We start from the raw sequence: 57,671 nt of genomic DNA, 5'->3' as shown, positions 1-57,671 counted from the left end.
TTCTTCTAGTAAATTACGGTCTTCATCTCCATCTGAGAAATATTTGTCATAATTTAAATCACGAGTATCAGCTGGAACGCGATAAAAGTCTCCCATATCGATTGCATGGGCACATTCTTCATTTGTAAGAAGCGTCTCATACATTTTTTCCCCATGGCGAATACCAATTTGTTTACTTTCTGCTTTAGGATTGAATATTTGCTTAGTGGCTTCCATTAAGACTCCAATCGTAGATGCAGGAGCTTTTTGAACCATAATATCTCCAGATTCAGCATGTTCAAAAGCATACACTACTAAATCTACTGCTTCTTCTAAAGTCATGATGAATCGAGTCATATTAGGATCAGTTACTGTTAGTTCTTTACCATCACGCATCTGATTGATGAACAAAGGAACGACTGAACCGCGTGATGCGAGAACATTTCCATATCGAGTAACACAAATTTCAGTACGTTCAGGTGAAACAGTTCGAGCTTTCGCAACTGCAACCTTTTCCATCATTGCTTTTGAAGTACCCATTGCATTCACTGGGTAAGCTGCTTTGTCTGTAGATAAACAAATTACTTTTTCTACTCCTTCTTTGACTGCTGCATTTAATACATTTTCTGTGCCGACTACGTTAGTACGTACTGCTTCCATGGGGAAAAACTCACATGATGGCACTTGCTTTAATGCTGCAGCATGGAACACAAAATCCACTCCGTACATTGCGTCTCGTATACTTTGAGGATTACGAACGTCACCAATATAAAACTTGATTTTATTACTATACTCAGGAGCAATTTGTTGATATTTATGACGCATTTCATCTTGCTTCAATTCATCTCGAGAAAAAATACGGATTTCTTTTAAATCTGATTCTAAATATTTATCAAGTACTGCATTTCCAAACGATCCAGTTCCTCCTGTGATTAATAACGTTCTGTCTTTAAACATGTTTCCCCTCCTAATAAGTCTTGAATATAAATATCCATTTCTTCTAACAAGTGATTTTTGTCAAAATGTTTTTTTCCATACTTATGAGAATTTTCAGCCATTTGTTTTAATTTTAAATCGTCGTATTCCAGAAGCTTCTTTATATTTTTCACAAGTAAATTTTCGTCTCCAGGAGGACTAACAATCCCACATTCAGCTTGCAAAATTATTCTTTTCGATTCTCCCGATACTGACCCTAATATAGGTACTGCACTGGCTAAATAAGTTTGTAGCTTTGCAGGTATAGTTTTATTAAATAGTTCATTTTCAGCAAAACTTAGAAATGCCACATCAGAGTCTGTTAAAAATTTTGGTATTCTTCCTGCAGGTTGCCTATCGATAAAATTAAAATAATTCTCTATATTTTCTTTTTTTGTAATATTGATTAGTTCTTCTTTATATCTTCCGTCTCCAATAATATTAAATCTTACTTTTGTATTAGTCTCCTTCAATAACAAAGCAGCTTTTGGAAGTATTTCAAGACCTTGTGCATATCCAACATTTCCTGCAAATACAATATTAAATACATCGTCTTTAGGTATACTAACGTCATTTTCAATAGGGTGTAGATTGTTTTCAAACTCTTCTGCATACTGTGGCCAATAGCTAACTCGGTTAATGTCAGTTGTGTTTTTCTCTATATGATCTTTAAAACTAGGTGATGTAGCTAATATTAAATTTGTATTCCTATAAATATAATCAACCATTTTTTTTATATTTTTGATAATGATTGGATTATTTACTCCACCTACGATTTTTAAATTTTCTGGCCATAAATCTTGAACATACAGTATGGATGGCACTTTAAACTTTTTAGAATACCAAACACCTAACAATGCTTGAGTCATAGGTGAGACTTCAAAAGTAAAGACGATATCCGCCTTGATTTTAGTGAGTACTTTCCATAAATAACCCGATAAAACAAAAGATGCATAATTAGCAGCTAAAAATATTGGAGATTTCTTTCTAGGTATTAGTGGGAGTCTAATTATCTCAATGCCATTATAAGTTTCTTTCCTTTTTTTAAACATTCCATATCCTTCAAAGAAGTTCCCCTCAGGATAGTTCGGTATCCCTGTCACTACTGTTACTTTGTAACCTTTCTTTACCCATTCTGTACAAATATCATTAATTCTAAACTGTTCTGGATAAAAATATTGAGAAATAACTAATATATGTTTTTTCATTAATGATAACATCCTTAATCCAACTCTGTTAATTTTATTGATTCTTTAAAATCTACGATTTGATAATTATATGTAAGTTCACTAAGTCTTTTGGAATACTTTAGATTGCCAAACAGTTTATTTAATAGTGTTATTTTGTTGATAAATGGAGAAATAAGAGGATTAAACAACTTTGTTAACAATAGAGTTTTGTTATGGACGTCCGAAATTTCTTTAACCAATTCACTTGTTTTTATATATTCAGTGTTTTGAGGAAAAAATAATCCAGATTCATTATATTTGATTATATAATACAATAGTTCCATCAAATTATTGATATGAAGCATACTTCTTTCATTATCAATATTTGGAAAAATCGGAATCATTTGAGCTAACTTAGATAATTTAGGATAGTTTCCTCTAGAGTTTTTTCCATAAATCATTGGTGGTCTGAGTATCGCGACATTAAAGCTTTGGTCACTTAAATCATTTATTGCGAATTCCGCTTCTAATTTGCTACGTCCATAAAAATTACTTGGATTTGGTGCCGTTTCTTCAGTAATCACTTTATTCGATAAGGTTCCATCACCATAAACTATCATACTACTCATAAATATGAACTGGTGTACTCCATCATTTTTAGCTTTTTTTGCTACTTTTACAGTTAAATCTCTATTTACTTTATAGTAAAGTTCTTCTAAGTCTGAATTAGTTGATACATGTGCAATTCCCGCTACATGAAAAACAATATCAAATGTTGAAAAATCATATGTTTTCCATGAGTCTCCTTTAACATCAAGTTCTTTACAGTAATATTCTTCTTCTTTACTTTCAAGCCATTTAATTAAATTTGTTCCAATATAACTACCTTTTCCAGTGATTAATATTTTCTTCATGATGTAGCTGACTCCTCAGTTTTATTTTTTGAAGATTCTGTTTTGTAGTGTGGATTCTTCGTTACGTTAACACCTGGTCCACCTTCTACGACTCCATCACTTTTTACAATACTGATAAGTGTACCTAAGAAACACTTAATGTCCATCCATAAACCAATGCTTTGCGCATATTCTCCATCGATTTTGCTTTTAACACCTATTTCTAGTTCATCTCGTCCACTTATTTGAGCCAATCCCGATAGACCAACTGGTACATCATTGGCTTTATATTTATCTCTTTCTTCTATTAAATCGTATTGATTCCATAAAGCAGGTCTAGGACCGATTATACTCATTTCACCTTTTAAGATATTGAAAATTTGTGGCAACTCGTCTAAACTGGTCTTTCTAAGAAATTTGCCTACTTTTGTTATCCACTGATCTGGATTAGTTAATAAATGAGTTGGTGTATCTTTTGGAGTATCAATCCTCATTGTTCTAAATTTCAGAATATAAAAATGTTTTTTATATTGCTTCACTCTCTTTTGTTTAAATAGAATAGGTCCTTCTGATTCTAGTTTTATTGCAATACACAAAATTAAGAATAAAGGAGATAAAGCAATTAGAGCTAATAAAGATAAGACTATGTCAATTCCTCTTTTTAGTTTTAAGTAGTTCATAATCTGACTCCTTTTATTAAATAGATGACACTTTTAAAATTTCTCTACCAGTTTCTTGATCTGTTGTATTTTTATTGGCATATGAAATTAATTCTTTTTTCAACTCTTCTTCAGATAACATTTCTATTCTCTTCACAAATTCCAAAACATCATTAACTGATGAGTTAGTTACTTCCCCAACAAATATTTTCTCAAAGACTTGTTCATGAGTACTTTCGTCACTGGTCAGAAGTTCTTCAAATAGTTTTTCACCAGGTCTAATTCCCGTTTCTTTGATTTGAATATCAGCTTCTGTTTGACCAGACAATTTAATCATCTTTTTAGCTAAATCGTATATTCTTACCGGTTTGCCCATATCTAACACAAAGATTTCTCCGCCCTTTGCTAATGAACCGGCCTGAATAACCAATCGACTAGCTTCAGGAATCGTCATAAAGTAACGAGTCATTCTGAAGTCCGTTAAAGTAATAGGGCCACCATTCTTAATTTGATCTTTAAACAATGGAATGACCGATCCTCTAGAATTCAGTACATTGCCAAAACGAACAGCTACAAAATTAGTTTTCCCTTTTTCATTCAGTCCAGTTACTATCATCTCAGCGATACGTTTAGTAGCTCCCATAACATTAGGAGGATTTACGGCTTTATCTGTTGAAATCATCACAAAACTTTTCACATCTGCTGCTTTTGCAGCTTCAGCCATATTCTTAGTACCATAAATATTATTTTTTACAGCTTCTCTTGGGTTATACTCCATTAATGGAACATGTTTGTGTGCAGCCGCATGATATACTCGGTCTGGCTTGTGCTCTTCCATCACTTCAAAAATTCGATCTCTATCTTGAATATCCGCGATAATTGGGATGAGTTCTACACCCTTATGTTTTAAGTTTCTTAATTCTTTTTCAATTAAATAGATTGAGTATTCTCCGTGACCTAGCAACAGTAAACGTGTAGGTGAAAAGCGTATCACTTGCCTAGCAATCTCAGATCCAATTGACCCACCTGCTCCAGAAATTAATATGGTCTGACCAGAAAGTTGAGTCGAAATTTTTTCCATATCTAACTTTACTTCTTCTCGTCCAAGCAAGTCCGTTACATCAATTTCTTTAAAGGTGTTTACTTCAAATTCCCCAGAAACTATGTCTTCTACCGAAGGCATTTGGTTAATTTTTATATTTGCCTCATTAGCTTTATGTACTAGTTTTTCTAGTTTCTCTGATAATAAGGAAGGAATAGCTACAGTGATTTGTTCAACATCGTAATCAACGAGAATACTATCTATATCTTTAGTTGTACCAATCACTGGGACACCATACAATATAGTTCTGCCTTTATTACTGTCATCATCTACGATACCGACCAATTCAATAGCCGGATCATTTTTAATGTGACGAATAAAGAGTGAGCCTCCTGCTCCTGCACCCACAATTAAAGTCTTGACTGGTTTGATACCATTAGACTGACCAAGCATGGTCAATTTTTCTTTATGCTCCACATATATACGCCATAACACTCGACTTCCTGTTATAAGTGAGACCGCTACTATATAAGAAAGAAATAGTACACGTAAGCTATACCCACGGTAAACTATAGTTGTTAAAAGAGCCCCTATTAGAAACGCAGCTGATACGACTCCGGCTTGTGACAGTGTTTCTTTAATACTCGTATACCGATTAATCCGATCGAACATACGTGTTTTAGTAGCAATAATATTATAAATCAATACAAGTAGTATGATGCCAAATATATAAGAACGCTGAGGTAAATTGATGTATGGAATAAGAAAAAAATAGGCAAACATACATGAAAATATAATAAAAAAAGTATCTAGTGCCGAAAGAATGTATCTTTTCAGGTTCCGATTCATTTGGTTTACTCCTTTCTCTATTTATTTAAACCACTTTGTAGAAAATGTTTTTTTCACTTGATAAGTTTCAAGAGTAATTACCGGGTCTCCGTTGATCAGATCTTTTGTCGTCTGATGAAACGCATTACTCATACTTCGACCATATTCTTTTGTTAGTAAATCATAAGCTTCATTCATATGAAAAGCACGATTACCTGTATTATGGGCATCTGATGAGATGAAATGAACCAGATTGGCTTCAATCAGCTGTCGGCTAACTTTTTGGGTTTTCTTACCGAATCCTCCAGTGTAGCTAGCAGCAGTTAATTGAGCCAAGGCCCCTTTATCGATAAAATCCTTTAACCGATTAGGATGTTCTAGAATCTGATGATTTCTTTCAGGATGCACAATGACCGGTGTCTTCCCATTTAACTGCAGCTCGTAAAACAATCTTTCTGCATATGTTGGAATAGACACTGTTGGAAACTCGATCATAACATACGTTTGACTTTCGTCTGTAAAGAGAATTTCATCCTTATCGATATCTTTGATTAATTCTCCGTAAAGGCTGACTTCTTGTCCCGGAAAAATAGTAAGGTCGATATTTCTGGCATCCAGCTTTGACTGAAGCTCGCTGACTTTCATTATGACATCAGCTTTGGCATTGATCCAACTTCGTTTCTGATGGTGAGGAGTCGCCAGAATATGTGTGATTCCTTCTTCCACAGCAAGTTTTGCCATTTGAATAGAATCCTCAAATGTTTGAGCCCCATCATCGACTCCCGGAAGTATATGACAATGTAAATCTATCATTGATTACACACCCTTTAATTATTCACCGTAATAGTAATAATAGTTATCGTCAGATTTATCTACACGATTTAAGACTGCTCCAAGCACGTTTGCCTGTACTTTCTCCAATAAGTCTTTTGCTTTAAATACTTCATCTTTATTAGCCATGCCCTTAGGTATAACGAATAATACACCATCCGTCTTAGAGGCCATTACTTGAGCATCAGTTACTGCTAATAGTGGTGGCATATCGAAAATAACTATATCGAAGTAATCCAACATTTCCTTTTTGATTTCTTCCATACGTTTGGACGCGAGTAATTCTGCTGGATTGGGCGGAATTGCTCCACTAGTCAGTACATACAATCCATCTGTATGCGTACGGTAAATCATTTCATCTAGATCAGCATTACGATCAGTAAGCAACGTCGTCAGTCCATCATTATTTCTAACTTTAAATGTTTTATGCACAGTTGGTTTGCGTAAATCCGCATCTACCAGTAGAACTTTCTTTTCTTTTGAAGCAAAAGTCGCTGCCAAATTCGCTGATACTGTAGACTTCCCGGATGCTGGTCCGGCCGAAGTCACTACCACAGTTCTTAGAGTTTCGTCCACCATAGAAAACTGAATATTCGTACGTATGGTTCTAAACTGTTCTGAAACGACCGATGACGGTTTGTTAACCACTACCAAGCCAGGTCGGTCAGCTGTCTCTACTTTTTTCTTTTTATTGAATATCATCATGCTTTCCTCCTAGACCCTTGACCTTACATTACTTGTCTCATTTGTGCGTTGTGGTAAAGCCTGTCGGCCGTCTGATTTTAATTCATCGGCTGACATTTCTGCAATACGCCCAAGACTAGTCCAACCCAGTTCTTCAACAATGAATTTTTCATCTTTTACTGTATTATCCAAAAATTCAAGTAAGAAGGCCAGACCTACTCCGATCATTCCACCTAAGACGAGTCCAATAACCAGATTCAGCATATGATTGGGAGATATAGGATTAATATTAGGTTCAGCTTGAGAAATTACAGTCACGTTATCAACGTTCATAATCTCATCTAAGTTTTCTTGGAAAACCGTTGCAGTCGTGTTAGCAATGGTTGCTGCATTGTAAGGATTCGTATCAACCACGCGAATCGAAAAGACCTGCGAGTTTGCTTCATTAGATATTGTGAGTTTGTTTGATAGTCCAGAATGAGATAAATCAAGATTCAGTTCATCTCTGACTTCATCTAGTATAACTGGGCCTTTGATTATATCTTTATATGTATTAATCAACTGAACATTCGTATCAATATCTGAACGCTGAATAGCATCTGCCTGCTGAGTACGATTGACTAGTAACTGGGTGGTTGAACTGTACTCTGGTGTTGCTATGAAAAACGTGTAAGCTGAAACTATAAGCAAACCTAGTAGTGTCATACTGACAATTAACCCTATTCTTTTTTTCAAAATTTCAAATAATTCTTTTAAACTGATTTCCTCTTCCATCTTATCCTCCTGTTGCCACGCCGAATATTTATACTATTATCTATTAACAAATTATCATAGTTTATAGAATAGCATATAAAATAACATCTTTGTACGGGGTGAACGATATATTAATTTTTATTAAATTAGTTAATTCATAAAATTGACACATTTCAAGTGTTAATTATCTAAAACTACAGATCCTGACACTTAATGCAAATAGATGACCTGTCTTCTATTCAAATCGACTTAAATTTTTATAATATAAAATGCACTAGTCGGATTGACCGAAAGGATTCAGTCCTATCCAACCAGTGCATGTCTAATTAATTATTGTTGTACAAATCTCTAGTGTATACTTTCTCTTTAACATCTTCTATATCTTCAGTAATTCTGTTCGCCACGATGACATCTACTTCATTTTTAAATGATTCCAGATCATTATTAACTTTTGATCTGAAGAACGTGTCATCGGTTAATACCGGTTCATATACAACGACTTCGATCCCTTTTGCCTTGATACGCTTCATAATTCCCTGGATAGCGCTTTGACGGAAGTTGTCTGACCCAGATTTCATAACCAAACGATAAATACCTACTTTTTTAGGATTTCTTGCTATAACCTGATCAGAGATAAAGTCTTTACGAGTTCGGTTGGCGTCAACGATGGCAGCAATTAGGTTATTTGGAACCTGATCGTAGTTAGCCAGAAGCTGTTTCGTATCTTTTGGCAGACAATATCCTCCGTACCCGAAAGATGGGTTGTTGTAGTGATCTCCGATACGAGGATCCAGTGATACGCCATCAATAATGGACTGCGTATCCAGATTATGGACTTCAGCATAAGTATCCAGTTCATTAAAATATGCGACACGTAATGCCAGGTAAGTGTTCGCGAAAAGTTTAACCGCTTCTGCTTCTGTCGATTTCATCAGTAGAACTGAAATGTCTTCCTTAAGTGCACCTTCAACCAGCAAATCAGCAAATGTCTGAGCACGCTCAGATTCTTCTCCTATAATGATTCGACTAGGATAAAGATTGTCATATAGTGCATTGCCTTCTCTTAGAAACTCGGGAGAGAAGATAATATTGTCAGTTTTGAATTTGTTTCTCAATTCTAGTGTATAGCCTACCGGAATAGTAGACTTGATGATCATCGTTGCATTCGGTGCATATTCTAAAACATCTGAGATTACCTCTTCCACTAAAGAGGTGTCAAAATAGTTAGTTTTGTCATCATAATTTGTTGGTGCAGCAATCACGACATACTCTGGATGATCGCCATAAGCTACAGTTTTATCAGTTGTTGCTTGAAGATCGAGGTTCTTGTTGGCCAAATACTCAGATATCTCCTTATCAACAATTGGAGACTTCTTGTTATTAATCATTTCGACCTTCTCTTGAATAACTTCAAGAGCTTTTACAGAGTTATTTTGAGCAAGAAGGATCGCATTGGACAGACCAACGTACCCCATACCTACTACGGTTATGTTCATTTTTTTCATCCTTTCATTATATCTATCCTATACTATAATACCCTGTTGTGAAATTTTCTACAACAGGGTATTAGTAATCCGTATATTTGTATAACTAATTTATTTCTAGTTCAGATTTCAAATGACTTTGTACACGAGCAATTTCTTCATCTGGAATCATTTCGTAATATACACCATTCATCATTGTCCCACTACCTGAAAGCTGGATTTGCTCCACGTCTGACACTGAAGAGCGATAGTTATTGAACATATCCATCATGTCTTCAAAGGCCATATTTGTACGCATATTCGAGCTCATTGCTCCTAAGATAGAACGATAGTTCATGACTGAGTCTAAAGAAGCAACACTTTGCATGGTTCCTTCTATTATCTGCCTTTGACGATGCTGTCTGCCGTAGTCTCCAGAAGGATCATTATGTCTCATTCTTGAATAGGCCAGAGCTTTAGCCCCATCCATATGCGTCGCTTGGCCTTCTACGAAAGCATATTCTCCTTGAGTGAATGAAAGTGGAGGCACCACATTTATCCCACCTACCGCATCAACAATCTGCTGCATGCTTTCCATATTGACTGACACATAGTAATCAACGGGGACATCGAATAAATTCTGTACACTATTAACAGTCATACTGGTTCCACCAAACGCATAGGCATGGTTGATTTTGTCTGTTGTGCCATGACCTACGATTTCCGTATAGGTATCTCGAGGTATACTTACAATGCTCGTTCGCTGAGTGTTCGGATTAACAGTCAGTAGCATTAATGTATCTGAACGACCAGCCATATTATCCGGACCTTCAGTATCCACACCCATGATTAGAACGGAGAAAGGATCTTCTCCTTTATCGACATCCAGAGGTTTTTCCTGTCGACTTGTGTGCTGCTCCTGAGCTTCCACTTCTTCATACATATCATCTGTTGTACTTCTTAAATCAGTATATACCTGCCAGGCAAAAAATGCGCCAATAGCTCCTATGACAGAAAAAAGAAGAAAGAAAATTGAAAAAACTATTTTCCCTACAGAAGCTTTTTTTCTCTTCTGACGATGTTTGCTTACTCTTGTTCGCTTACTCATAATTGTCCTACTCTCTCGTTCGTAAATTGATTTATTCACCCTTATTGTATCAATAAATTACTAGGAGACAATAAGGAAATTATGACGATTTAATGTTTGTTTATCTATTTGTATAAATGTTGAACTCTCAAACATCTTTTAAAAGTAAAACCTTTATATTGTATAATACTCTCTATACCAAGAGACGAACTTTTCCAATCCGTCTTCAATTGAAGTGGATGGTTTGAAGTTGATATCTTCTTCCAGGTCCGTCATGTCAGCATAAGTCCGCTTAACATCTCCCGGCTGCATCTCCATGTACTCTTTTTCTGCTTCCATTCCTAGGGCAGACTCTAGAGCCTTAATGAAACGCATGAGCTTAACTGGATTATTGTTCCCTATATTATAAATTTTGTAAGGAGCAAAACTTTCACTCACTTCGTCTGTGCTTTCGTCCCACTCTGGGTTAGCCTTCGGTGCTCGGTCCACCAATTTTTCGATGCCTTCAACGATGTCATCAATGTAAGTGAAGTCTCGTTCCATCTCACCATGGTTGAATACTTTAATGGATTCTCCTGCTAAAATTGCTTTTGTAAATGAGAAGTAAGCCATATCAGGTCGTCCAAACGGGCCATAAACAGTGAAGAAACGCAGACCTGTAGTGGGAATACCGTATAAGTGGCTGTAAGTATGAGCCATCAGCTCGTTGGATTTTTTAGTCGCCGCATATAGTGAAACAGGATGATCAACATTATGATTTGTAGAAAACGGCGCAACTTTATTTCCACCATAGACAGAACTAGACGACGCGTATAGCAGATGTTCGACTGGATTATGCCGGCAAGCCTCAAGAATATTCATAAAGCCTGTCAGATTGCTGTCTACGTATGCATAAGGATTTTCTATCGAGTACCTGACTCCTGCCTGAGCTGCCAGATGAATGACATGAGTCGGTTTTTCATTTTCAAACAAAGCATCGACATCATGTTTATCTTTTAAATCGATTTTATAGAAAGTAAATAAGTCATTTTCTTTTAAGTGTGTCAATCGGTCATGCTTCAGTTGAGGATCATAATAGTCATTGATATTGTCCAGACCTATAACTTCTATGTCTGATTTCATTAATTTGTTGGATAAGTGATAGCCGACGAATCCTGCAGCACCTGTTACTAGAATCTTCAATTTTATCCCACTCTTTCATATTGATAATTTTATTGCATCAATTATTTTCTTTTTGAATCAGTTTTTAATAATTTTTATTTCACTATGATACTTTTTTACTGTAAGCCCGATCAAGATCAATCCAGCTTCCTAATAAGAGATTTGTCTCCTTATGGGCGAAATCCATGTAGCCACTCACTGGATAGAAAGTGATTTCTCCGAAGAATACCTGACTACCAGTATTGTACAGGTCGATTCTTGCAAAAGGCATGCCTTTACTCAGTTTTCTGCTTATGTCGACCATCTCATGCAACTTGACAGGTTTAGGAATACCTTCAGGATTTTCATCGAACTTTTTCCTTTTAATACTTACAGGCTGCCAATTGATGTCATAATGGTTGATGTTATAATACCCTCTTCTACGATTGCTCATTACCTGAATGAGTTTAGGTTCTCCATTAAAACACAATATCTTATAATCCTTGAGCTCAGATTCGGATTCATCCACCATATATTTTTCACAGAGTATTTTGGGTTTAATATTCTTATATGGCCATTCTCTATGGTCCCAATAATAATTCCTTTTCATCCACTGTTCAATTTCCTGCTTTAGTTTTTCATAGTTAATTGAACTTTTATCTTTACAGACGAACACATCTCCTGAGGTATGGTTGGCTTTCAGCACAAATTGATTCGGAAGCTGTTCAAAATTAATATCCTCGAAGCTGTTGTAAACACCCAGAGATGGGATCAAGTAGTGCTGACCAATTTCATCGCTGATGACTTCTCTCACTGCTACTTTGTCCACAAGTGTAGTATAGTTAGGATTTCTGTCATGCAATTTAAGCCACTGCAGTTTTTCATTAAAGGTCGTTGGTTCAGCTAGATTGAGTTTCTCCTGCGTTTTTATATAATGTTTGATCTTGATAAATAACTCATCCGGTAAAAGCCTGAATAATCGAAAATTTAGAATAGTTACTAGTACCAGGCCGGGGTTGGTGAAAGCTTTAGTCATTTTTTTTAACACTTCAGGTCATCCTTTAAAATAGATTCAGTTATTATGTATATAGCTAAGATCTTCAATTACTATCGCATACAAAAGCGTCACCACTTATCACTTAAGCAGTGACGCTATGTTGTATTATAACCACGTTATACTTGCTAATCAATATACCTTCATTTTTCAATTCTATATCATTTTAACACAAATATAGAGCTATTTATTGTCGAAATTAAGTCAGACCCTCTCAATCTACCCTATACATTAATAAAAGTCGATCAGACGATCATATGCTCTGTTCCATTTATCGAAAGATTTACTGTATATGGCTACTTTTTCTTCATCTGGATAAAATGTTTTACTTATGGTTACACACTTATCTACTGCTTCCTCCGGTGAACTGAATAATCCAGCACCAATCCCTGCACACATCGCTGCACCTAAGCTTCCCAGTTCAGGAACTTCAGTTAATTGGATAGGTTTATCCAGCACATCTGCAAACATCTGGCACCACCATTCGCTCTTAGCAACGCCACCACATAGTCTGACATTTTTTATTTCAGAAGCAATGTTCTCCTTCATGGAAAGAATATCTTTCATTTCAAAAGTAATTCCTTCAAGTATGGCCTGAGCAATATCAGCCTTAGATGTACCTAGATCGATTCCTAAAAATGTTCCTCTTGCTTTCTCGTTTTTTCTCCGGCCGTGTGATCCCTGCAGGCACGTTAACGCTGTAACTCCGTTCGCCCCAGGTTTTGAGTTACTGGCAATGCTGGTCATCAGATCATACGGATCGGATCCCATCAGATTACTCGTCGCTACTTCAAGCGAACATAGTGCATCTCTGAACCAGCGGAATGAAGAAGCGGCAGTGTTTGTCATTAAGTACAACTGGTAACTGTCAAATCCAGGATTACTTCTAAGAGTCACACGTTTGTCCGGATCCAGTACTTTCTCATCACTGATCATGATTGACACACCAGCGGTTCCCACAATCAACACATCGGTTCCTGCTTCAACTGCACCTGCGGCGAGTGCCGAGCAGTTCGTGTCCAGTCCTCCAAGTGATACTGCGCAGCCTACTGGTAGCCCTGTCTCCAGTGAAACTTTTTCCGTTACATGTCCTACTACTTTTCCTGGTTCGTGAATGACCTCAGGCAGCTGTTCTTTATTCACATTATAGACAGCCATCAGTTCATCATTCCACTCATTGTCTTCTACACCAAGCATGCTCATGAAGTTTGCAGATCCTTCATCGATGTAGTAGCCGTCTGCGCCTAATTCTCTTAAAAAATAATCCTGATGCGAACAAATTCTATGCACCTTACTCCACGTTTCCGGTTCATTCTTCTGCAGCCAGTTTAAAACGGCAATATTATAAGCCCCGAAAGACATGCCGCTTAATTCGAAATACCTGTCATTATCTATTGTTGTTTTCATCTCATCGAGTATTTCGGTGTGTCTCGTATCCTGCCAGCCAATCGTTCTGTTCCTAATTACATTTTCGTTTTCATCAAGTAGCACCATTGTGATTCCCTGATTGGAATGACTCACACCAACAATGTCTGCTGGATCAATTTTAGCTTTACTTATAGCATCTCTGCATGAATCAAATACTCTCTGTCTAATTTCCCTGATATCCTGCTCGACATACCCAGGTTTGGGATAATAGCTGGGATACTCTCCGGCGCTTGTTGATATAAGCGTACCGTTCTGATCGAATACACACGTTTTACAGCCAGTCGTTCCTTCATCTATTCCTACTACATATTTCATATAGTTTCCTCCGTTTCACGTTTTCTCTTTTCCATCAGCATTAAATACCCTTCGAACATGTCGACATCATCAAAAGTCGTCAACTTCAGTTTGTTCTTTTGAGAATCCTTTGAAAAGTAAATACGTTCCCCTAATTCATACAAGAGAGACACAAGATAAGCATTCTCGTCGGTAGCGATATTCTCTTCATATGCTTTTCTATAGGCTTTTATTCCATTATCAAATTTAATAGTCCATGGCATATTCAACGTGACCAAATCTTTTTTCGAATAATACTCATCGGAATAGTAGCCTTCTTTCAGTTTACATAAATTGAATATGCTCTCATTAGCTGCAACAGCATTACCATATTGATTACATATCCTCAGCGAATCACTGATGATCTCTTCGTCAATCAGTGGACTGACGCTCATATGAAACATGATATTATCATCATCGCTGCATTCTCCATCGAGATTATATAAACCATTACGAGTAGATTCCTGCGCTGTTTCTCCTCCAGCGGTCACCCATTTTAATTTTGTAATATTATACTTTTCTGCGTATAGCCACATCTGATCTATATAATCTTCAACACAAACTACTTCAATGGCATCTATCTCTGGATGATTTTCAAATTTCTCAAGAGTATAAACTATTACTGGTTTGTTGTTTACCTCGATAAACTGTTTTGGAATTTCTGCTCCCATACGTCTACCGACTCCGCCTGCTAATACAACTGCTATATTCATTCTGCTTCTCCTCTGTTCAAATTACTTGTTCTCAAATGACTCATTATATATTCCACTGTAAACTGAGCCGCTTTACCTGTTTCTTTGCATCCATAAAATTCTAATATTTCTTTGCAGTTTTGTTCAGTATCTATCTGTTCATAATTGGACAACAACTCAGTTAACTCTTTCTGATTCTCAGCCACAAGATATGGAGAGTCTTCCATTTTAAAATACAGTGCCCTATCCTTCTCCATATAGTCTTTACGATCATTCTGATACAGAATAATCAGTCTATTAAGTAAGGCAAAGTCCCCTGCACTTGAGGAATAATCAGTAATTAAAATATCTGAGATAGACAGGAGATCGTTCATATCTTCGTACCCACTGACATCAATATACTGGACTGATTCTGGTATGCCTCCAAGTTTACCAACTGCAGAATGCGCTCGAATAAGTAGCACCCACTTCCGATGAGTACTCTCTTCCAATGTGGAAACTACTTGTTCCAAATCAATGTCCGTAACCGATTGAGCTCCATTACTTTTTACTGCACTTTTCCTTAAGGTAGGAGCATATAAGACTACACCTGTTTCTTCATCGAGAGATAATCTTTCTTTAATTTTCTGTTCCCTATTAAGATCTCTATTAATCAGTCGATCATTTCTCGGGCAGCCTTTTTTTAAAATTTCCCCTTTATAATTGAACGCAGAACGGTAATGCCTGTCTCCGTAATCTGACCCAGACAAAGCTAGGTCAAGATTCTTTTCTTCAAATAAGTCGCCTTCTTTATAGTGTCCGTTTGGAAGAAGCGTCCTCACATCATAGAGGATTTTCTTAAATGCCCTGTCTCCATGATACGTCTGAATATACTTCTGGTTCCGGCTCTTATAAAGATAGACAGGTTTTTCAAAGTTATCCACCCAGACTGCAGCTGTAGCAAGTTCGTACAATGCTTTTAGCGAGTGAGATTTAACAGTCTTTATGTAGGCAGGTAAATCAATCTTTTTACCTTCCGGATCTTTAAATATCCAGACTATGGAAGTATCCGGATCGATCTGATGCAGTGCCTCAGTTATAACTTTTGGATTGTCAGAGTATGTCTTTCCATTAAAACTGGAAAACACAACTTTTTTCTTGAGAGGAAATATCTTGTTACAGAGATACATATATGTGTAAAAAATCGTATGCTTTACGTGTCTTATTAGATTCATTTTATCACTCATTCTTTTTATATAGTCTATTGTAAAGGAATTGTAAATTCATTATATATTAAATCTCTAAACACTTAAAACAAAAAGTGTAAAGACCGCGAACTACCTATGGTAAGTTCCCAAATCTTTACACTTTCAATATTTTCTACAGTTATCTATTTTTATTAATTAAATCAGTGCATCGTATAACTTTTTGTATTTAGCAGATACATCTTTAAGAGAGAACCTTTTTAATATCGCCTCTCTAGAATTGATTGCCATACGACTTCTGATTGACTCATCATCAATAAGTTGTCTCATAGCTTGAGATAAATCAGCAGGATTCCCCAACTCAACAATATAGCCATTATCACCTTGACTGATAATATCTCGCGTTCCCCCAATATCTGTTCCGATAAGTGGAAGCCCTGTTGCCCCTGCTTCGAGCACTACATTTGGTAAGCCTTCTGAATATGACGGCAGCACAAACAGGTCTGAAGCTCTCATATAGTCTTCTATATTGTCTACACTGCCTCTATAATCAATAGTGATGTTTTTATGCGTTCTATTGATATCCTTCTGCTTTCTCTCGAAATCAATATCCTCGAGCTGGGGACCACACAAGATTATTCTAGCCTTAGTCTCATTACTCAATGTATCGGCAGCTTCCAGAAGATCGTGCACGCCTTTTCTTCGATTAATGGCTCCTACAAAAAGAACCACTGTCTCATCCTGAGGAATAGAAAGTTCCTGTCGCAAGTCTTTTTTTCTATCATAAGTGACAGGTTTGAATTTTTCAGTATCCACTCCGTTAGGGATAGTAGCAATTTCAGAATTTGAAGCCACCCGTCTAGACAAATTATCTCTGATTTCAGCACTGATCGCTATAAACACATTTGCGGATTTGATCAAAGCATGTCTCATTAGCTTAACTGCTTTTGCAACTGGGTTTTTGGTGCTGAGTTCCTTATCACTTAACTCATCCTGTGCCACTTTAATAATTACTGGCTTCTTTTTAAGTTTACCGATCACATTGGCAGAAATCGCCTCGGGACCAGCCTTGATACAGTGGATAAGAGCATACCTTCGGGCATTTCTATGTAACCACAGGAATATTTTCCAGGCAAAGGTATACGTCAATCTGGAGGATCCATATGACGGATCAATCCCAAAACTCACTACTTCGAGATTCTCGTTGGTTTCTATCTGTGATGCATCATATGCAGTGAGTAACACAAATTTATACTTACTATCTGAATAGTCGAATGCATTGACTACCGATTTAAGTTGTCTCCCGTACCCTGAATAGACAGGAGGATATTTTAATGAGATCAAAACGATTGTTTTAGTCATAGGTTCTCCTTTAAGGTGCAGTACATTATTAAAGACCGCTCTCTAGATAATTGTTATTGCTTAACATTCTTCTGTAGCTATCGTAAGGATACGCTTTGTTATTATCAGGGATCAGCTGCCTTAATGATTCACTTTTAATTAATAGCGCTAAGGGGATAAATACCATATAGGAGTTTGATAACTCAAATGATATATTCCAAGTCAAAAGAAAATAAAAAGACAAATTTAACCAGACGAGATTAAGAGATTTTTCACGCGTGACATTTATAGCCGTACGAAGCAAATAAATCACTACACTGATAAACGGAATTAAAGCCATTAAACCACCTGACATAGTAATCTCTAAAAATATGTTATGGGGATATCCGAAGTCAAAACTCTGATACCCTCTAAGTCCAATTCCAAGAGGATTTTCAAGAACCACATTGGCAGCACTTTGGTATAATTCATATCTAGGTTCTTCCTGAATCGTCAGGAATGCTCTCATTATCCTGTTGACGGTACTTGTTGGAAGCACGTTATATAGCATTATAAGTCCCACTGTCAAAATTGTAATAAAAAGTAATAGCGCACTGAATTTCTTTCTTATGTCCTTTTCAAAGATAATCGAAATAAGATAAACAACTACAGGGACAACAAGCGATAGTAGAATGGGTGCTCGCCCACTTAAAGAAGTCACCCCGGCATATAAAACCAACACTACTGGAACCAATACTGCCTTTAAATACTTGCTGACTTCTTTTGAAAAAAGAAGCCCGATAACCACTACAATGGTTGCAGCTATTGCTACTCCAGTAGTTAAGTAAGTCTGACCGAGTGCTCTGCTTTTAGGTATCCCTGTGGTCCATTCCAGAAATCCAATACCCGTGCCCCAAGATACTTGAAAAAAAATAATGTACTTTAAATCTTCTCTTCTCAAAAAAATGAATATACTTAAAGTGAAAAGTCCTACTGAAATATACTGCAGCAAATCGATCGTATCAAAATTAAGAGGTCTAATCAACCATGTTACTGCAAACATAATCTGCCAGAGTAAAATAAAATTAAAAATCACTTTCAATTGTCGTTCATCTATTTGAAACATCGGCTCGTTGGAAATGATCCATCTAATTAGTCCTACTGTCATTAGGCCAGATAAAGCTACAATATTTACAATCTCAGAAGAATAAAGAATTTTCACGCTGGGTAGATTTATTGAGATAAAAACAAATAACGCAAATATTACACTTAGAATATTTTTCTTGTCTATCTTGATTTCCATCTTTGACTCCTTCTGTATTATAAAAATTAGCCTTAATTCCTGCTTTTAGAGTTTTATTATTTTTGTTGGTGTACCATAAACCTTTATCTGATTGACCTGGTCTGTGTACCACTGTTTGTCTGTATTCCCATTTTCAACAATGATTATACTTTCATCAAACTCTTTTGAGGATTTTACATCATGTGCTTCACTCGTGATATACCCAGAGAATAAACTTTCTTCATCAGCTAAATGTGCTAACTGATTTCTTAATGTGCCACTCTGCGTCAATACAAGTTTCTGCTTATCTACAGGATGCATAATGGCATGCCATACTTCATTCTGAATCAAGTCTTCAGATTTTTTCTTGTCCGAAAAGTTTATAAATATATCACCTGATTTAAGATTGAAATTATAAAGAGGATTGACTTTTTTCTCAATCAAAGAATGGGCATATGCCGCTACTACACCAAAACCTGCACCTAGGAATATTCCAATAATAGCACTGATACCAATCGTTTCAAGTAAATTATCAGAGGGACTATCTGCTACTGCTACTTCTTGAATATCTTCATTAAGATCGACTGACTGCGGCTCTTCAAATAAATACGTTACTTTTTCATTAATAATTTCAATTTCATTTTCAGCCAAACTATCATATAGCGCCTGGCTAATTGCTGCGTTAGCATCTACATTTCCCGTACCAATGGTAATTGTAAATATCACATTGTTAGAATTGTAATCGACTGTTACAAAGAAATCCTCTATCAGGTCTAATTCATGTCCAGCCTGACTTTCAAGCATAGTAATTACCTGATCAGAAGTGAAAATTTCATGCATCAGATTTGAACGATTAAAAACACTTCCGTCTCTATTTTCTATATATATTCTAAAAGCATAGGCATCTTCGAATAAGAAATCATTGATCATGGCTATATCATTATTTGATAGATTTTGCCTATCTTCTAATAAAAGATTCTCTATATCCGAGTCAGTAAAATCTCCAATTTCTTCTACAGGCTCAGTAGTTTCTTCTACTTCATCACTTGCTCTTAGTTCTGTAAATACAGAAAACCCTACAATAGCAAGCGTAATTAACAATGTAACTATTAGTATTATTTTTCTCTTGTATACTAAAAACTGCTTAAAATCATTCAGGACCAATCCGTTTTCCATTTAATATCCACCTTTTATCTATTTTTTCATGTCTCAAAACAAACTATAGATATTCTAACATAAATACTTTAGTTACTTATGATAAAATTCAACAATTTAACAACGCTTGGGTGTTTTAACTCAAATTTTGAAGAGCAGTTTTTCACATGGTGACGATTTTTAAGTGAAGATGAATAAAAAAGTGTACATCAGAGTCATCTATATGGCCCGATATACACTTTTTTAATATTGTAAATTAAACTTCCGTTCTCAGAATCTTGGGATTAATTGATCTGATTAATACCTTGGAATATCAAAGTTCAGAATGAGATTATCCATTAATGAGTAGCTGACGATGCTTCTTAGCATACTTGTCTGTTTTGAAGCCCAGCCTACATCAGTAGCGTACTGGTGTGTACCAGGTGATGCCGGGTTCCATCTCATTTTATACAAGGTGTTCTGCTGGTGAGTCGCATTGTTCACATAACGTGTAGAGATCCATTTGGCTCCTCCAATTATAGAAGCTTCTGGTGTGAACCAGCCTTCCTGATATGCTCTTTCTGCTCCGAGTCTGACTGGAGCATGGTCCACAGCACCTATCCCGAACATATTATAGACAATTCTTGGAGTAACTTTCTGTCCATTAACTTCTTCTACTAGTACACCAGTAGCCAGTCTGGATGTTCCCCTACCAGTTTCAAGTATGGCATGTGAAATAAGATAAATTTCGTTAACATTGGCTTCAATACTTGCCTGTCTAAATGCTGCGCCATGACCTTCAAGAATTCCAGTCCCTTGAAGTTCTCTGTTCAGATTTTCAATAGAAACTCCCACTGTTCCCTGTAAATTAAGGAATTGAAGCATTTCTCTATTGGCATCTACAAAGTTTGAACTTCCTGAGATCCACGCCTCGGAACCATTAAAACCAATTTTAAACCATCCGCTTCGCTCTTCTAGAATAGTAAATTCCTGTCCTCTTGTAACAGTTCCTACCAATGAATGGCCGGTTCCAGGACCACTACGGACATTTAATACATCCACGATAACTCGAGCTGTAGTGAACAAGCTGTTCATATCACTCATATCACTTGGCAAGAAGTTGTTCGGATCCATATAACGAACTACTTCCTCACGTGTAGCGTTTCTCCAGCCACCATTACTTGAAGCCTGAGGTTTTGCATTCAATGCCATTTGTCTGTTTACAGCATCATTAAATGATGTCGAGTAAGTTGATTCACGGACAATCATATTTGTCAGATAAAGATTATTAGTAGAAAGATATCTGTAAGTTTCTAATCTAGTGCGCATGGACTGAGAGATATTTTCATTATTCAACAGTCTATTGTAGTAAGTAGTGGCAGTTGAAAATCTCCCACGCTTATGATTGCTCTCACCTAATGCCATGACCCTGTCAGCAGCTAGCTGCAGTGCTTCGGTAATTTGGGAGTGGTTAGGGTAATAGCTCAGACCTTCATTAGCTATATCCCAAGCTTCTGATGCCGTCCCCGCGGATGTGGACTGGTTATAAAACTGATTTGCAGTAGTAAGTACACGTCTGTTTTCCGCCTGACGTCTGAATACCTGAGCTTCGGCCTGGATACCTGCTAATACGCCACCCTGATTAATGACTTGATTATAGTAGGTAATAGCAGTATTAAAATTCCCTCTTCTATGGTTACTTTGTCCAAGCGCATACATACGATCTGCAGCATTATTTAGCGCCATCTGAACATCAATATGATCCGGGAACAATGTAATCCCTTCTGTAGCGACTGCCCATGCTTCCGATGCAGTCGATGCTGCGTTGGTATCTCTGAGGTAGTCTTCAGGTGTTCTGAAATCCCAACCATTGTTTAATTGAGTCTGATGAGCAGAGACAAGATTTCTCATATTCTGACTGACTCGGCTTTCATCCAGCAACCATGAATAATATAGTTGAGCGTTACTCTGACGGCCGGCTCGGTGATTGCTTCGTCCCATAGAATACACTCGAGCAGAAGCATGTTCTACTGCTTCAGCTAAACGATTATGGTTAGGGAATCTGGCAATTAATCTCCCCAGATTATTCCATGCCTCTGTAGCAGAAGACGCATTAATAGTTGCATCAAACAAATCTGAAGCTGAAGTCTGCATTTCATTTTTGACAACTGCCAGATTACTTAATGCATTGTTCATTAATGACTGATCAAGTAGCGTTTCCTCTACTAGTAAACTATAGTAGTGATGTGCATCTTCAAAACGGTTGGATCTTTGAGAACTTCTTCCCATTGAGAATATACGTTGTCCAGCTGAATTGACTGCTTCAGATAGACGATCGTCTGTTGGGTACAGACTCTTATACTCCATCGCGGCAATCCAGGCAGCAGTCGCAGTGGGTGCATTAATGACATCATTATAGTATGTACTTGCAAACCCTAACCGTATCTGGCTGTTTGCCATAGTTATGAGACGATTTAATGAATTCTGAATCCGGATTGGAACATGCGGATGATTCAACAGCTGGTTATAGTACCTTAGAGCTGTATTATAATTCCTGTTTCGGTGATTACTTTGTGCTAATGAAAAAATTCTATTGCTGGCTGATTCAAAAGCAATGCTGACTCTATAGTCATTTGGGTAATGTCTATTCAGTTCTACTGCATTTTGCCAAGCCTCAGTTGCATTTCCTGCATTGATTGAATTATTGTAGAGGGTCGTCGCAGAAGGCCGAGTGCTTGAAGTACTTACGGAGAAAGTCTGGATCTTTGACAGGCTATCTTTGTCATCGGCCGGCACTTCAGCTTCTTCCTCTACTTCTTCGTTTTTATTGCTATCTTCTTCAACGCTATCATCAGATTCTTCAGTTTCAGATACATCCTGTTCAAGGTCATCTTCTTCATCAACAAGATCCGATTCCTCTTCTGATTCGTCAACAATCAACTCAAGTTCTTTATCATTTTCAATTGATTCAGTCTCGTCAGTCTCTTCAGTACCTTCATCTTCTGACTCAGCTTCATCAACACTTTCCAGCTCTAAATCAAGTGTATTTATCAAAACGGAAAGTCTTTCCAAATACTCCTCTTCGATTAGATCTAATTCTAATAAAGTATCAAGATTCAACTCAGTTTTTTCTTCTGAAAGATTTCTTAACAGTACTATGACATCTAACCAATACTCTTCCAACTTGTTTTCTTCGACTAATGTCTCATAAATAGATAAAGCATCTTCGAATTCACCGTCAATATGATAGTTCAGAGCTGTATGTATAGTAGCCAATTTATCTTCTGACAATTCAATTTTGACTTCATCAATGCTTAAATCGTTTGTCTGCTCATTGTTTAGGGACATTTCGGGTTCTTTTTCCTCTGCTAAAGCACTGTCTACGCCTAATAAAGTAGAGGCAAACATAGAAGCAATCAGAACCTTTTTTATATTCTTCTTGTGTGACCAGTTATTCATTCTTACACTCCTTTTTGTTTATCCATTTCAATTTGTATTACATATAAAATCATAGATGAATGCTTATAATTATGCAACATTAAAAATAGTACAAATTAGTGAACAAACTTTAAATCGAGTTAATCTTGTAACTTTTTAAACTAATTGTTAATTGGGAACCTCTATTGAAAATAGAAAAAGGCATAGACAAAATAGATTTTTGTCTATGCCACACTTATTTAATGGTAAATTATTCAGTTACTAAAATAAGCGTCGATTCCTCTTGCCATTGCTCTTGCTGCAGATAACTGAAACTCTCTAGTAACTGCTATACTTCTATCTGCTGCATTATCAAGGAAAGCAAGTTCAGTGAGCATAGCCGGAATATGACTATTTCTCAGAACATTAAAGTTATTGCCTTTTACTCCTCTGTCTCTCATATTGGTGTCACTGATCAGGTTAGCATGCATAGCATCGGCTAGTCGTAGACTTTCATCAATACGAGGATCCTCTGTACGGAAATTATTTCTGTTCGTTTCCTGACCAAATCCACTTGCCACTCTATGATAAATGAACGATTCGATACCTCTTGCTGTCCCTGCTCCACCCATAGAATTGTAATGGATACTTACAAAGATATCAGCAGAAATGCTGTTGGCTTCAAACGGTCTATCGCTCATTTCGATAAAGACGTCAGTTTCACGAGACATAACGACGTTGTAACCCAACTTCTGCAACTCAGTTCTTAAAAGAAGCGCTGTACTTAAGTTCAAGTCGCTCTCTCTAACACCTCCGAAGCTCGCACCCGGGTCTCTTCCTCCGTGTCCTGCATCGATATAAACTGTGTGCTTATAATTTGGTGTCAGCTGCTGCAGGAAAACACCCGCTAGTGTACGAATTGCTTCTGAAACTGCAGGTTCATTCGCTACTCTATTATAATACGTACGAGCGCTTGCGAAGTTTCCTTGTCTGAACTGGCTTCTTCCTAAACTTAAATTACGGTTTGCAGCCTGATTCAGTGCATCAATAATATCACTATTATGCGGATAGGCAATCAGACCTTCTACCGCAATATCCCATGCTGCTGAAGCAGTATTTGCTCTAATTGACTGGCTACTGTAGTCAACGGAGGTCATTAGCGGCCTACTCTGTTGAGCTTGTGTACGGAATATCCCTACAACCTGTCTAATATCGGAACGAACACTAGAGTGATTGAATACTCGGTTATAGTAAGTTAGTGCAGAAGAGTAATTACCATTTCTATGCTGGCTTTGGCCCATACTAAATTGTCTTTGCGCAGCCATATTCAAAGCATCTACTAGACGAGCGTTACCTGGATTGTATTTCAAACCTTCCACAGCAATATTCCATGCATCGGTTGCTGTAGCTCCATTGACAGAATCGATATAGTATTCATTTACTGTACGAAGTCTGATTCCTTGTCTTGATAACTGAATCAGCTCGTTAACTTCTCTTCGAAGACTTGAAGACACATTCTGCTCATTTAGCAACTGAGAATAGTATGTGTTTGCTGTATTGAAATTTCCTCTACGGTGATTTGATGTTCCCATGGATAGAATTCTCTGAGCTGCACTATCTATAGCGGCCGGCAAACGAGAATCATTTGGAAAAGCTGACTTAAAGTCCTGAGCAGCATTCCAGGCTGCCGTTGCTGTTGATGCATTAATGACATCAGCATACAGGTCATCAGCCTTTTCTTTATTTTCTGCTTCGATTGTCTCAGCGTACTTCGTAGAGGCTTGAGTTCTCAGATTATTGCTGACTGCTGATTCATTTATCAACATATTATAATATTGACGCGCTTGAGGATACCTTTCTCTGTTCTGACTGCTTTGTCCCATTGAAAAGATACGCTGTGCCGCACTGTCCATAGCTTCTGCTAGTCGAGAATCGTTCGGATAGGCTTCTTTAAAATCTTGAGCTGCGTTCCAAGCTGCAGTAGCACTTGATGCATTTAACACTGCTTCAAATAGGCTATCCGCCGGGCTTCCATTTTCTGCTTCAATAGTTTCCGCATGATGTAAGGATGCAGCTTCTCTTAAGGACGCACTCACTACCGGCTCATTGATTAACATGTCATAATACTGACGAGCTAATGGGTACCGTTCACGGTTTTGACTGCTTTGTCCCATTGAAAAGATACGCTGTGCTGCACTGTCCATAGCTTCTGCTAGTCGAGAATCGTTCGGGTAGGCTTCTTTAAAATCTTGAGCTGCGTTCCAAGCTGCTGTTGCGGTCGGTGCTTCAATGACAGCTTCGTACAGGATATCCGCCGGGCTTCCATTTTCTGCTTCAATAGTTTCCGCATGATGTACGGATGCAGCTTCTCTTAGAGACGCACTCACTACCGGCTCATTGATTAACATGTCATAATACTGACGAGCTAATGGGTACCGTTCACGGTTCTGACTGCTCTGACCCATAGCGAATATACGCTGTGCCGCACTGTCCATAGCTTCTGCTAGTCGAGAATCATTCGGGTAGGCTTCTTTGAAGTCCTGTGCTGCGTTCCAAGCTGCTGTTGCGGTCGGTGCTTCAATGACAGCTTCGTACAGGCTGTCTGCTTCATATTGTTCTGCACTGTTATTACTGACCTCAGAAGATGTAGAGTACATGGTCTGTTGTTCTGTACCCTCTTCATCTACTCGGTCTATCTCTTCATCCACTTCTTTGCTCTCTGGGAAATCTTCTGATCTTTCCAATTGGACATCAGCTGTTTCTTCAACTTCATCGTATGTATTTTCTTCATGGTTAACATCATCTTGATACAGTTCTTCAGTACTTTCTGACTCATCAGTCAATACTGGAATTTCCTCAGATTGGGATCTGAAAGACTGGTTGGTCCAGTCTGACTGGTTCTCTGCTAGAATGACAAGCCAGTCGATCAGAGAAACGGCTTTATCAGGAAAAGAATCTTGGGTTAGAAGCGTATCATAAGCTTCTACTGCCAAAGCGTAATCTTTGTTATAGTGAAGTATCAAAGCCTGTTCGAAAGCTTCACTGACCTCTTCAGATTCTCCTGCGAAAATGAGTTCAGCCAATTCAATAAATTCTTCTGATACATTTTCAAAAGCGTGTAACAATAAATCTTCTTTATCTTCAAAAAACTTAGTATCCTCGTTCTGACTCCCAGCGGCAATAATAGGACCTGTTGATGAGACGATAGTCGTCGATACTAAAGAGCTTAGCAATAATTTACTTAGTATACTTTTATTCATTTTTTCCTCCAGTTTCACATTCTATTCTTTACTTTCAGTAATACCTTAAAAGGGATCGGGACCGACAAAACATAAACCAGATTTTTTAAACTGATCTTTTTGTGCAGTGCTTTCATTCCGTATTTAAAACCTAATGACTTATTATTATTTCTTAATGCTATGTTTGCTATACTGATGAAATAATTTGATCTCTGCTGTTTCACTTCTTCTGGAGTGAGTGTTTTGAAAAGTGAACTATATTTTTTATCTATCATTTCAATTGCGCGTTCATGCTTTTCAGTACTTAAAGATATTTGCTTTTCTCCTGAATAGTTGTAGTAATTCACTAACGGTTCATCTACATAACCCACATTAGTCAACTGACATACTCTGATCCATAAATCATAATCCTGCTTGGCAGGCATATCCACATCAAAGAAACCTGATTGATCTAAGATTTCTTTTTTTATCATTACACTTGGTGTGGCACCAATCACATTTTTTAATAAAATATCTTTAGATAAATCTCCTCCTTTACCAGATAACGAATAATATGTTAAATCTTCCTTAACATAGATGACGTTTATACCTGTGTATACCATACCGATCGAGCTGTCGGAGTTAAAAACTGATAGTTGAGATTCCAGCTTATGGGGGGCCCATTCATCATCATCATCGAGAAATGCTATATATTCTCCTTCTGAAGCACGGATCCCTTCGTTGCGTGCATTATTGGCACCTTTACCAGGGAAAACGGAAATGAATTTTATATTATTTTCTCTTTGCTGGTATGCTTTCATAACTTCTTCTGTATTATCAGTGGACCCGTCAGAAACGACGATAATTTCGATATCTTTATGGGTCTGATTCAAAGCACTCTCCACTGCTCTAGTTAATAATTCACTTCTGTTGTGCGTAGGTATGACTACACTTATCATTATATCTGTTCCTTTCTATTTTTAAAAGATAATTTAGTCTTAAAGTTTAGTGAATATGTCAAAAATATTAACACTAAAATAGGAAAAATCGGTGACAGGTATCCGCCTTTTTGGAAATTAAGAAGAATAAAAGTAAGTCCAAGACCTACATTATTTTTAACTATAAATGCGGTAAATATGAGACTGAATAGAAATGAAAATATGCCCATGTCAGATAGAAAATATGCGTATATGTTCTGTAAAGGAGGAGTATGGCCCAATCCTCTTCCCATCAAAACCGTTTCTCTTGTAACATAAAGCCAGCTGTTGATCACTCGAACAAATGCAGAATTATCTCCACCACTTAATATATCAGAGGTCCTTACAATGATCGTCTGGTAGAGATTTTCACGAAAAATAAAGATTACTATCCCCACAAAGAGCAAAGAAACAAGCAGGAGTATCCAGTTATTCCTGACCATCTCCATCTTATTTTTCAAAGTTAGGCCCTTGATTAGTAGCATCAGCCCGAGCACACCGATGGAAGCGTAGGATAATGTCAGGATCACGCCTGCAATAAGTGTCAGAGTTACCCAAATCGGCACACTCTTCTTCAATTTGCTGAAAATATTGACCCCTATAACCATATTAAGGAAATAGCCTAAATGGGCTGGTTCTGAAAATATACTTCTAGTACGAACGATAAAGCCAGGACCTCTGAAACGGTAGCTGTGCAGATCGGAACGAGTAAAATGCCACATGAACTCGTAAGGCAGCTGATCGAAGAAAAGAATGGAAACAGTAATATAGATACCAATTATTAGAGCAATAATAGCAGTTACGTTTAGCATAACCAATACTTGTTTCTCTAGTTTATTTTGTTGGATATAATTGAAGAGTAAATTAATAAAAGTTAAATAGAAAAAGATTTTTATAACATTGTATAATGCTCTAGTGAAAATAAATGTCATGTCTACTGATAAATTATAGGTAAACTGAATGATAAAAAAAATAAGTACAGCAGACATAAATTTGTAGTTCAAAGATTTAACATAGTCAAAATTTTTAAAAGCAATTAGAACAAGGATCAGGCCAATGAATATCTCACTCATAGCTATCAGCCCTACCATCCAGTCAGACACTAGAATCGACACTGCTAAAAGTATTAGAATTAGATTGTTGATCCATTGATTTGAAGCGGTATTAACACCTTGTATTCTTTCAGTTAGCATCTATAAGTGCCCCCTATTTATCTCACTCTAATTTTCTTCTTTTAAACGCATTCCAGGCATAGCTGGTAAAATAGTAACCAGCTTTATGAAGCGGCAGCTTTTCAAGATTTCGATACGTATTCCATGTTCTCCTGAGTGCCTCGACCTTATTACTTGAAATAGACCCCTTCACTATTCGATAAGATCCCAGAACTTTATCGACTAAACGGGCATCATTACCTTCTCTTAAAAGCATTAACCAGGTAGCAGTGTCCTGCCCCTTTCTTACTTCAGGCATCCTAAAATCTCCAAATACCTGTCTATCTATGACTACCGTCGAACAGGCAATAGCCGTATTTTTCAGCAAACCGACATAATCAAGAGATTCTGGAAGTGTCACTCGTGGTTTAATTAATTCGTCCGTTTCAGTGATCATTTCAAAGTTTGTATAGGTAAAGCCGGAGTTGTTTTCAGTCATAAACTGAATCTGATCTTTCAATTTGGTTTCTTTCCACATATCATCACTGTCAAGAAAAGCAACATATTGACCTGACGCGTTTTCCAGTCCAATATTTCTAGCTACTGCAGCCCCGGAATTGGAAGGGGTCTGTAGTACCTTTATTCTACTGTCCTGTTCAGAAAAGGAACTGATAATAGATAGACTATTATCAGTTGAATGGTCATCGATCAGCAACAGTTCAAAGTCTTTATACGATTGTTTTGAAATCGATTTTATTGTTCCAGCTATAAATCGTTCCGCATTGTATACGGGTGTAATGATTGAGACTAAACCTTTTTGCATTTTATTCTCCTACTTGAAAATTTTCTTTCCATTTTTTTATTACTTTAATATTAGAATATTATCAGGCATGCTGATTTCCGGTTTCTCATCAGATACCCCTTCAGAAGATACTTTATCAAACAATATTTTGATTGTCTGGAGCATAATTTTAACATCCAGAATAAACGAGTACTTTTTGATATAAACTAAATCAAAGTTCAATTTACTATTAAAGTCTGTTGCGTATTTACCATAGACTTGAGCATAACCTGTAATTCCAGCTCGAACATTATGTCTCAAGTAATAGTAGCGATTCTGTTCCTGGAACTGTTCTACAAAGAAGGGGCGTTCCGGTCTAGGTCCGACTAAAGACATATCGCCAGTCAACACATTGAACAACTGAGGGAGTTCATCAATTCTCAGAGCCCGCAGGTATTTTCCGATTTTAGTTACCCGGGCATCGTTTGCGGCAGCTAGTACTGGACCCGAGTCTTTCTCGGCTGTTGCACTCATTGTACGAAACTTGAGAATACCAAATTCTTTCTGGTTTTTTGTAATACGAATCTGTTTGTAAAATACTGGGCCTTTAGATGTTGCTTTTACAAGGATCGCTGTAACAACAATAATTGGTGAGGCTAGAATCAGCATAGCCAGCGACGCCACAACATCAATCAGACGTTTAATCATATCGTCCTCGGGTGAAATACTGAAATCAGATGCTTCAATGACACTTTCATCTTCAATACTCATAATATTAGGATTGACCAATACAAGATTTTCAAAACTAGTATTTAAAAACAGTTTCTTGTTCTGACTGATCAGCAGGTCGTAAATCTCGATTTTTTCAGATTCATCTATTTTATCAGCAAGATAAACTATGTCCACCTGATCCATATGCTTAGAAATATTATCATAGAAGTTATCAATCACAACTGATTTAACTGCGTGGCGGTTATTTTTTGAACTTTCGAAGTTACGAACAGCGGCTAGACATGCTTCTTCTGAACCTACAACCATTACTTTTTTAGTTCCATCTATTTTCTCGTACATCTTAAACACAATCGACCGCCATGCGATCAAGATTACGGTGCTTACGAGAAAACTGATTAAGATTATTGTTCTAGGAAAAGCGAACCATCTTCCAAAAAAAGTCATGGCCATAATAACTAATCCCATAAGGAATTGTGTGATTATGGTCAGATAAATAAAATCCATAATTTTCTTATTATATAAAATATATATCCCAAAAAGGATATTTAACAGGATGAAGCCAATGAGAATATATATTCTAGCTCTCTCGTAGGCCAAGTAGTTTCTCCTTGGAATATCCATGTTGTAGCGAATCATAAAGGAAATAATAATTGAAAAATGATATAGTACAACATCAATTATTCCTATAATTAATTTTTTTGTTCTATCGAATCCTTTTGTCTGAGACATGTTACTCTGTCCTCCATCATTTATTCACTAAAATAGTCTTCAATTTCTTTTATTATTTTATAACTGGCTTTACCGTCTCCATATGGATTCTCGGCAGCTGCCATCTGGTTATACTTACCAGAATCTTCTATCAGTAGTTTAACGTGTTTTACCACGTTCTCTTTTTCTGTACCCACTATTTTAAGTGTTCCAGCTTCAAGTCCTTCAGGTCGTTCAGTTTTATCTCTTAGAACTAGTACTGGAATATCCAAGGCTGGCGCCTCTTCCTGAAGGCCACCAGAGTCAGTTAAAACAATGTGCGATCTAGCAATAACGTGGTGAAAAACATCTACTTCTAATGGAGCGACCAAATGAATTCTGCTATGATTTCCTAAAACTTCTTTAGCTACAGACTGAACTATAGGACTCAAATGGACAGGCATTATAATTTCAACATCTTCATAGCTATCTATCAAATCTCTTACAGCCTCAAAAACATTGCTCATAGGTTTACCATAATTTTCTCTTCGGTGCATCGTTAATAGAATCCACTTCTGTTTTGGCATTGAGTCCATTAAATCCAGCACTTGGTGACTTCTTTCGACTTCCTTTGTATAAAGAATCGCATCGATTGCCGTGTTCCCTGTAACTATGATTCTGCTTTCATTCTTACTTTCATTGAGCAAATTCTGTTTTGTAGCTTCGGTAGGTACAAAAAACAAATCAGATAGATTATCTATCAGCTGACGGTTTGCTTCCTCTGGAAATGGAAAATATTTATCATAGGTTCTGAGTCCGGCCTCAACATGTCCAATAGGAATTTGAAGGTAGTACGCAGCTAAAGCTGCTGAGAAACTAGTAGTCGTATCGCCATGAACTAATACCATATCAGGCTGTTCTTCGATATATATTGATTCGATCCCTTTGAGGACTTCAGTTGTTATATTAGAAAGAGACTGGTTTTTCTTCATAATATTTAGATCATAATCAGGTATGACATCAAAGACCTCCAGTACCTGATCCAACATTTCTCTATGCTGAGCTGTGACAATCACAATAGTTTCAAAAATATTCTGATGTTTCTTTAACTCATTAATAACAGGAGCCATTTTGATTGCTTCTGGTCGGGTGCCAAAAACAATGGCTATTTTTCTCTTATTCATTTAATAATAACCCCAATTCTTAGCATGATTATACTGTCTATACCTGTTAATAGTATTCCATACAATCACGCACCATTCTAACATACACTGAACTAACAAAGTCACATAATATAGAATTGTCAAATTTTAGTAATGATTCACTCTATAAGTTGTTCATTTATTCGTGTATTTCTTTTGAAATAGAAACAGTTTAGCTCTTGATGCAACAAGATAAACTTTATCCTTTAGCGTGATACTTTTTAGAGTCCGTAATTTCCTCTTGCTCTCGGGATGAACTGAGGCTGTTTGTAGTCCATTATAAATAGACAACAGCTGCCTTTTAACAAACCCCTTCTGAGTTTCAGTCAGATTTCCTGAATGGTATAAGGTTTCAAGTTCAGCAAACACTTCCAGATAAGAATCAAATGACCGAACTTTATGAAGGTTTGTATTCTCCGTCATTGTTGAAGCCACTCGGTAGCGACGATGATAAAACGTTCTATCCAGATAAGTCATCGTCTGTGTGAGTGTGAATAGCTTTGTCGTGAAATATTCGTCCTCGTGCAGGACCCCTTCAAGGAACATTAGACTGTAGTCGTCTATAAGAGATTTTTTGACCAGGTACAGACACGGTGATGCGCTGTAAGTCTGACGGTTCTTCTGAAGGGCTTCTTCCTGATTATAGACGTGCTGATGGTCAAGCTGACTGGAGAAGTCATATCGTCCCTCTTTTACCAGAGCTGCATCGCCTTCATAAAAGACCTTCCCATTGAACCGGACGAGATCGGCATCTGTTTTCTCAAGCTGATCAACCGCTTCTTCGATCGTTTCCGGTTCGATCCAGTCATCAGAATCCACAAAGTAAATATATTTGCCCGATACAAGTGTCAGACCTTCGTTACGTCTGGCTCCCTGTCCTTGATTGTTGTCGTGGGCAATTAGTTTAATTTTATCTTTATATTGATTCAAGAGGTAAACAGTCGCATCTTTTGACCCATCATCGATCACAATGATTTCTATATTCGAATAAGTTTGGCTTAAAAGTGAATCGATACAGTCTTCGACATACCGCTCGACATTATAAGTCGGTACGATCACTGATACTAATGGCTGTGACATGTGCGGCAGCTCCTTTATTTGTTGATATCGTATATTAAGGTGTTTCTTCTAATCCCTGGATTGTTTCACTTCTTTAATGAGTCGTTTCAGTTCTCCTGTAAGAATGAGCCCGGTAATCCACGCAATGACGAAGGTAAGCCCTTTGATGACTAAATTAATGAATAGATTGAACGGCAGATCGGGTAGAAGCAGGAATACACCAGCCTGGATCAGTGCCAGAATAAATGGCTTGATCAGTACTTTGAAGAACGTGCTCATCTTATCATTGAACAGTCTGATCATAATCAGATAGTTCGCCTGAATGAAGTTGAGTGAGAATGACACGACAAGGAACGCTGCTACGTATTCGATCTGTCCCATAATGACACCGGTAACTATTCCCGCCACATTAAAGATAGTAGATAATACGCCTGATAGCAATAATAGATCGGTTCTGTTGCCTGACTGGAATATGCCTCCGGTGCTGGACATAATCATCTGTATCCATACTGAGAGTGCCAGGATCTGGAAAGTCATGATACTTCCTTCCCATTGCATACCGAAAGGAACGAGGATAGCTTCTTCAGCAGTAAAATAGAGAAATACTGAGAGCGGCATGCCGACGGTGGCAAGCAAGTTAGCTATTCCAAGATAGACTCTTTTTATACGCTCAAGTTCACTTGAATAATCCGATAAGATTGGATGTATGACTGAAGTGACGACGCTTGTTAAGACCTGATTCGGATAGAGTGATAGGAGATAAGCTCTATCATAATACGCCAAGGCACTAGAAGAGAAGTATCTCCCAATTAGAAGATTGTCCAGGTTTCTTGAAAAATAATTGATAAAGTTGAATAAAAACTGATTCCTTGAAAAAGCGTATATCTTTTTTAACGGTCCCCATTCAAATTTAAGGCTGATTTTTGATTCAGTTTTAATATAGAAGACAATAAATAGTGTGATAGCCTTGGTTGTATTTCCAATGATAATGGAATAATAGCTAAATCCTAAAAAAGCCAAGGTGATTGAAACGATACCTGACACTATTGCACCAGTGACCGTTGTCAAATTAACCACTTTAAAATTCTGTTCTTTTAATAGAAGCGATTGAGGGACAACGAGAACCCCATAGAAGAAGACAGCTACAGCCAGTATCATACTGATAGGAATAAATACTTCATTGCCGTAGAACAAACTCATCGGGTAACCGAGTAATACGAATAGTATTCCTAATCCAAACGCTATGTATAAGCTGAATGAGAAAATCGAGTTGACTTCTTTTCGGGTCAGCTCTTTATTCTGTATGATGGCTGGGCCTATTCCGAAGTCGGCCAGGAGTTGAAAGAACACTAAAAAGATATTGACCGCCGAAACAATACCGACTTCGGCTGGCGTCAATATCCTTGAGATAACGGCTTGTACAAGGAACTGCACGATGACAATGGAGTATTTTCCCATTGCCGTGTATATGATGCCTTTTTTAAATTGATCGAACATAGTGCATTAACCCCTGTCTGTGCGCGTTAATTATGATGTGTTAGTAATTAGTTTCTAAAAAATGACTTGATTTTTGTAAAAGGCTTTGTATATTTAGCCGCAGCCTGATTCCTGGTTTTCATCAGGAAGAGCGCATTTCGGTGGTGTCCCGTCTTCATTTCATAAAGCAGAGCATACCTGAACGGATTCTTCTCGTCTTTCTTTCCGGGAACGATTTTATTCTTTCCTATATCGTTCCACAGTTCAGTCAGCCAGTCTACTTTTTCTTCTGTTGTAAACGGACAGTCCGGATGAACAAGGTTAGCAGTTTCTAAATAAATGACATTGAAATACTCTTCCGCAATCAGATCCTTGAACTCTTCTGCTTCTTCCCATACTAACATGAGTGACTCGAATGATTTTGCAATGTTCAGCTCAAGATCGAACCGGTCTTCTCTATAGCGGTTCACTGCAGATCCCTGATGAGTGACATAATGATAGTAGGCCCGTCGATTGATGGTCACTGATTCCAGATACTTGTAGACTTCAATGTTGAAGAGCGCGTCCTGCCCCACTCGCTGATTGGTGAACTTGATATTATTCTTTGTTAGAAATTCCTTGCGGTACAGCTTATTCCATAGAGCATACGGCGAGAAATGATAGAAGTTCCTGAAATGCTTACGGAAATCTTCCTGTGTATCCATCTGCGGCAGTCTCGGCAGTCTGACTTCACGTGTGTCGAGTCTGCCTGCTATTTCCTGTGTGTAACCGAAGACAATAATGTCTGTTTCACGTTTTTTGACGAGCGCCAGATTGTCAGCAAGCAGTCGGTCACTGAAATAATCGTCTGGATCAGCGAAGTAGATGAAATTCCCGCTGGCTTGTTTCAGTCCTGCATTTCGTGCCGGACCAGATCCCTGGTTTTCCTGATTGATGACGGTGATCAGTAGCGGCTCTTTTTCAGCATAAGCTTCACAGATTTCTTTCGATCCGTCTGTCGAGCCGTCGTTCACCAGAATGATTTCACCGATGACTTTTTTCTGAGCCAGTGCCGATTCGATTGCCCGCGGCAGATGGTCTTTTACATTATAGACCGGCATAATAATGGAAACATCGAACATAAGATGGCACCCTTTCATAAGGTAGTTTTGAATACAAGGTTGCTAGTGTACGGGTTAAAGCAATCTTGAGACATTATACCATAAGGATCAAGCTTTCACATACTTTTCATTAACTCTTAATAATCTTTTAGCTTTTGACTTAATAAGCAGGGTCGGTATAATTTGGCTTACCAAATTTTCATTTTAATCTTTTTGGGTTGGCTTTTATTGATGAATGGAGTTCACTGGTCAATTGAGTGACGACCTGCATTCTGGATGGAGTAGAATGCAGTTCAGACTTAACTATGCGCGCTGAACTGCATCGGATATGAATCGAGTGAAGTTCATCTCCTTTTTTATTGCACAAACTGTGTTCTGTATAGGGTAGAATGCAGTTCAGACTTTAATTGTCCACTGAACTGCACCTTAAGGATTCTAATGGGGTTTAATCTGGCTGGGCCAGATTTTCATATTAATGTTTTATTCTATTGCTGCGTACCAAGTCTAGTTCAGGAATGTACTTTCTTTTCAACTGCATTTTCGGTGAGGTAGAATGAAGTTCAGTACTAACTTTCAGCACTGAACTCTAGTCGTTTCTAAGCGAATGTAGTTCAGTGTCGAATTTGGATGCTGAACTACATTGTGCAGGCGATAGGATGGAGTTTAGAAGACAAGTGACGTCTGAACTTCACTTGTTCTATTTCAATGATGTATAATCTGGCCAGGCCAGATTTTCATTACTCAGAATATTTAGAAATGCTGAAATCGAGTGCGTTCTGGTCGCAGGGTATGGTACAATAGACACGAGTAAACAAAGAGGTAAATTTTACTAAACTTAACTATTCAACTGAAGGAGCGAATAAATATGGCTATTCTAGTTACAGGCGGTGCCGGCTATATTGGCAGTCACACAGTGATCGAACTGATCAATGAAGGGTACGATGTGGTCGTTGTCGATGATTATTCCAATTCTAAACCGGCAGTCATTGACCGTATCGAAGAGATTTCAGGAACACGCCCTGTCTTCCACGAAGTCAACATTACTAATAAAGGTGCGCTGAAAGAAGTCCTTGAAGCCCACGACCTCGAAGCCGTCATTCATTTTGCGGGCTACAAGGCGGTCGGTGAATCCGTCGCTCAACCGCTCAAGTATTACGACAACAACTTGAACGGTACGATTGTCCTGATGGAACTGATGAATGAATATGCTGTGAAGAAAATGGTCTTCAGTTCAAGCGCGACTGTCTATGGCATGACGAACAAGGCGCCTTTTACAGAGGATATGCCGTTGTCTACGACAAATCCATATGGTACGACCAAGATGTTCATCGAGCAGTTCATTCAGGACCAGTATGTAGCTGACGAAGACTGGAGCGCTGCCCTGCTTCGCTACTTCAATCCGATCGGTGCGCATGCAACCGGAAAAATCGGTGAAGATCCTAATGACATTCCAAATAACCTGATGCCTTACATCACGCAGGTCGCTGTCGGGAAACGTGAGAAGCTGTCTGTATTCGGATCTGATTACGATACGCATGACGGGACTGGTGTCCGTGATTACATCCACGTCATCGATCTGGCAAAAGGTCATATTCGTGCGCTTGAAAAAGTTCTTCAGACCACTGGCGTCGATGCCTATAATCTGGGCACGGGGAAAGGCTATTCCGTCCTGGATGTTGTTCATGCCTTTGAAAAAGCCAATGCTGTCGAGATTCCTTATGAACTGGTCGACCGTCGTCCTGGTGATATCGGAACAAGTTACGCCGATGTCTCGAAAGCTAAGGATACCCTTGGCTGGGAAGCGTCATTCGGCATCGAAGACATGTGCCGTGATTCCTGGAACTGGCAGAAGACAAATCCGAATGGGTATGTCGATTAATCTATAATGAAAAGAACCGCCTGAAACGGCTCTTTCCTTCTTACTTGATGAGTAAGGGAGCGAGCAGTATCAGGCGGTTTTCCGTTTGTATTTCGGTCGCGGGGTCAGGGGCAGTTTTTTCGGCTTGAAGGCTATTCTTTTATTCAAGAGATAGTATCCCCAGCCAGTAATGATCGGCACGATGAGCGCCAGGCTTAAACTAATTGCTTCTGGTAGATTAGTCAACTGATCGTGAATCAGCCAGAAGTACAGCATCTGCACTAGAAAGATATGGTAGGAGGCCTGACCCGTCAGAATGAACAAACGGGATAGTCTGGAATCACCATTAAGGTTTAACCCCTTCATCCCGAGTATCACCAGAAGCAGCACGTAAAAGTAGGACGGTGCATGCTGACTATGCCAGTATTCTTCGATGATCATTCCCCAGTTGAAATAATGCACGGCTGTGATGTAGATGAAACTGAACAGCGCAGGCACGATCAGCCACTTAAGCTTGATTTTACCCTTAAGCAGACCTAGCCATACCCCTAATGTCAGTGAAAAGATATGCCGGATAATCAGAAGCCGGTAGAGGCTTCCACTGATATCCAGCTGGTAGGCAGCTAAGTCTATCATGAGACTGATGAAGAATAGTGCAGTCATCCATTTTGTTGGATGAACACGCATCACACTATAAATGATAGGAACCAGTAGTGACGCCTGTATGATCATTGGTATAAAGTAGCTGCCTGGCCCATAACCCCCTCTTACAAAAGAAAATAATAGACTCAGCGAGGGGTCCCGGTCATAGAAAGTGAGCTGGACAATGATTTGTAAAAGCCAGATGAGCCCGAACGGTACCAGTAGACGCTTAACTTTATTCATTATATAGTCTAGTGTCATAGTATCTTTTAGTGTGGTATTGCCTTTTCTCATAAATGACTGAGCTGAGTTGTATCCAAACAGAATAATGAACATTGGGACGGTCTGCCAGATATAGTAAGGCGCGAGTATAGTATAGAGTTTGCTGTCAGGCAGGGCGTGGATCAGGATGACCGATACGATCGCAAGAGCCTTCAACACATCGATCGCGTTATTTCTTTTTGTCATGGTGCATTTCTCTCCTTCATAGAAAAGTATACTCAGACGGTTAGAAATAGCAATTTAATTGCCTCAAGTCGAAAAGGCCAGATAGCTCCTTTTATTGAGGTTACTATCTGGCCTATTTAGGTTATTCAGTCTGTGTCAGAAGGATCGTAAGTGTGGCTTAGATGCTTTCCAGTTCCTATTACAGACTATCTACGGATCTGTTTTACTTTAAGCATTTAAGACGAGACGGCTTGCGCCTCATAATTTTTGACCCAGTTCAGCAAAGACCGACTCACTCCAGTTGCCAAATAACTCAAGTCACCACTTTTTAATGCTTATCACTTTCAAGCAGCCGATTCAATCCGATTTTCTTTAAAACAATGACGAATTTACTGTTTTCGTTCTTGGAAACAACGACGCCTTCCATCATCTGCATGAATGTCGCATTGACGGATCCGCCGGCTAAAATGGCCAGTGACAGTTTCTGCAGTAAAGCCAGAAGGACCATAAAACTCCCCGTCAGTGTAAAGAAAGTCGAGTCTTCCGGCAGCTGATTAATAAAGAGCCGGTAACCGATTATTGCAATCAGTAGCGAAGCTGTAGAAAACAGCGCCCCGGGTATGACATTCCTGAATCGCTGCACGACATTTGGAACAAAATAGTATAAGAAACAGAATGTGAGAAAAGCGAGCGGCACAAACAGTGTCCACCTTCCGGCAGTTGTACCGGTCGAATGTTGTATAAAGAATACAACAAAAGCGATCCACATGGCAAAGGCAGTCGTCAGAAAGAAAGCCAGGACTCTCAACACGACAATGTTGTGTCTGTTCTTAACGCCATAAGCCCGGTTCAGCCCCATCAAAGTCGAAGCCATGGTCCAGCTTACTGTCCAGATGGTCGAAACAGTTGCGACCAGAAGGATTCCGACATTTGAGCTTTCATAAATCTGAATCATGTCCTGAATGATCTGTTCAGCTAGAGGTTGCGGTGCGATCCGGTAGACGAACCAGGCCAGACCCGTCAGTTCCTGCTGCAGCTGCTGAAGCCAGTTGATGATACCTACGATAAGAGGAAATGTAGTGAGCAGAACGTAGTATGTGACGAAGGCCGAGTGCTGCCAGATTTCTCCGCCTCTCACCCGGTTCGAGATGTCTTTGACCCAGTCTCCCTTGGGCAGACGGTCTAATATATTGTCGAGACGCATGTTACTAATTCCCTTCTTTGTTTGTTACTCGATATGTAAGGTTGAAATTTCAATCTAAGCTTTAATGTTTTCGAAATAATTCCAGTATGAACTTCCTCGACAAGCTTACCAGAATATAACCAATTGTGCCATATACAATGTCGGGACAGATATGTAAGCCGAAAACTAGAGGGTATTCTTTTATAAGTAGTGAAAATTTTGATATGCTCAGACTACCTACAACGATATAATCCTTTTATTTATTAAAAGTTGCTAAACACAATGACTCTCATACCATTGAAAACTAAGGAGACTGATTCTGTTGACTGATACATCATTCAAATTTTTATTCGTAAATTTACCGTACAGCGGGCATATCAATCCAACGACTCAGTTGGTTCAGTACTTGACTGGGGCTGGTCATACTGTTGATTATATAGTCGATTCATCTTTCAAGGACCTCATTATAGAATCCGGTGCCAGACATATTCCTTATGATGACTATGATCCAGAGTGGTCAGAGCCTCACCGGTATGCCAAGGCGTTCGAACAGGCTTATAAGACGGCTGAACGAGTGGGTAAATCAGGCAATTATGACTGTCTGATTTTTGAAGCTTACTTTATATTCGGGTACAAGCTGTCCAAAGAGCTGGATCTTCCGACTGTCCGGCTGTTTTCTACTTTTGCCTTCAATCATGATGTACTCGATACAATCAAAGAAACTGGCGGGCCACAGTTAGCTTTCATGGATGACAAGAACCCTTTATATAAACTGCTCGTCAAGTACTTTGAAGACAAGAAAGATATGATGGTCACTACTGATGTCTTTGATGAAATGGCTGAAGGGATTCAGGATCTGAATATTGTGTACACCTCCAAGTCCTTTCAGCCTCGATCAGAAGACTTTCCTGATGACTACTTCCTGTTTGTCGGTCCGGCTATCGATGATGATCAGTCTGACGATACCCCAGACATGCCTTACGATGAAATGGATCAGCCGATCATTTACGTCGCAATGGGCTCCATGCTTCCACGTTTTGCGAAAAAAATCTATCAGAACTGCATCGATGCGTTCACAGATTCAGATTCGTCGCTTATCCTGTCAGTTGGTTATGACTTTGAGGAGTCGGATTTTGATCATGTTTCAGAGAACATTTATATTTACTCAAAAGTCCCGCAAGTCGATGTCCTGAAGCATACGGACGCTTTCATTACTCACGGCGGAATGAATTCTGTGAATGAAGGTCTGTACTTCGGTGTGCCAATGGTCGTCCATCCGTTTCTGAATGATCAGCCACTGATAGCCGAGCAGCTTAAGGAACTGAATACGGCTAAAGAAATGAACTTGAGAAAATCGGAGCCGGATGAGATTCGAGAAACGGTTTTGAACCTGCTTGATGACGAGGACTTGCTGCAGGCAGCCGCTGATCAAAAAGAAACTATGCAGGCACTGGGTGGGAACGAAAAGGCAGGCAAAGCCATTCTGGACATGCTGAGGAAGCATTCTAAATAAGTTATTGCTAAAGTCTAGTTCAGTGCAGATTTATGTGCTGAACTAGACTTTTCTGTCTATAGAGTTGAGATTATAACTTGAGCAGACTGCTGAACTGGAGTCAATTATAGATTAGTCGAGTTTATTTTTGTAAGAGTTTTTGAACTCAATCTATTTTCAAAATAGTGGAGTTCAGGAAGCTCAGTACTATTCTAACTCTATTGTATTGATACTTTTACTGGTGCTGTTATAATGAGAGCTATTCATCACTCCCCATTCAATCGGTCCAGAGCATTATGAAGAAAACTGTCCATCCGCTTGATCAGCAGTGCTTCAGTGAGATCCGTCCTTTCATACGCCAGCCAACCTCCGTAAACTTCAGGCTTATCTTCTGTAAAGACATTGCCCAGCATTTCGAAGTCCCAGTATGGTGGATACGCAAGATCAGGATCTTTTTTCCTGTATGCCTTCAAAAAGTCATCCGCCGCATCCTGACCGTACAGCATAGCCAGATTCCACCGGCAGTGACCGATATCGACTTGTTTCGGTCCCATACAGGCGTTCGGCCAGTCAACTACTGCAGAAACTTTGCTGTTAATGAACAGCACATTTGTCGGATGAAAGTCTCTGTGTATGAAGGCAGGCGTCGTTTCTGGGACAGGTGTATGCGCAAGATAATTCATCATCTTCTGCCAGTTCTTGGGAACTGCCGACCACGTCGCCTGTACAGGAATGATCGGGTCAAAATAACGGAAATAGCTGGATAAACACGTGATATCTGTAGCCTGATGGATAAGGAATAATGCCTCAGCCAGTTCATCTATCCAGTCTTCAGTATAGCTTCTATTTAAAATGACCTCCCCTTCTACTTTTGACATCAGTAGACTTGGCCATGTCGTTTGCCTTGCGGTAGAATCGGACGCAATTAGACTTGGAGTCGATACGGACAGCTTTTCAGCTAGAGTTAAATTTTCCGCTTCCTTATATGCGATGTCCGGTTCCATTTTCAGCCACTCTCGATCGGTATATTCTCTAAGGACCATTTCCTTAACGACTCCATCACTCAATTTGACAGTCAGAAGAGTCAGATCAGATGACATGCCTCCCTTGAGTGTCTCGCGTTCTAAAACGTCCCCGTCAATAGACGCTTCAATCCATTGTATTGTCTGTTTACTGGTCTGATGCATCGGTCATCCTCCGTATCGACTGTTTTTATTTAAAAAGGACCGCCATTCTGCGGAATGGCGAACATTATTGCTCTTTTAAAGATCTTTATTCACGACGAATTATTACTTGAACCATCTGGTATAGTCATTTTGATGTGCCGAATGGTTCATATATTGATTTATGGACCATTCGTCTTCGTTATTAATGGGCGAATGGTCCATATTTATATATATTGTACATTCGGCAAGAAGATTTTCTGTCGAATGGTTCAAATCCTGAGATATGGTCCATTCCCGTTCTATAAACTTATGAAAAAGAGCACATGCCTGCTTTTTTCGGACACATCGTCCTCCAGTCGCAGCACATGTGCTCGTTATTTTTCAGCTGTCACACGGATCTGGCCTCTTTCGTTGCCTCCGTCAGGCAAACCGACATTAGTACCCTGTCTGCCAGTCGTATTCCATATGCTTAGCTGTGTGTGCAGCAGTTTCTTTGCCATAAAGGACGGCTACTACATGCAAAGCCATTTCTATGCCGGCTGAAATACCGGCTGAGGTGATTAGATGGCCTTCGTCTACGAACTTGACTTCACGTTTGACGTCGACTGATGGATACGCCTTTTCCATACGGTCCAGTGCCGTCCAGTGAGTCGTAGCCCGCTTTCCCTCAAGCAGTCCCGCCTCAGCCAGGATGAATGATCCAGTACAGACCGACGTCATCTTCTCGACGACTGCATCCTGAGCATTCACCCAGTCAACCACTACGTCATTCTTGCTTTCAACTTCCCTGGCTCCGTATCCACCGGGAACCACCAGTACATCCAGTTCAGGATGGTTGCCGAAATGATAATCCGGTTCGACTTTCAGACCGTTTCTGGCGCGAATCATCTCTCCAGTTTCGGAAATTGTTACTACTTTGAAGCCTTTGACTGCCTGCTCGTCTTCTGTAACAGAAAAGACTTCATAAGGTCCGGCAAAATCCAGGACTTCCACATCATTAAACAGTAATATCCCTACAGTATATGTGCTCATCTCACTCATCCTTCAGTATAAAGGCTTTAAGAAGCAGGCACACTCCAGACACGATACTGATTATACCGGCAATTCCAAGGAATTCCTGTTTTGTCGGCATACGGTATTCCACACTGAAATCCACTTCATGTTCGCCTTTTTGATAATGAAACGTTTTTCTGGCCATACTGATCACCTCCTCTTAATTGGAAGCTTATTCGCCTTGCTGTTTAGTTAATATCTGAGGCCCTTCTTTGGTGATGGCAATCGTATGTTCATATTGACAGCTCAATCCACCGTCTTGTGTACGTGCGGTCCATCCATTGTCATCCATTTTAGAGCGCCATGTGCCTGTATTTACCATCGGCTCGATCGTGATGACCAGTCCTTCTTTCAGACGCGACCCTTTCCCAGCTTCACCGTAATGTGGAACACTTGGTTTTTCGTGAAGAGTCGGTCCAATTCCATGTCCGATAAATTCACGAACGACAGAAAAGCCTTCCGCTTCAACGTAGGTCTGGATCGCATGACCGATGTCACCAATGCGATTCCCCAACTGAGCCGCTTCAATGCCTTTATAAAGAGCCTCTTTCGTGACATCCATCAGTTTCTGAATCTCATCAGTGGGTTCACCCACGCTGTAACTCCAGCATGAATCTGCCAGAGACCCATTAAGATTGATTACCATATCGACTTTAATCAAGTCGCCCTGTTTCAGCTGCTCTTCTCTCGGGAATCCGTGACAAATTTCATCATTCACGCTGACACATGTTGAATATTCATAACCCTGATAGCCTTTCTGCTCAGGGGTCGCACCGTGTTGCTTCATTAATTTCTCTACGTATTCTTCAATATCCATACCTGTAATGCCTGGTTTGATAAAATCGCGCAGTGATTCATGGATAGCTGCAAGGACGTCCCCTGCTTTATCCATCGCTTCTATTTCTCTAGGTGATTTCAAGATGATCACGACTTCATTCTCCTATTCTTTACTAGTATCTCTATTAGTATAGCGAAAAAATACTAGTTACAAAACCTTTTTTCGGTAAATCAGTGTCCGTCTATCAAACTAAGTAGTTACAATTTATTAAAAATGATAAAAGAAAAAGCCTGCCGATCAGCAGGCTTACATTACTCTGTTTTCTTCAGTCAATAAATTCGAACTCGAAACCTTGAGTCGCGAAGAATTCTACGACAGCGTCTCGTCTAGTTGTGTTCCCTGGGATGACCATAATGAGATCGTCTGTCGTGCGGTATTCCTGTAACAGTGGGATCACACTTGAATCCACGCCGACCGGGTTGTCATAGTGATCCGGCTGATAGTAGTCATCATCATCCAATCCTGACAGTCGGAATTCCTGCATGGTGTCGTATTCGGAATATTCTTCGAATGAAAAGTCATCCATTAATATAACATCATACTCTCCGGCTGTGAATTGTGCTGTAAATCGTTCAGCCATCTGCCCGTGAGGTGTAAATGAAGCATAAGCTGTTTCGTTTGCTCCTTCAGGTTCCAGCAGACGATTCAGTTCCTGTGACAGCGGTTCTTCTTCATCAAAATCTACTTCAGGTGCCAGAACAGTAAGATGAAAATATGTTATCGGACGGTTGATCCAGTCAACCAGCAGATAGCCGCTGACAAGGAGTGCAAACAGGCCAAGTATCACATGCCACTTGTAATAGCCCCAGAGGTAACTGAATTTTTCTTTATTTGACTCTTCGGATTGAAGAATTTCTCTTACTTTAGTTTTTGCCATAAGTTTATCGTCCTCTTTACTCTCTGCATTTATTGCTCTTACTATTTTAGCATAGGCAAAAAGCGTATTCAATCCGGGAAGAAAGTATGACTATTTTAAGACCATTTTCACTCGACTCCAAAGTTCGCCAGATTACTGATTATTGTCTGTGTCTGGGACGAAAACGGTCATGTGATGTTTTTTCACTTCCAGGTCAATAGGCAGCGAATCGCCCTCATCCCCATCTACGTTAGTGACAATTTCCTTCTCAAACCCTTCTTTCAGCCTGATCGATCCTTTAGTGAATTTACGGTACAAGACATTTTCGTCGTCCGTTACCTTACCTGCAAAGATCTTCGGCACCAGATTGACCTTTTCAGCTATCGTGTCGCCTTTGACTACAGCCAAATGAAGATACCCATCATCCACATCAGCTTCTGGGATCATTGTTGTAATGCCGGCCACAGAGTTGGTCACTGCAACCAATACGAGAAAAGATTCTTCTTCAAGCTGCTCCCCGTCCACTTCAAATTGGAACGGATAAACCTCTTTTTCATTGATCGCCTTAACCCCTTCAATGACATAGGCTAGAGGACCCAGTTTAGTTTTCTTCTCGATTGGTACTTCATGTACGGCATCCGGGATGGAGCCAATAGCGACAATGTCAACAAAGTACTGGTCGTTAATTTTACCGACATCGATCACCCGTTTTGTCCGCTCTGTCAGCTTTTCTACCGCTTTTTTTGGATTCATAGGAATATCCAGAACTCTTCCTAAATCGTTGACCGTACCAAGTGGGATGAATCCAAATGGTGGACGGTAGTCTTCAGGCGCGATGCCATTCACACACTCGTTGACTGTGCCGTCTCCGCCTAATGCGTAAATAGCATCCACTTCTTCTCGGCAGGCCTCTCTGGCGAACCGGGTCGCATCACCTTCTCCTTCTGTCCATCTCAATTCTACTTCACTGTACATTTTTTCCAGTTCTCTTTTAACTTCTGGGCCATATTCTTCTCCCTCTTCCTTACCAGAGGTTGGGTTGACGATTACCACTGCTTTTGTCACTAAACTCTACTCCTTCTCAACAGGCTTTTTTTATAAGTATTTGCTCCTATCAGTTTACTTGAATAAATGAAAATAGTCGAAAAAACAGCCTTGATTGCCGAGGCACAGTAATAGGCTCTACTGTAGGCATCTAAGACAATCAAGACTGCTTATAACTTCAATTCTTTATTTACAGTTCTTTTCCATTGGTTTCGATCACTTTCTTATACCAGAAATAACTGTCTTTTTTATATCGTTTCAGTTCCTTTTCATCCAGCTCTTCTCTATCGACATAGACAAAACCATACCGCTTCTGATAGCCGTTCAACCAGCTCAGCAGGTCAGTATAGCTCCATGTGCAGTAACCCAAGACGTTGACCCCATCAGTGATGGCTTCCTGTATCGTCTGAACATGTTTTCTAAGGAAATCGATACGGTAGTCGTCATGTATGGACCCGTCTTCTTCCAGATCGTCGTATGCGCCTAGTCCATTTTCCGTAATCAGAATCGGCAGGTTGTAGCGGCTGTCGATCCGTCTCAAAGCGATTCTCAAGCCCACAGGATCGATATCCCAGTCCCAGTCAGTCTGTTCGACATAGGGGTTGTCTGCAGATTTGAATACGCCAGGCAAGCCGCTAGCTTCACTGCTACCTTTTTTACCCGATGTATTCATTTTGCCAGCCGAAACACCGTCAAGAGGGTTATGCTCGACAGTTGCAGTCTGATAATAGTTCAGTCCCATGAAGTCAGGCTTGGCCGATTTAAGAAGATCCATATCGCCTTCTTCAATTGCAGGTACCAACCCTTTTTTCTCCAGATATTTCCAGACAGTCTTTGGATATTCTCCGAACACATAAACGTCCATCCACCAGTGAGCGCTGAAGGCTTCATTGTTTTCAGCTGCCAGCTGATTCAACGGATGACTGTCGAGCGCGTAAGTTGGTCCATAAGCAAAGCTTGGACCGATCTTTCCATTTATTTCAAGCTCTCTGAAGCGTCTGATAACAGATGCGTTAGCAAGATTAGCAATATGGTTGGCCTGGTACATGCGTTTCTCATCAACAACGTTAGGTGGATGAGCGGCCATGCGGTACCCTAGCATAATAAAAATGTTCTGCTCATTCAGACTGACCCAGTATTTGACTTTGTTGTTGTAGCGCTGGAACAGAATATCCGCATATCGGGTAAAGTCTTCGATGACCTGCCTGCTTTCCCAGCCGCCGTATTTATCCTGCAGCGCTTGAGGGATATCCCAGTGATACAGTGTCAGAACAGGTTCGATGCCATGAGCCAGCAGTTCATCGATCAGTTTATCGTAAAACTCAAGTCCTTTTTCATTCACTTCACCGTCGCCGTCCGGTATGATCCGGCTCCAAGCGACAGAAAAACGGTAAGCCTTAAGGCCCTGTTCAGCCATAAGCGCCACATCTTCTTTGTACCTGTGGTAATGGTCTACTGCTACATCACCAGTCGTTCCTTTAAATGTCTTACCAGGAATCTGTACAAAGCGGTCCCAGACCGACTCCCCTTTGCCATCTTCTTTCGCTGCCCCTTCTACCTGATAGGCAGCTGAAGCTGATCCCCAGAGAAAATTATCCGGAAATGCATCCAGTGTTTGATGTTCCATTTTCTCACTCCTTGTTTAATGTGTATTCTCTTTCAGTATAACGGATTCATAGCAAAGTACCACCTATTTTACTGAAATTATCCTAGATAATAGGTGTGTGTGAAAAGTTGGCGTAAGAGCTTACATTATCACGTACAATATAGTCCGTATTTTCATAAAGTTTCTATTATTTTATTAAATACTTTGTGAAGGAATGAATTATTGAAACTCTCTCGATTTCATGGTATGCTTTTTTAGAAATAGGTTGCAGGGTAACCACGTAGAAAGGATGATGGTCATGCCCAAAGTTATGATCGTATATGCCAGTCTGACTGGGAATACTGAAGAGTGTGCGGAAATACTGGAAGAGGCTTTTCAGGAACTGGGAGCTGAAGTAGAAGTTGTGGAAAGCGTCTTTGCTGATCCTGAAGACTTTACTGATGCTGATATTGCAGTAGTTGGTACATACACCTACGGGACAGATGCTGATTTGCCCGATGAAATAGTGGACTTTTATGAAGAACTAGAAGAAGTCGATTTAACTGGTAAAATTTTTGGATCGTTTGGATCGGGTGACACGTTTTATGAAAAGTACTGTAAATCAGTGGATGATTTTGACGAGCAGTTTGAAAAAACCGGCGCTTTAAAGGGTGCGGAGAATGTCAAAGTCAACTTGAACCCTGAAGAAGAAGATAGTGAAAACCTTAAGGCTTTTGCCCAGAAACTGATTGATGCTTACAACAATCTTTAAACTTATGCTCTGTCCACAGGATTTGTCACTTTATTTATAAGTGGCTGCTCCTGAACGACGGAGTTTTTTATATGAGTTTGTGCAAAAGCGATTTCATTGGCACTCTTTTCTATGTTTATGTATACTTTTTATTAGATACTAAACATTAAGAAAGTAGGAATGGACATGTCATTAACTGATACGTATGAAATGAATAATGGGCTTAAGATACCTGTTATGGGATTCGGGACCTGGCAGGCAAGTGATGAAGATGCCAAGCAGTCCGTCTTATGGGCGCTTGAAGCTGGCTACCGACACATTGATACAGCAGCTGCTTATAAAAACGAAGAAGCAGTTGGCGAAGCGCTTAAAGAAAGTGGTGTACCGAGAGAAGAGATTTTCCTGGCAACAAAACTCTGGAACCGCAAGCACGGCTACGAGAAAACAAAAGAAGCCATTGAAAATTCTCTTAGCAGACTCGATACAGACTATATCGATCTCTACCTGATTCATTGGCCGAATCCCATTTATTCACGTGATAACTGGCAGGAAGACAATGCGGGCAGCTGGAAAGCGATGGAAGAAGCAGTCGAAGCTGGCAAGATCAAGACTTTAGGTGTATCTAACTTCAGAGCTCACCATCTTGATGCCCTGCTGGAAACAGCTGAAATCAAGCCTGCAGTTAACCAGATTATGCTGAACCCGAGTGACATGCAACCAGAAGTTGTTAAATACAACAAGGAACATGGCATTGTATCAGAAGCGTACAGTCCACTTGGCACAGGTAAAATCTTCGATGTCGAAGAGTTGAAAGAATTAGCGGAGAAATATGATAAATCGATTGCTCAGCTGGTATTGAAGTGGAGTCTGCAGCATGGCTTCCTCCCTCTTCCCAAGACAGTGACGAAAGAACGCGTATGGGAAAATGCGGATATATTCGACTTTGAAATCAGTACAGAAGATATGGCGGTCATCGATGGGCTTAAAGGTCGTGCAGGTACTGCCACTGATCCGGATACAATTGAATTTTAAACTTGATAACAAATAAAGAATTGGCCCTTCAGAAAAGAAGATTTCTGAAGGGCCAATTTATTTAATTCACTTGTTCAGGAAGACTCTGACTCCAGACTTCAACAGAACTATCAACGATATGATTAATTTTCTCAATTAACTCTTCGTCCGGCAATTCGTATTTGCCTTGTGCAGTTAATATTGCAAAGCCATGGACTGCAGGCCAGAGAATATCAAGAAGCTGATCTTTTTCTTCTCTGCTTCGACCTTGAGCTTTTCCATGTCGATCCAGGACAAGATGAAGCTGTTCATAAATATATTCATGCAATGTGGAAGCATTGACTTCTCTTCCCATAAATAATGCAGCAAAGAGACACCCTTCATTTCTCGAGAATAGTATGTAATTTTTACACACATCACGGATCTGCAGCTGCTCATCTTCCAGCTTGAATATACGCTCATCCATTTTATCTTGAACATAAGCAGTCAAGTTGACTTTTAAATCATCCATATTCTTAAATTCTTTATAAATCGGCTGAGTGGAAGCGTTTAAGCATTCTGCAATTTTTCTTGCAGTAAATCGGTCAAATTCTTCTTCACGCATTAATTCCAAAGCAGCATCCAGTATGTGGTGCTTTAAAATTCTTCTTTTTCGAGGCATTGTCTTTCTCTCCTTGTGTCTGTTGATCAATGTATATACTTTGCTAACCTTAATCTTTACTAGTATAACATAATTAACTTGTCCATAAAAGACGTTCTTTAAACAGTCTATATTCTGCTTTCGATTATAGTTAATTACTTAACTGAGTTGCTAGTCCATTTGCAGCAAACTAAATGAAAATCATATTAAACTATGATGGCTCTTCTTTTAGATTGTGACAATCTGTCATCTATGCTAAGATTACTAAGGTGAATAAAATTTAGGAGGAATAATTATGGTCTTACCAAATTTTGAAGAAAATCTAAAAAAATATGCTGACTTACTCGTTTCCACTGGAGTTAACGTGTCAGAAGGTCACACTGTCGTATTAAGTGTTGACGTTGATCAGGCGCCTTTAGCACGTCTGATTACTGAAGCAGCCTACGAAAGAGGCGCAAAGGAAGTCATCGTTAAATGGACAGATGATGTCGTGACACGCTCCACTTTCAAACATGCATCTAAAGAGGTCGTATCGACTGTGCCTCAGTATAAAGTGGATGAATCTCTCGATCATATTGAGAAAGGCGCCAGCCGAATCAGCGTTCGTTCATCTAATCCTGATGCACTTAAAGGTCTGGACAGCGACAAGATTGCTGCTGCTCAAGCTGCGAATGGCCGTGCTTTTTCTGCAATGCGTAAAGCAACTCAGTCAAATAAAGTCAGCTGGGTCGTTGCTGCGGCTTCCGGTGAAAAATGGGCTGAAAAAGTTTTCCCTGAACTGGAAACATCTGAAGAACGTGTTGACGCTTTGTGGGATGCAATCTTCAAAGCAATTCATTTATATGATGAAGATCCAGTTGCTACTTGGACTGAAAAAGACAAGACTTTGGAATCTAAAGCTGACGAATTGAACAAAGAGCAATTTGTTGCTTTACATTACACTGCACCAGGAACAGATCTAACAGTCGGACTTCCGAAAGGTCACCGCTGGGAGGGCGCTGGAAGCCTGAACGTCCGTGGCGAGCGCTTCATGGCTAATATGCCTACTGAAGAAGTCTTCGCTGCACCTGATGCAAACCGTGTTGACGGTGTCGTTGTTTCAACAAAACCGTTGAGCTATGCCGGAACGATTATCGAAGGCATGACCTTCCACTTCAAAGACGGAAAAGTTGAGAGCGTAACTGCTGATCAAGGCGAAGATGTCATCAAGAAACTGATCGAAACCGATGAAGGTGCTGCTCGCTTAGGAGAAGTCGCACTCGTACCAGACGCCTCTCCTATTTCTCAATCAGGACTGACTTTCTTCAATACTTTATTCGATGAAAATGCTTCGAACCACCTGGCTTTAGGTTCTGCTTATGCCTTCAACCTTGAAGGTGGAACCGAAATGTCTGAAGAAGAACTGAAAGAAGCTGGCCTGAACCGTTCAGACGTTCACGTCGACTTCATGATCGGATCAAACGAAATGGATATTGACGGGATCCGTGAAGACGGTACTCGTGTCCCAGTATTCCGTAAAGGTGCCTGGGCTTAATATAATAGATGTTGAAACTCACTTGCCCGGCAAGTGAGTTTTTTCTTTTTTATGGCTTTGTTTGATTAAAATGGGTCTTCAATGGTGCATATATTGATTTATGATCTTCTTGAAGGTAGAATGTGCCATATCTATTTTTATGGTACATTCATTTCCAAAAAATTGAGGCGAATATACCTTATCTGATTATATGGCACATTCGCCCCCTATTTTATCTACAAAATGAGTTATGTAGATAATGTGTGCCTTTTCTTGTTCCGGATTCAGTATAGTTGGTTGCCAGCACTCTCTGAATTGTCCGTTTCGGAAATAGAGCCCCACACCAGTCATAGATGACTGCGGTGGTTAGCTTTTGTTCCGGAAAAAGTAAGACATAGGCCTGTACTTCTTCTGATATGATACGCGTATTAAAAGCTGAGAAGCCGCAAGAAGGACAATAGACTGTCCGCCTATTTTTTATTTTCAAGTTCAGTCTGCACTGTGGACACAAGGCCTCTTTTTTTAATTCTTCAAAAGTATATTCAGGTACCTGAATATACCGATCTTCAGTTAAGTGAAGATAAAGGAGCTTGTCCCCCAGTTCTTTTTGTGCTGAAGTGAACGGCTCTGAAAATCTGTTCAACTGGCTGATGTGCCTCTCGATTTGCTGCGGCAATAGAATGTCGGGGTGTTCTGTCTTTTGATAGAGTATAAACGAGTCATTGACGAAGACAAGTTTCCCGTTAAGAGGTATATATACTCCAATCTTATCCAGCAGAATATTCAAAAGTGTACAGGTCCTGTTAAATTGAGTCAATGGATTCATTATGACTCGTTTATACGGGTGTGTTTTGAGTTCATTATCGTGAAAGCTATATTCTCCCTGGAAATTCTTTATTTCATATACAAGGAGGTTATTCCTAGTAATGACAAGCGTATCGATTTGAAAGATCTGACGATTTGCCTCTAGTCGTAAATCCTGAATAATTAGACTGTCTTTACTCAGACGCTCAAGAATCTCGTCAAATTTCCTCTCACCTTCAAATCCTTTTTGTAAATACTCCCTATAATCTGCATCTTCCTGACTTAGTCCTTTTCTTTGCTTTAACTGGTTCAGCATTCTGAGCTGAACAGGTTCCGTTCTTGTTTTTATAATGATGGGTATCCTCTCCTTTGTTAGTTTCTACTATATATATTGTCAAAAGATAGAAATAGTAACTAAATTAGAGGGAAAATAGTTGAATAATGATTTAATCTAGATTGGTTAATGGGTCATATTCAAGTTTATGGAACATTGTGGCCATTTTTTAAGAGAGGAATACACCATTTATTTTAATATGGCATAATCGAGCAGATAAACTATAGATGAATGTGCCATATCCAGTTATATGACCCATTCGATCTCTTATTTCAATCCTTCCGATGCATTTTGAAAGTATCATAAGGGTGAAATTCTACTTAATCGGATACTCAATGGTTCATATACTGATTTATGAACCATTGAGGCATTCTCCGGATCAACGAATGTACCATAAATGTTTTTATGGTACATTCGTTGCCAATAAAATAAGGCGAATGTGCCATATCTGGTTATATGACCCATTCGCCTCTCTCACTATATTATATTTTCATACTCATCAGCTGTTCACCGTTGGCCGGATCGGTTTTGTCGAGCCACTGGAATCCTACTTTTTCGTAGAACCCGATTGCAACATGGTTATCTGGAGTCACGCTTAGAACGATTTCTGATACGTCCCAATTTTCAGAGATATACTCGACGATCACACGCATTACTTCTGTCCCAAGCCCTTCTCCTTGCACATCATAACTCAGCATCAGCCGGTCGAGCCAGATGTATCTTTCTTCTAAGTTGTACGCTCCGATCATGGCAAAGCCGACCAGATCATCTCCTGAGTAGATCCCATATGGATGCCAGTCCAGACTCGTGTCATAAGCAGCTTCGAGCAGTGACTGGGCATTCGACTCGATGTGAACAGTCTGTTCGTCCGACACCTTCAATTCTGTTACTTCACGCCAGTTTGCCTCACTGACTTTTACTAAGCTGATCATTCCACTTAACCTTTGTCGTGTTCTGAAGTCAGGTCAAGTGCCCACGGAAGAGCTTCAAGCATCGATTTGCTCCAGAAGTCCCAGTTGTGTTCGCCGGGTGCTTCCATGTAATCGTGAGCGAGTCCCTGATCCTTCAGCCATGTATGCAGCGCACGATTCTCTTCGATCAGAAAGTCTTCAGTTCCGCATGCCATGAACAGCTCCGGTTTGTTGGCACACCCTTCGATCAGTTTATAGATGTCCAAATCGTCAGTGACTGCGCTATAGCTCTTGCTGCCAAGGAGGTGCCAGACACGTTTATTGATCGGATTGTCTTCTGACAAGTCATGGAAAGGGTCGTCTTTCTGGAAAACCCGACTCGACAAGGCAATGACTTTACTGAAAACATCTGGATACGCATAGCCATTCCTCAATGCGCCGTAGCCTCCCATCGACAAGCCTCCGATGAAGGTGTCCTCTCTTTTTTCAGAAAGCGGAAAGAGTCGCCGTGTTTCGCGGATCAGCTCTTCTCCGATGAATTTTCCATAATTGTCTTCGCTGGGATGATCCACATAAAAGCTGTTCTCGCCAGAAGGCATGATGACGGCAATGTTGTATTCCGTCGCCCATTTGACGATTCGTGTATTCTGCACCCAGTCTTCGTGGTTCCCGTCCCATCCGTGAAGCAGATACAATGTCTTCAGAGGGCCTTCCGTTTCCTCGATCGGTTCCGGGTCATACAAGGATTTTGTCGAAGATGGAATCACTGCAGTAAACGACACTTTTCGCATCAGTTCACGGGACTGGAATGTTGCGGTCAATGTAGCCATATGTCACTCTCCTAATGATCAGGCGTCACTTGCTGCCTGTCTGAATTATTTGTCGTCAGAAACTTCTTCGCCGTTCAGAATGACTTTGTAACTCAAGTCTGCTTTCAGTGAGTTAGCGACTGAACAGTACTTCTCGTCACTCAGCTTGACTGCACGCCATACGCGGCTGGCTGGAACATCTCCATCAACATGGACGGTCACTTCGATCGCTGTGAAGAATTTAGGTGCTGTGTCGTTTCTTTCGCCGTCAGTATCGATTTCCATTCGACTGATTTTGTCCTGATATGGCTTCAAAATCATGTACATGTCGATCCCCATGCATCCTGCGAGTCCGCCTAAGACGGTTTCCATTGGTGACGCACCTGTTCCGTCTCCTCCAGCTTCCTTGCGCGCATCCATTCTGACCTGGTTCCCATCTGGATTAGTCATCGTGAAGGCCAGATTGCCTTCCCACTTCGTTGAAACTTTCATCTTATCCACTCCATTTCATCTATTCTTTACTTATTAAAGGATAGCACATTTACTTGTAAAAATGCACAGGCAAAAAGTGCTTTCCTACATAGTCATTTAGCAAAAAATATTCATAGCACATACTAGACCAGTCTCACTTTATATTCCAGTCGTTCAGATAGGTAATCAATTTAGATCTTTCTTCGTCATCGCCACGCTAGGAGATGTACCCGTCCGGTCTTATCAGATAAAGGTGGTCCTTTTCAAACCCGGCATCTCTGGCTTTGTCGGTCCATCTCCGTTTTACTGGCCTGATACGGCTAGGAATTCGAGTTACTTCACCCTCAAGTGGGTCATTGAAATAATGCAGCTGCCACCCCGCCTCTCTCGTAAATTCCAGTGGCTCCCCATCGACATAAGGAAGACGTTCTCCGCTTTTCAGTTTAGTTTCACTAGGCGTGTTTAAGGGAGTCTCTTCATATGAAATATATAGTTGAGACAAGATTTTGAATAAAGCTTTCTGAAGCAAACCGCTCCTAGACCCCACTCTTGTCACTAAAGGTATACCTACCATTCTGGTCAACTGACTGATTAAAGACTGGGAAGCTATTGTTTTAAAGGCGCGATCCGTAAGAGAGACAGTCGATTCCGCCAGTGCCTTTCGTTCAGCCTCATATGTGTCCAGAATTTTCTCATTAGTCTGATGTATAATAACTTCAGCCAACTTCCAGCCCAAATTGACTGCATCTCCAATCCCAAGGTTCATGCCCTGTCCTCCTGCCGGGCTATGGACATGGGCGGCATCTCCAGCCAGAAAGAAAGCACCATCTTTAAAGTGGTCAGCCGTCCGTCGATGGACCCGGTAGTCTGAGAACCAGTTCTTTTCTGTAATAGAAACACAATGAGCCTCTTCAATGTATGGTCTGAGGCTTTCAAAACTGAAGTCTTTCTTCTCAGTCAGATCAGGAGGATACATACCAATGACTCGGGTAGTCTCTTTATCTCTTAGAGGAAAAAACAGAGCAAAATGATCCCCTTTGAAGGAAAATGAGATCGATCTATCATGGAGCAGGTCTCCTTCCACGGTTGCATCAAGAACATAAAAAGCCTCCTCGTATGTTTCTCCAGTGAATTTGATATGTCGATCCTTTCTGACTTGACTGGAAGCCCCATCACAACCGATGACATAACGATAAATTCCCTTAGATGACTGGCCGCTCTGATTCAAATTGACTTCAACCCCATCCCCCGTCTCTTCTGCCGTTTCATATCTTGTACTCCAAAACACATCATGACCCATGTTTTTCAGCTGCTCAACAAGAAGCTGTTCATGCTTATCCTGGGGAAAAGTCACTACATTTGGATAAATACACTGCCCGCTTCCAATGCGTTTTAATGGAATGGTAGCCTGTCTTCGATTATTCAAATAGTAATGAACGGCGTGTGGCTGTATCCCTAGACTAAGAATTTTTTGATCCAGTTCGTATTTCTGATAACTTTCCAGTACTTTCGGCACGACCAGCATGGCTCTTGATGACTCCCCAGGACCTGACTTCTGATCGATCAGTTTGAACGGGACATTGTAATAAGCCAGTTCCATAGCCAGAACAAGTCCGGTCGGTCCAGCACCTACGATCAGTACCTCTTTTTCTGACATACAAGTTCACTCCTTTCAGAATGAAAACAGTACCATCTCTTATAGTTTCAGTGTATATGAGCACTCTCCTGTTGACAACTAATACAGCAGCTCCGATACCTAATCTTTAATACAATTACTCGCTCTATCTATTTAAAGTCCCAATGTAAATGAAAATGAGAGTATTGAGTGTATCGCCAGACTGTTGTATAATGAAAGTTAGGCGCATGACACTACTTGCATAGGAGTACGGTGGAATGATTGTGCCATAAAGTTCCTGTACATATCTACCATCTGACCCTATAGCTCAGCAGGATAGAGCAACAGTTTCCTAAACTGTAGGTCGGGAGTTCGAATCTCTCTAGGGTCGTTTATTTTCGAATTATTGGAATCAATAACTTTGTAATGGAAATTTATAACTATTTCTGCTCGGTATATTATAAAAATTTAAACTTAAAGAGAAAGTCCTTTCTAACTTTTATAGAAAAGGCTATTTTTTGTAAATAAAAAGAATGGAACTTAATCCATTCTTTAATCAAAAGTATAGTGTTCTTGATTGTGGGTAAAAAAGGGTTATACAATAAATGACGTTGGTGAGATTAACTCACTAACGTCATTTTTTTAGATATTAGAAAACAAGTGAGTTCTCCTGTAGAATAATAGTCGACGAAAACATCACCTAAGGAGGAACTCACTTGCCTACTTCAAATGATATGCAAAAAGTGCTCGATATTCAAGATAAAAATCTCATATTTAAAGATGATTGTGTCACCTACGGTGTTTTGAAAGGGCGAAAAGTTAAATATATCGATTGTACTCTAAGCTATACACCAGCCGAATGCGAGAAGTGTCACGCTCCGAACAATGATTACAGTATCTATAAAAATGGGACACAGT

At 39.5% G+C, this 57,671-nt stretch carries 48 protein-coding genes, 1 tRNA gene and 1 pseudogene (1 of these 50 running past the window's edge); 7 read left to right on the top strand and 43 right to left on the bottom strand.

What is annotated here, in order from left to right:
* From BMX79_RS11020 to BMX79_RS10885, 28 genes are all read right to left on the bottom strand, one after another.
* A protein-coding gene (locus tag BMX79_RS11020; RefSeq protein ID WP_091482630.1) for a polysaccharide biosynthesis protein crosses the window boundary here: on the bottom strand, positions 1–936 show its 5' portion. 108 nt of this gene lie to the left of the window's left edge; the window shows 936 of its 1,044 coding nt (coding positions 1–936); it begins with the start codon at positions 934–936; the stop codon falls past the left edge of the window.
* On the bottom strand, positions 912–2,162 hold the full coding sequence (locus BMX79_RS11015; protein ID WP_091482626.1) for a glycosyltransferase family 4 protein: 1,251 nt from the start codon (positions 2,160–2,162) through the stop codon (positions 912–914). Before BMX79_RS11015 ends, BMX79_RS11020 begins: the two co-directional genes overlap by 25 nt.
* A 14-nt stretch (positions 2,163–2,176) precedes the next feature.
* On the bottom strand, positions 2,177–3,037 hold the full coding sequence (locus BMX79_RS11010) for an NAD-dependent epimerase/dehydratase family protein (protein ID WP_091482624.1): 861 nt from the start codon (positions 3,035–3,037) through the stop codon (positions 2,177–2,179).
* Entirely contained in the window at positions 3,034–3,696 is a 663-nt protein-coding gene (locus tag BMX79_RS11005) for a sugar transferase (protein ID WP_091482622.1), read from the bottom strand. The genes BMX79_RS11010 and BMX79_RS11005 overlap by 4 nt, the downstream gene beginning before the upstream one ends.
* 16 nt (positions 3,697–3,712) lie before the next feature.
* Positions 3,713–5,566: a polysaccharide biosynthesis protein gene (locus BMX79_RS11000; RefSeq protein ID WP_091482620.1), complete on the bottom strand. Its 1,854-nt coding sequence runs from the start codon at positions 5,564–5,566 to the stop codon at positions 3,713–3,715.
* A gap of 21 nt (positions 5,567–5,587) precedes the next feature.
* Positions 5,588–6,358: a tyrosine-protein phosphatase gene (locus tag BMX79_RS10995; protein ID WP_091482618.1), complete on the bottom strand. Its 771-nt coding sequence runs from the start codon at positions 6,356–6,358 to the stop codon at positions 5,588–5,590.
* 18 nt (positions 6,359–6,376) lie between these two features.
* Positions 6,377–7,078 carry a CpsD/CapB family tyrosine-protein kinase gene (locus BMX79_RS10990; protein ID WP_246117697.1) on the bottom strand — a complete coding sequence of 234 codons (702 nt, stop codon included), beginning with the start codon at positions 7,076–7,078 and terminating at the stop codon, positions 6,377–6,379.
* Between the two features lie 12 nt (positions 7,079–7,090).
* Positions 7,091–7,834: a YveK family protein gene (locus BMX79_RS10985; protein ID WP_091482615.1), complete on the bottom strand. Its 744-nt coding sequence runs from the start codon at positions 7,832–7,834 to the stop codon at positions 7,091–7,093.
* A 305-nt stretch (positions 7,835–8,139) separates the two neighbouring features.
* Complete coding sequence (locus BMX79_RS10980) at positions 8,140–9,309, bottom strand: nucleotide sugar dehydrogenase (RefSeq protein WP_091482613.1); 1,170 nt, start codon at positions 9,307–9,309, stop codon at positions 8,140–8,142.
* Between the two features lie 94 nt (positions 9,310–9,403).
* A complete protein-coding gene (locus tag BMX79_RS10975) occupies positions 9,404–10,384 on the bottom strand; it encodes an LCP family glycopolymer transferase (RefSeq protein ID WP_091482611.1) in 981 nt (326 codons plus the stop codon).
* A gap of 153 nt (positions 10,385–10,537) precedes the next feature.
* Entirely contained in the window at positions 10,538–11,545 is a 1,008-nt protein-coding gene (locus BMX79_RS10970; protein ID WP_281282349.1) for an NAD-dependent epimerase, read from the bottom strand.
* 82 nt (positions 11,546–11,627) lie between these two features.
* Positions 11,628–12,551: an ATP-grasp fold amidoligase family protein gene (locus BMX79_RS10965; protein WP_218025383.1), complete on the bottom strand. Its 924-nt coding sequence runs from the start codon at positions 12,549–12,551 to the stop codon at positions 11,628–11,630.
* Positions 12,552–12,788: 237 nt separating this feature from the next.
* Positions 12,789–14,300, bottom strand: coding sequence for an FGGY-family carbohydrate kinase (locus tag BMX79_RS10960; protein ID WP_091482606.1), 1,512 nt, complete (start codon positions 14,298–14,300; stop codon positions 12,789–12,791).
* Positions 14,297–15,031 (bottom strand): IspD/TarI family cytidylyltransferase, encoded by a 735-nt coding sequence (locus BMX79_RS10955; protein ID WP_091482604.1) that lies wholly within the window; start codon positions 15,029–15,031, stop codon positions 14,297–14,299. Before BMX79_RS10955 ends, BMX79_RS10960 begins: the two co-directional genes overlap by 4 nt.
* Entirely contained in the window at positions 15,028–16,224 is a 1,197-nt protein-coding gene (locus BMX79_RS10950; protein WP_170231041.1) for a CDP-glycerol glycerophosphotransferase family protein, read from the bottom strand. The genes BMX79_RS10955 and BMX79_RS10950 overlap by 4 nt, the downstream gene beginning before the upstream one ends.
* A gap of 168 nt (positions 16,225–16,392) precedes the next feature.
* Positions 16,393–17,556, bottom strand: coding sequence for a glycosyltransferase family 4 protein (locus BMX79_RS10945; protein ID WP_091482600.1), 1,164 nt, complete (start codon positions 17,554–17,556; stop codon positions 16,393–16,395).
* 28 nt (positions 17,557–17,584) lie between these two features.
* Positions 17,585–18,817, bottom strand: coding sequence for an O-antigen ligase family protein (locus tag BMX79_RS10940; RefSeq protein WP_091482598.1), 1,233 nt, complete (start codon positions 18,815–18,817; stop codon positions 17,585–17,587).
* Positions 18,818–18,862: 45 nt separating this feature from the next.
* Positions 18,863–19,972: a hypothetical protein gene (locus BMX79_RS10935; protein WP_091482596.1), complete on the bottom strand. Its 1,110-nt coding sequence runs from the start codon at positions 19,970–19,972 to the stop codon at positions 18,863–18,865.
* Positions 19,973–20,248: 276 nt separating this feature from the next.
* Positions 20,249–23,389 carry an SH3 domain-containing protein gene (locus BMX79_RS10930; RefSeq protein ID WP_091482594.1) on the bottom strand — a complete coding sequence of 1,047 codons (3,141 nt, stop codon included), beginning with the start codon at positions 23,387–23,389 and terminating at the stop codon, positions 20,249–20,251.
* 233 nt (positions 23,390–23,622) lie between these two features.
* Positions 23,623–26,607 (bottom strand): N-acetylmuramoyl-L-alanine amidase family protein, encoded by a 2,985-nt coding sequence (locus BMX79_RS10925; RefSeq protein ID WP_091482592.1) that lies wholly within the window; start codon positions 26,605–26,607, stop codon positions 23,623–23,625.
* 14 nt (positions 26,608–26,621) lie between these two features.
* Positions 26,622–27,524, bottom strand: a complete 903-nt coding sequence (locus tag BMX79_RS10920; protein ID WP_091482590.1) for a glycosyltransferase family 2 protein — start codon at positions 27,522–27,524, stop codon at positions 26,622–26,624.
* Positions 27,524–28,735, bottom strand: coding sequence for a hypothetical protein (locus tag BMX79_RS10915; protein ID WP_091482588.1), 1,212 nt, complete (start codon positions 28,733–28,735; stop codon positions 27,524–27,526). Before BMX79_RS10915 ends, BMX79_RS10920 begins: the two co-directional genes overlap by 1 nt.
* A 22-nt stretch (positions 28,736–28,757) precedes the next feature.
* The gene (locus BMX79_RS10910) at positions 28,758–29,516 is read right to left on the bottom strand and encodes a glycosyltransferase family 2 protein (RefSeq protein WP_091482586.1); all 759 of its coding nucleotides are present in this window, start codon (positions 29,514–29,516) and stop codon (positions 28,758–28,760) included.
* Positions 29,517–29,555: 39 nt separating this feature from the next.
* Complete coding sequence (locus BMX79_RS10905; protein ID WP_091482583.1) at positions 29,556–30,935, bottom strand: sugar transferase; 1,380 nt, start codon at positions 30,933–30,935, stop codon at positions 29,556–29,558.
* 20 nt (positions 30,936–30,955) lie between these two features.
* Positions 30,956–32,077: a non-hydrolyzing UDP-N-acetylglucosamine 2-epimerase gene (gene wecB, locus BMX79_RS10900; protein ID WP_091482579.1), complete on the bottom strand. Its 1,122-nt coding sequence runs from the start codon at positions 32,075–32,077 to the stop codon at positions 30,956–30,958.
* 153 nt (positions 32,078–32,230) lie between these two features.
* Complete coding sequence (locus BMX79_RS10895) at positions 32,231–33,175, bottom strand: glycosyltransferase family 2 protein (RefSeq protein ID WP_091482575.1); 945 nt, start codon at positions 33,173–33,175, stop codon at positions 32,231–32,233.
* Between the two features lie 48 nt (positions 33,176–33,223).
* Complete coding sequence (locus BMX79_RS10890) at positions 33,224–34,651, bottom strand: lipopolysaccharide biosynthesis protein (RefSeq protein WP_091482572.1); 1,428 nt, start codon at positions 34,649–34,651, stop codon at positions 33,224–33,226.
* Positions 34,652–34,698: 47 nt separating this feature from the next.
* Positions 34,699–35,751, bottom strand: a complete 1,053-nt coding sequence (locus tag BMX79_RS10885) for a glycosyltransferase family 2 protein (protein WP_170231043.1) — start codon at positions 35,749–35,751, stop codon at positions 34,699–34,701.
* Between the two features lie 844 nt (positions 35,752–36,595).
* Here BMX79_RS10885 and galE point away from each other — a divergent pair.
* Positions 36,596–37,609 (top strand): UDP-glucose 4-epimerase GalE, encoded by a 1,014-nt coding sequence (galE, locus tag BMX79_RS10880; protein WP_091482567.1) that lies wholly within the window; start codon positions 36,596–36,598, stop codon positions 37,607–37,609.
* A 69-nt stretch (positions 37,610–37,678) separates the two neighbouring features.
* On the opposite strand, the gene BMX79_RS10875 is transcribed toward galE, so the two are convergent.
* Complete coding sequence (locus BMX79_RS10875) at positions 37,679–38,698, bottom strand: acyltransferase family protein (protein WP_091482565.1); 1,020 nt, start codon at positions 38,696–38,698, stop codon at positions 37,679–37,681.
* Between the two features lie 307 nt (positions 38,699–39,005).
* Positions 39,006–39,881 carry a YihY/virulence factor BrkB family protein gene (locus tag BMX79_RS10870; protein ID WP_091482563.1) on the bottom strand — a complete coding sequence of 292 codons (876 nt, stop codon included), beginning with the start codon at positions 39,879–39,881 and terminating at the stop codon, positions 39,006–39,008.
* A 301-nt stretch (positions 39,882–40,182) separates the two neighbouring features.
* On the opposite strand from BMX79_RS10870, the gene BMX79_RS10865 reads away from it, so the two are divergent.
* On the top strand, positions 40,183–41,373 hold the full coding sequence (locus tag BMX79_RS10865) for a nucleotide disphospho-sugar-binding domain-containing protein (protein ID WP_170231044.1): 1,191 nt from the start codon (positions 40,183–40,185) through the stop codon (positions 41,371–41,373).
* A 245-nt stretch (positions 41,374–41,618) separates the two neighbouring features.
* Here the strand turns inward: BMX79_RS10865 and BMX79_RS10860 are convergent, their stop codons facing one another.
* The 7 genes from BMX79_RS10860 to BMX79_RS10835 all read right to left on the bottom strand — a co-directional run bounded on the left by BMX79_RS10860 (position 41,619) and on the right by BMX79_RS10835 (position 47,936).
* Positions 41,619–42,539, bottom strand: coding sequence for a phosphotransferase family protein (locus BMX79_RS10860; protein WP_091482558.1), 921 nt, complete (start codon positions 42,537–42,539; stop codon positions 41,619–41,621).
* A gap of 414 nt (positions 42,540–42,953) precedes the next feature.
* Positions 42,954–43,550 (bottom strand): DJ-1/PfpI family protein, encoded by a 597-nt coding sequence (locus BMX79_RS10855; RefSeq protein WP_091482556.1) that lies wholly within the window; start codon positions 43,548–43,550, stop codon positions 42,954–42,956.
* Position 43,551: 1 nt separating this feature from the next.
* Positions 43,552–43,716 carry a hypothetical protein gene (locus BMX79_RS12550; RefSeq protein WP_170231045.1) on the bottom strand — a complete coding sequence of 55 codons (165 nt, stop codon included), beginning with the start codon at positions 43,714–43,716 and terminating at the stop codon, positions 43,552–43,554.
* 27 nt (positions 43,717–43,743) lie between these two features.
* Positions 43,744–44,499 carry a type I methionyl aminopeptidase gene (map, locus tag BMX79_RS10850; RefSeq protein WP_091482554.1) on the bottom strand — a complete coding sequence of 252 codons (756 nt, stop codon included), beginning with the start codon at positions 44,497–44,499 and terminating at the stop codon, positions 43,744–43,746.
* 175 nt (positions 44,500–44,674) lie between these two features.
* The gene (locus tag BMX79_RS10845) at positions 44,675–45,286 is read right to left on the bottom strand and encodes a hypothetical protein (protein ID WP_091482552.1); all 612 of its coding nucleotides are present in this window, start codon (positions 45,284–45,286) and stop codon (positions 44,675–44,677) included.
* 132 nt (positions 45,287–45,418) lie between these two features.
* Positions 45,419–46,330, bottom strand: a complete 912-nt coding sequence (locus BMX79_RS10840; protein ID WP_091482550.1) for a diacylglycerol/lipid kinase family protein — start codon at positions 46,328–46,330, stop codon at positions 45,419–45,421.
* A 169-nt stretch (positions 46,331–46,499) separates the two neighbouring features.
* A complete protein-coding gene (locus BMX79_RS10835; RefSeq protein ID WP_091482548.1) occupies positions 46,500–47,936 on the bottom strand; it encodes a glycoside hydrolase family 1 protein in 1,437 nt (478 codons plus the stop codon).
* A gap of 277 nt (positions 47,937–48,213) precedes the next feature.
* On the opposite strand from BMX79_RS10835, the gene BMX79_RS10830 reads away from it, so the two are divergent.
* Together BMX79_RS10830 and BMX79_RS10825 are read left to right on the top strand one after the other, a co-directional pair.
* Positions 48,214–48,666 carry a flavodoxin gene (locus BMX79_RS10830; RefSeq protein WP_091482546.1) on the top strand — a complete coding sequence of 151 codons (453 nt, stop codon included), beginning with the start codon at positions 48,214–48,216 and terminating at the stop codon, positions 48,664–48,666.
* 165 nt (positions 48,667–48,831) lie between these two features.
* Positions 48,832–49,677, top strand: a complete 846-nt coding sequence (locus tag BMX79_RS10825; protein ID WP_091482665.1) for an aldo/keto reductase — start codon at positions 48,832–48,834, stop codon at positions 49,675–49,677.
* Between the two features lie 61 nt (positions 49,678–49,738).
* On the opposite strand, the gene BMX79_RS10820 is transcribed toward BMX79_RS10825, so the two are convergent.
* Positions 49,739–50,317, bottom strand: coding sequence for a TetR/AcrR family transcriptional regulator (locus tag BMX79_RS10820; protein ID WP_091482544.1), 579 nt, complete (start codon positions 50,315–50,317; stop codon positions 49,739–49,741).
* Positions 50,318–50,591: 274 nt separating this feature from the next.
* Here BMX79_RS10820 and BMX79_RS10815 point away from each other — a divergent pair, with 274 nt between their 5' ends.
* Positions 50,592–51,830: an aminopeptidase gene (locus BMX79_RS10815; RefSeq protein ID WP_091482542.1), complete on the top strand. Its 1,239-nt coding sequence runs from the start codon at positions 50,592–50,594 to the stop codon at positions 51,828–51,830.
* Positions 51,831–52,041: 211 nt separating this feature from the next.
* Here BMX79_RS10815 and BMX79_RS10810 read toward each other — a convergent pair whose 3' ends face one another.
* The 5 genes from BMX79_RS10810 to BMX79_RS10790 all read right to left on the bottom strand — a co-directional run bounded on the left by BMX79_RS10810 (position 52,042) and on the right by BMX79_RS10790 (position 56,795).
* Positions 52,042–52,929, bottom strand: coding sequence for a nuclease-related domain-containing protein (locus tag BMX79_RS10810; protein WP_091482540.1), 888 nt, complete (start codon positions 52,927–52,929; stop codon positions 52,042–52,044).
* Positions 52,930–53,429: 500 nt separating this feature from the next.
* A complete protein-coding gene (locus BMX79_RS10805) occupies positions 53,430–53,879 on the bottom strand; it encodes a GNAT family N-acetyltransferase (protein WP_091482538.1) in 450 nt (149 codons plus the stop codon).
* A gap of 5 nt (positions 53,880–53,884) precedes the next feature.
* Positions 53,885–54,688, bottom strand: coding sequence for an alpha/beta hydrolase (locus BMX79_RS10800; protein WP_091482536.1), 804 nt, complete (start codon positions 54,686–54,688; stop codon positions 53,885–53,887).
* A 45-nt stretch (positions 54,689–54,733) separates the two neighbouring features.
* Complete coding sequence (locus BMX79_RS10795) at positions 54,734–55,159, bottom strand: OsmC family protein (protein ID WP_091482534.1); 426 nt, start codon at positions 55,157–55,159, stop codon at positions 54,734–54,736.
* Between the two features lie 196 nt (positions 55,160–55,355).
* Complete coding sequence (locus BMX79_RS10790) at positions 55,356–56,795, bottom strand: FAD-dependent monooxygenase (RefSeq protein ID WP_091482532.1); 1,440 nt, start codon at positions 56,793–56,795, stop codon at positions 55,356–55,358.
* Positions 56,796–57,070: 275 nt separating this feature from the next.
* Here BMX79_RS10790 and BMX79_RS10785 point away from each other — a divergent pair.
* Positions 57,071–57,144 (top strand) — tRNA-Arg (locus BMX79_RS10785).
* A gap of 325 nt (positions 57,145–57,469) precedes the next feature.
* Positions 57,470–57,671: pseudogene (locus BMX79_RS12605) on the top strand (ISL3 family transposase); the annotation flags it as partial.

Source organism: Alkalibacterium pelagium, from assembly GCF_900109325.1.
Lineage (GTDB): Bacteria > Bacillota > Bacilli > Lactobacillales > Carnobacteriaceae_A > Alkalibacterium > Alkalibacterium pelagium.
The sequence above is the reverse complement of the archived record's forward strand: the minus strand, read 5'-3'. Positions and strand labels throughout refer to the sequence as shown.

Coding starts and splice junctions, on each gene's coding strand:
- BMX79_RS11015 (WP_091482626.1), bottom strand. CDS start 2,162: ATGAAAAAACATATATTAGTTATTTCTCAATATTTTTATCCAGAACAG.
- BMX79_RS11010 (WP_091482624.1), bottom strand. CDS start 3,037: ATGAAGAAAATATTAATCACTGGAAAAGGTAGTTATATTGGAACAAAT.
- BMX79_RS11005 (WP_091482622.1), bottom strand. CDS start 3,696: ATGAACTACTTAAAACTAAAAAGAGGAATTGACATAGTCTTATCTTTA.
- BMX79_RS11000 (WP_091482620.1), bottom strand. CDS start 5,566: ATGAATCGGAACCTGAAAAGATACATTCTTTCGGCACTAGATACTTTT.
- BMX79_RS10995 (WP_091482618.1), bottom strand. CDS start 6,358: ATGATAGATTTACATTGTCATATACTTCCGGGAGTCGATGATGGGGCT.
- BMX79_RS10990 (WP_246117697.1), bottom strand. CDS start 7,078: ATGATATTCAATAAAAAGAAAAAAGTAGAGACAGCTGACCGACCTGGC.
- BMX79_RS10985 (WP_091482615.1), bottom strand. CDS start 7,834: ATGGAAGAGGAAATCAGTTTAAAAGAATTATTTGAAATTTTGAAAAAA.
- BMX79_RS10980 (WP_091482613.1), bottom strand. CDS start 9,309: ATGAACATAACCGTAGTAGGTATGGGGTACGTTGGTCTGTCCAATGCG.
- BMX79_RS10975 (WP_091482611.1), bottom strand. CDS start 10,384: ATGAGTAAGCGAACAAGAGTAAGCAAACATCGTCAGAAGAGAAAAAAA.
- BMX79_RS10960 (WP_091482606.1), bottom strand. CDS start 14,300: ATGAAATATGTAGTAGGAATAGATGAAGGAACGACTGGCTGTAAAACG.
- BMX79_RS10955 (WP_091482604.1), bottom strand. CDS start 15,031: ATGAATATAGCAGTTGTATTAGCAGGCGGAGTCGGTAGACGTATGGGA.
- BMX79_RS10950 (WP_170231041.1), bottom strand. CDS start 16,224: ATGAATCTAATAAGACACGTAAAGCATACGATTTTTTACACATATATG.
- BMX79_RS10945 (WP_091482600.1), bottom strand. CDS start 17,556: ATGACTAAAACAATCGTTTTGATCTCATTAAAATATCCTCCTGTCTAT.
- BMX79_RS10940 (WP_091482598.1), bottom strand. CDS start 18,817: ATGGAAATCAAGATAGACAAGAAAAATATTCTAAGTGTAATATTTGCG.
- BMX79_RS10935 (WP_091482596.1), bottom strand. CDS start 19,972: ATGGAAAACGGATTGGTCCTGAATGATTTTAAGCAGTTTTTAGTATAC.
- BMX79_RS10930 (WP_091482594.1), bottom strand. CDS start 23,389: ATGAATAACTGGTCACACAAGAAGAATATAAAAAAGGTTCTGATTGCT.
- BMX79_RS10925 (WP_091482592.1), bottom strand. CDS start 26,607: ATGAATAAAAGTATACTAAGTAAATTATTGCTAAGCTCTTTAGTATCG.
- BMX79_RS10920 (WP_091482590.1), bottom strand. CDS start 27,524: ATGATAAGTGTAGTCATACCTACGCACAACAGAAGTGAATTATTAACT.
- BMX79_RS10915 (WP_091482588.1), bottom strand. CDS start 28,735: ATGCTAACTGAAAGAATACAAGGTGTTAATACCGCTTCAAATCAATGG.
- BMX79_RS10910 (WP_091482586.1), bottom strand. CDS start 29,516: ATGCAAAAAGGTTTAGTCTCAATCATTACACCCGTATACAATGCGGAA.
- BMX79_RS10905 (WP_091482583.1), bottom strand. CDS start 30,935: ATGTCTCAGACAAAAGGATTCGATAGAACAAAAAAATTAATTATAGGA.
- wecB (WP_091482579.1), bottom strand. CDS start 32,077: ATGAATAAGAGAAAAATAGCCATTGTTTTTGGCACCCGACCAGAAGCA.
- BMX79_RS10895 (WP_091482575.1), bottom strand. CDS start 33,175: ATGTCACAGCCATTAGTATCAGTGATCGTACCGACTTATAATGTCGAG.
- BMX79_RS10890 (WP_091482572.1), bottom strand. CDS start 34,651: ATGTTCGATCAATTTAAAAAAGGCATCATATACACGGCAATGGGAAAA.
- BMX79_RS10885 (WP_170231043.1), bottom strand. CDS start 35,751: ATGTTCGATGTTTCCATTATTATGCCGGTCTATAATGTAAAAGACCAT.
- galE (WP_091482567.1), top strand. CDS start 36,596: ATGGCTATTCTAGTTACAGGCGGTGCCGGCTATATTGGCAGTCACACA.
- BMX79_RS10875 (WP_091482565.1), bottom strand. CDS start 38,698: ATGACAAAAAGAAATAACGCGATCGATGTGTTGAAGGCTCTTGCGATC.
- BMX79_RS10870 (WP_091482563.1), bottom strand. CDS start 39,881: ATGCGTCTCGACAATATATTAGACCGTCTGCCCAAGGGAGACTGGGTC.
- BMX79_RS10860 (WP_091482558.1), bottom strand. CDS start 42,539: ATGCATCAGACCAGTAAACAGACAATACAATGGATTGAAGCGTCTATT.
- BMX79_RS10855 (WP_091482556.1), bottom strand. CDS start 43,550: ATGAGCACATATACTGTAGGGATATTACTGTTTAATGATGTGGAAGTC.
- BMX79_RS12550 (WP_170231045.1), bottom strand. CDS start 43,716: ATGGCCAGAAAAACGTTTCATTATCAAAAAGGCGAACATGAAGTGGAT.
- BMX79_RS10845 (WP_091482552.1), bottom strand. CDS start 45,286: ATGGCAAAAACTAAAGTAAGAGAAATTCTTCAATCCGAAGAGTCAAAT.
- BMX79_RS10835 (WP_091482548.1), bottom strand. CDS start 47,936: ATGGAACATCAAACACTGGATGCATTTCCGGATAATTTTCTCTGGGGA.
- BMX79_RS10830 (WP_091482546.1), top strand. CDS start 48,214: ATGCCCAAAGTTATGATCGTATATGCCAGTCTGACTGGGAATACTGAA.
- BMX79_RS10825 (WP_091482665.1), top strand. CDS start 48,832: ATGTCATTAACTGATACGTATGAAATGAATAATGGGCTTAAGATACCT.
- BMX79_RS10820 (WP_091482544.1), bottom strand. CDS start 50,317: ATGCCTCGAAAAAGAAGAATTTTAAAGCACCACATACTGGATGCTGCT.
- BMX79_RS10815 (WP_091482542.1), top strand. CDS start 50,592: ATGGTCTTACCAAATTTTGAAGAAAATCTAAAAAAATATGCTGACTTA.
- BMX79_RS10810 (WP_091482540.1), bottom strand. CDS start 52,929: ATGCTGAACCAGTTAAAGCAAAGAAAAGGACTAAGTCAGGAAGATGCA.
- BMX79_RS10805 (WP_091482538.1), bottom strand. CDS start 53,879: ATGATCAGCTTAGTAAAAGTCAGTGAGGCAAACTGGCGTGAAGTAACA.
- BMX79_RS10800 (WP_091482536.1), bottom strand. CDS start 54,688: ATGGCTACATTGACCGCAACATTCCAGTCCCGTGAACTGATGCGAAAA.
- BMX79_RS10795 (WP_091482534.1), bottom strand. CDS start 55,159: ATGAAAGTTTCAACGAAGTGGGAAGGCAATCTGGCCTTCACGATGACT.
- BMX79_RS10790 (WP_091482532.1), bottom strand. CDS start 56,795: ATGTCAGAAAAAGAGGTACTGATCGTAGGTGCTGGACCGACCGGACTT.